Raw genomic sequence first — 48,111 nt, 5'->3', positions numbered from 1 at the left:
AGGTCGCGCCAGGAGCGGTGGGCCTCGACGACGGTCACCACCTGCTCCACGGCCGCCCCGGCGAGGGCCTCGAAGACCGCCCGCGTGCGCAGCACCCGCAGACCCGGCCGGGCCCGCCACGCGGCGACCAGCCGCGGGTGCTCGGGCCGCGGGCGGAACCCCGCGTCGTCCTGGTCCTCCCCCAGCAGCTCCGGGACGCCGTCCAGCACCCACCCCGCCCCGGCGCCCCAGGCGCGGGCGAGGACGGCGCCCTCCGCGGGCAGGGCGCGCAGGGACAGCAGCGCCGGGCCGGCCGGGGTGCCCGTGGCCCACCACCACACCCCGTCGCCGTCGCGGCGGACGGCGGGGTCGCCCGCACCGCGGCGCAGCACCGAGACGGTGGCGGCCAGGTCGAGGTCGCGGGCGGGGCGCCAGCAGCGCTCGGCCGCCACGGCCGGGCCGCCGGGCCGGGGAAGGGCCTGTGACACGCGTCCCAGTGTCCCTGCTCCAGCGGTGCGTGCCGACCCCCTCCCGGCGCGGCGTTCCGTAGAGTCGGGGGTGACTCGGGGGCGGTCCCCGGCGGAGGAGAGACGACGTGGCCAAGGGCACCAAGGGCGCTTCCCGGGTTCCGGGGGGCGGCTCGGGCGGCAGCGGGCGCAGCGCCGAGGCGGAGCGCCGGGCGCGGCTGGAGCAGATGCGGCGCACCCAGCAGGCCGGGGAGCGCCGCCGGACGATGCTGATCGTCGGGGCGGCGGCCGCGCTGGTCGTCATCCTCGTCGCCGTGGTCGCGGTCGCCGTGGTCCGCCAGCAGCGCGCCCAGGACCCCCGTCGGATGGGCGTCGCGGCCGCGGCCGCGGACTGCTCCTCGCCGACCACGGAGTCGGCCAGCGGCGTCAGCGAGCACGTCGGGCCGGGCACCCCCAGCCCCGACGTCACCACCGTCGACTACACCACCGTCCCGGCGGTCTTCGGCGCCCACTTCGCCAGCCCCGCCTACCCGGCCGCGCCGTTCTACTCCGCGGACGACGTGCCGGCGGTGGAGACGCTGGTGCACAACCTCGAGCACGGCTACACCGTCGCCTGGTACTCCAGCGCCCTGCCCGCCGGCGAGCGCGAGCAGCTGCAGGAGATCGCCACGCAGGTGCGGACGCTGTCCGAGGCCGGCGGCAAGTTCATCGCCGCCCCCTGGGACGAGACCCGCGGCGAGATGCCCGAGGGCGCGACCGTCGGGCTGGCGCACTGGGGCGCGGAGGACGGCGTCCTGCAGCTGTGCGGCGCGGTCTCCGGTGAGGCGATCGCCGACTTCGTCGAGGCCCACCCCTCCTCGGACTCCCCCGAGCCCAACGGCGCATGACGCCCGAGCGCACCGCGGTGACCGTCGCGGGCCTGCTGGCGCGGGTGCGCGCCAGCGACCCGGGCCGTCCCCGCCTGACCTGGTACGGCGCGCACGGCGAGCGGGTGGAGCTGTCCGCGCGGGTGCTGGAGAACTGGGTGGCCAAGACGACCCACCTGCTCGTGGAAGAGCTGGACGCCGTCCCCGGCACGCGCGTGCACCTCGCCCTGCCCGCGCACTGGCGCTCGGTGGTCTGGGCGCTCGCGACAGCAGCGGTGGGCGCCGCGCCCAGCGGCCTCGAAGAGGCGGAGGTCGTCGTCACCGACCGCGCCGACGCCCCCGTGCCGGCCGGGGGCCTGCTCGTCGTCGTGGCGCTGCCGGCGCTCGCCTTCAGCGCCGGGCCAGGGCTGCCCCCGCGGGCGGTCGACTACAACGCCGAGGTCGCCGGGTACGGCGACGACCTGCCCCTCGTGGCCGGCGCCCTGCCGGTGGAGGTCTCCCGGGCGCTCGCGCCGCAGGAGCGGGTGCTGCTCGGCGCCGACGGGACCGACCCGGCCGCCGCGACCGCCGTCCTGCTCGACGCGCTCTCGGTGGACGGCTCGCTGGTGCTCCTCGGCCCCGGCGCTCCCGACGCCGAGCGGGTGGCGGAGCAGGAGCAGGTCACCCGCCGCGCCTGAGGCGCCGGGGCACCGCACGCGCCCCAGATACGGTGGTGCTGTGGACATCACCCCTCTGAGCATCGATGGCGCGTGGAGGATCACCCCCCGCCAGTTCCCCGACGGCCGCGGGGTGTTCCTCGAGGCGTACAAGGCGGAGGCCCTCGCCGAGGTCGTCGGGCGCCGCCTCGAGGTCGCGCAGGTCAACTGCTCGGTTTCGGACGCCGGGGTGCTGCGCGGCGTCCACTTCGCCGACGTGCCGCCCGGCCAGGCCAAGTACGTCACCTGCACGACCGGGGCGGTCCTCGACGTCGTCGTCGACGTCCGGGTCGGCTCCCCGACCTTCGGGCAGTGGGACTCGGTGCTGCTCGACGACGTCGACCGGCGCGCGGTGTTCCTCTCCGAGGGCCTCGGCCACGCGTTCTGCTCCCTGGCCCCGGGCAGCACCGTCACCTACCTGGTCTCCACCGGCTACGCCCCCGAGCGCGAGCACGGCATCCACCCGCTCGACCCCGAGGTCGGCATCGCGTGGCCGACCACGGCCCGCGACGGCTCGGAGCTCACCTGGCAGCTCTCCGCGAAGGACCAGGTGGCGCCCTCGCTCGCCGAGGCGCGGGCGCAGGGCGTGCTGCCGGACGCTGCGTCCGTCCGAGGCCACCTGCGCGCCCTGGCCTGATCGGGGCCGCCGGGGACGAATCCCGATATGCCGGACACCAGCACGGGTGACGGCTAGGGTCCTGCAGTCGTCCGTTCGGCTTTCGAGGAGTGCGCATGAAGCTGCTGGTCACCGGCGGAGCCGGGTTCATCGGGGCGAACTTCGTCCACCAGGTCGTGCGCGAGCACCCTGACGCCGAGGTCACGGTGCTCGACGCGCTGACCTACGCCGGCAGCCGGGCGTCGCTCGCGCCGGTCGCCGACGCGATCCGCTTCGTGCACGGCGACGTCACCGACGCGCCGCTCGTGGACTCCCTCGTGGCCCACGCCGACGCCGTCGTGCACTTCGCGGCCGAGTCGCACAACGACAACTCCCTGCACGACCCGTGGCCGTTCCTGCAGACCAACGTCGTCGGCACGTACACGCTGCTGCAGGCCGTGCGCGCCCACGACGTGCGCTACCACCACATCTCCACCGACGAGGTCTACGGCGACCTCGCCCTGGACGACCCGGCGCGCTTCACCGAGGCGACCCCGTACAACCCCTCGAGCCCGTACTCCTCGAGCAAGGCCTCCTCCGACCTGCTCGTGCGGGCCTGGGCGCGCTCGTTCGGGGTGCGCGCGACGATCTCGAACTGCTCCAACAACTACGGGCCCTACCAGCACGTCGAGAAGTTCATCCCGCGCCAGATCACCAACGTCCTCGACGGCGTGCGGCCCAAGCTCTTCGGCCAGGGCACGAACGTGCGCGACTGGATCCACGTCGAGGACCACAACGCCGCGGTCTGGACGATCCTGGAGCGCGGGGTGACCGGGGAGACCTACCTGATCGGCGCCGACGGGGAGAAGGACAACCGCGAGGTCGTCGGGCTCATCCTCGAGCTGACCGGGCAGGACGCCGACGCCTTCGACCTCGTCGCCGACCGTCCCGGCCACGACCTGCGCTACGCCATCGACTCCACGAAGCTGCGCACCGAGCTGGGCTGGACGCCGCGCTACGCCGACTTCCGCGACGGCCTCGCCGCCACCATCGCGTGGTACCGCGACCACGAGGAGTGGTGGCGCCCCCAGAAGGACGCCACCGAGACCAAGTACGCCAGCCTCGGACGCTGAGACGGCCGTCCGTGCTCGGGAGCGGTCAGCCCAGCACCGACGGCGCGGCGAGCGCCCAGCGCTCCTGCCAGGCGCCGATCCGCTCGACGCCGGCGGTGGCCAGGCCGGCGTGGCCCAGCACCGACCACGCCGGGCGCGGCGCCGGGCGCACGAACGCCTCGCTGGTGGTGGGCTTGACCGCGTCGGGGTCGAGCCCGGCCGCGGCGACCACGGCGCGCGCGAACCCGTACCAGCTCACCCGCCCCGCCGACGTGGCGTGGTGGACGCCGCCCGGCGCCTGCGCGTCGACCAGGTCGCGCACGAGCGCGGCGACGTCGCGGGTCCACGTGGGCTGGCCGACCTGGTCGTCGACGACGCTCACGGCGCCGCGCTCGGCCGCGACGCGGGCGATCGTCCTCGGGAAGCAGGCGCCCCCGGCGCCGTAGAGCCACGCGGTGCGCACCACGAGCGCGTCGGGGGCCTCAGCGCGCACGGCCCACTCCCCCGCCGCCTTGGTGCGCCCGTACGCCGAGCGCGGCGCGACCGGTGCGTCCTCGGCGTAGGGCTCGGCGGCGTCGCCGTCGAAGACGTAGTCGGTGGAGACGTGCACCAGCCGCGCCCCGGCGGCGCGGCAGGCGCGGGCGAGGCGGGCCGGCGCCACGGCGTTGAGCGCGAACGCCCCCGCCTCGTCGGCCTCGGCGTCGTCGACCGCCGTCCAGCCAGCGCAGTTCACCACCACGTCGTGCCCGGGCACCGCGGCGGCGAGCGCGGCGGCGTCCAGCACGTCGAGGTCGGCGCGCGCGGCCGCCGTCACGGCGTGGCCGGCCTCCCCGAGGACGGCGACGACGTCGCGGCCGAGCATCCCGCCGGCACCGGTCACGAGATAGCGCATGCGGTCACCCTAAGAGCCCGGCGCAGGGTCACGACGCACGACGCAAGACGCACGACGGGTCGACCGGCACAGACGACCGGCACCTCGCCGGGGGCCGGTGCCGCAGAATGGGCGGATGCGCGGAATCATCCTTGCCGGCGGAACCGGCTCTCGCCTCCACCCGATCACTCTCGGGGCCAGCAAGCAGCTGGTGCCGGTCTACGACAAGCCGATGATCTACTACCCGCTCTCGACGCTGATCCTGGCGGGCATCCGCGACGTCCTCATCATCACGACGCCGCACGACGCCGATCACTTCGCCCGACTCCTGGGCGACGGCTCGCAGTTCGGCATCTCGATCAGCTACGCCGTGCAGAAGGAGCCGAACGGGCTCGCCCAGGCCTTCGTCATCGGTGCGGACTTCGTCGGCACCGACTCCGTGTCGCTGGTCCTCGGCGACAACATCTTCTACGGGCCCGGCCTGGGCTCCCAGCTGCAGCGCTTCTCCAACATCGACGGCGCCGCCGTCTTCGCCTACTGGGTGGCGGACGCCAGCGCCTACGGGGTCGTGGAGTTCACGCCCGAGGGCCGAGCCGTGTCGCTGGAGGAGAAGCCGGCCAGCCCTCGGTCGAACTACGCCGTGCCGGGCCTGTACTTCTACGACAACGACGTGCTCGCCATCGCCCGCGACCTCGAGCCGTCGGCGCGCGGGGAGTACGAGATCACCGACGTCAACCGCGCCTACCTCGAGGCCGGCAAGCTGTCCGTCGAGGTGCTGCCGCGCGGCACCGCGTGGCTCGACACCGGCACCTTCGACTCCCTCCTCGACGCCGGCGCGTTCGTGCGCACGGTCGAGGAGCGCCAGGGCCTGAAGATCGGCGCCCCGGAGGAGGTCGCCTGGCGCCGCGGCTTCCTCACCGACGACGAGCTCCGCGAGCGCGCCCAGCCGCTGCTCAAGAGCGGGTACGGCACCTACCTGCTACACCTCCTGGAGCGGGGGCGCTGACGGGTCAGCCCGCAGCCGCTGCCGCCAGCCGCAGGTCCAGCAGGGTGCGGTGGATGCCGACCGGCAGGGGCGTCAGCGGACGGGCGTCCAACTGCGGCCACACGCGGGACGTGAAGCGCAGGCTGCGCACCTGGTACGCGGACGCCGGCGAGGCGCCCAGCACGACGCGCGGGGCGCGCTTGAACACCCGTCGGCACTCAGCGAGGACCGCCCCCAGGGTGACCCCCTGCTGCGAGGCCAGGATCTTGGTCAGGGCGACGGGCCCGGCGGCCGCACCGAGCCCGTCGAGCGCGTCCATGACCATGGCTGCGGCGTCATCCACGTAGACGTAGTCGCGCACGGTGTCGAGCGAGACGTAGATGTGGCTCGGCTGCCCCGTCACGTGCGCCCGGCAGATCTGGCTGATCACGCCCTGGGCCTTGTCGAGCCGCTGGCCGGGGCCATAGAGGTTGGCGATGCGCCCGACGAGCACTGAGATGCCGAAGCGCTCGGCGGCGGCGACAGCCAGGGCCTCGGCGGCGAGCTTCGCGTGCCCGTACGGGGCCAGCGGCCCCACCGGGCTCGCCTCGTCGTAAGCACCGCCGGGCACACCCGCGTAGACGCCCCCGGCCGAGGAGGCCAGGAACAGGGACCCCTCGCCCGCGCCGCGGGCCACCTCCGCGCCCAGGTCGTCCAAGAACCGCTCCAGGGTCGCCAGCTCGGCCTGGAGCTGGTCGGGCGCCGTGGCCACCACTCCCGCTCCCGCGCACCAGGCCACCTGCCAAGGCCCTTCATCAGCCCGGTCCAGGAGCGCCCGCACTCCCCCGCGCAGGGCAGCGGCAGCGGCATCCGGGTCCGCCCAGGGGACCGCGGTCGTCAGCACCGTGCGGTGGTGCGCCCGCGCACGTCGCACCACCGCCGAGCCGAGCAGCCCCCCGGCACCGACGACCCAGAGGGGGACCGTCACCGGCGGTCAGCTGGCGAGGAGCCCTGCGGGACCTGGGGTGCGGGCTCCGAGCGCCCGACGCCCGCGGCACCCGCTGCCCCGGTCGACCTGGTGGCCCTTCCCAAGGGGCCGTTGCCGGGATCGCTGACGATCACGTACAGGGGCTTCCCCATCGCCATGTTCACCGCGACGCCGAGGTACTCGGCGATGATGCCCAGCGAGAACAGCGTGGCACCGGTGCTCAGGAGCACGATGACGATGGTCGAGGTCCAGCCCTGGACAGGGACGTCGTCCCCCAGGAGCCGCTGTCCGAGTAGCGCCAGCGCGAGCACCACGCCGAGCACGGCGAATCCTGCGCCCAGCACGCTGACGAGGCGCAGCGGCCTCGTCCCGCTGGACACCACCATGCGCCAGAAGTGGGAACTGAGCGTGCGGAACGAGTATCCGGACTTCCGGTCCCCCTCGTCACGCAGGGCGACCGGCGCGGTCGTCACGCGGGAGGCGACCCAGCTGAGCGCGACGTCGAGGTAGACGCCGCCGCCTGCGTACGCCGCCACGCTGCGGCCCACCTCGCCCAGCACCAGCCGGAAGCTCTGGTACAGCGGGGCGTCCTTGCGGCCCATCACCGCGGCGAGCAGGCGCTTGCTCCCGCGCGAGGCGCCGTTGCGCAGGGCACCGTGCGATGCCGAGTTCGTCGGCGCGGCGTAGACGACGTCGGCCCGGTCGGCCAGCGCGGCATCGAGGAGCACTGGGATGTCGGCGGGGTCGTGCTGGCCGTCCTCGTCCAGGGTGACGATCCAGTCCCCACCCGCAGAGGCCATGCCGGCCAGGGTCGCCGGGTGCTGGCCGAAGTTGCGGCTCAACCAGACGGGGCGCACCACCGGGTGCGCGGCCGCGAGCTGACGTATCACCCGGTCCGAGCGGTCCGGCCCGTGGTCGTGAACCAGCAGCACCTCGGTCACCACGTAGTCGTGACCGGCCGGGCTCGTCCGCGGGACGGTGAGCGGCGCGATCTCGGCCAGCAGACCCGGGAGCGTCCGCTCACCCTGGTAGACGGGGATCACGACGGAGATGGCGTGCGGCGGAGCCGACCGCGGCGCGCCGTCCTGCGAGCTGGTCGTCACGGCCTCGACTGTAGCGGGGGGGCTCGCGCGGTCCGGGCTCATCGAGCGGCGTGCATCCGACGACGGAGCCAGATGTAACTGGCTCGCCGACCGATCGCGAGCAGGACCGCCATGGCGTTGCCGATCAGCACGTCGCGCCGGGAGAGCAACCCCGGCTCGCGCGCGGCCACGGCGGCGTGGAAGGCGGCCGCCTGCTGCGCCTGCTCTCCGGCGAGGCGCACGCTCCACTGGCCCGCGTTGACTCTGAAGGCCGCGAGCGTCCGCGGCAGGGCGACCAGGTCGCCGTGCGCCAGCACCCGCGCGTACGTCCCGGCGTCGATGTAGTACCCCTGGCTATCGTCCCACCAGCCGACCTGCTCCAGCACGTCGCGCTGCAGCAGGACGCAGGCCGGCTCCCCGAAGAGGTTGCCGCCGGCCAGCACCGTGGCTCGCACGGCCTGCAGCCCCGGCACGCGGCCGCGGAGGCGGCCGAGCCCGCGCCGGGGCACCACCGTGCGACCGCGGGCGTCGACGACGTCGCGCTTCGAGGCGACCATCACGACGCCGGGGTTGGCCCTGGCGGCCTCCAGCTGCTCGGCCACGGCGGTCGGCCGCAGGAGGTCGTCGCCGCAGACGAGCTTGAGCCACTCACCCGACGCCGCCTGGCTCACGCGGTCCCAGTTGGCCTTCGCCCCACCACCGGCCGGGGTGGTGAGGAGCGTCACCCGAGGGTCATCTGCCCACCGCTGGAGCACCTGCCAGGTGCGGTCCGTGGAGCTGTGGTCGGCGACGACCACCTCCAGCTCCTCGGAGGTCTGGGCGAGCACGGACTCCATCGTCTCGGCGATGTAGTCCTCGTTGTTGTACGAGGGGATGACGATGGAGACGGCTGGCCTCATGCGGGGTCCTCTGCACTGGTGTCGGGACGGGGCCGGCGGAAGGAGAAGCCGCTGTGCCCGACGTAGGTGACCAGTGCGGACACCAGCGTCACAGCGATCTGAGCGACGACCACGGGCAGGCCGAAGAGCTCGACGAACAGCGGCAGGAGCGCGGCGTTGACGGCCAGGGCGGTGAGGTTGACCAGCTCGAAGCGCGCCAGGTCCAGCAGCAGGTGGCCGCGCACGCGGAAGACCAGGTACCGGTAGAGGACGAAGGCGCACAGGACGCTCGCCACGTGGGCCATGAGCAGGGTCACCAGGTAACCGCCCCACCCGTGGGTGAGGTAGTGGAGCACGACGAACCAGGCGGTCCCCAGGACGGTGTTGAACCCGCCGACGATGACGAAGGCCAGCCGCTGGTCCTTGACTACCCGTAGGAGGGGGCCCGGACCGCCGCGCATGCCCGCGGGCGGCTGTGGAGCCGACTCAGCGGCCACCGCCGGCACAACCGGGGGCGTCGTCGACGCCGTCACCGCGCGCCGGCGCATCGCGGCTGCTGGCACGAGCGGGGCGGTCGGATCCCGGCGGAGCCGTCGCAGGCTCCCCGGGTGTCGAGATGGCGCAAGGACCGACTCCTGGGTCGAGAGGGGGACAGCTGCGAAGTTACCAGGGACCGGTCTGAGAGGACGGCGATCCGGGCGAAGGGGGGCGTTCCCCCCACCAGCCGCTCAAGAGATCGGACTGCTGGGCCGATGGAGTGGCATGGCCGAGTCGAACGAGACCGCCCCTGCGCCGCGTGGGACCTCCGAGGGCGCCCTCCAGCTGCGCCGGCGGTCGCTGCTGCTCGGGGTCCTGGCGGCCCCGGCTCTCCTCCTGGCGACGGGCACCTTGCGCGCTGGCGCCGCCGACGTCCAGCGGTCGGGCAACGGCTGGCCCGTGGGGAGCCCCGCCTCGCTCATCGGCGTCCGAACCCTCACGGTCCCCGGGACGGGCACGTCCCTGCCAGTCAGCGACACGGCCGCCGGCGCGGTGCTCCTGCAGGTCGCCCGCCGCTTCCACGCGGAGGTCGAGCCGTTGGGAACGGGCTGCTGGGGCTACAGCTACCGGGCGAACGTCAACAGCCCGGGCGAGTGGTCCAACCACGCCAGCGGGACGGCGATCGACCTGAACGCCCCCCGGCATCCCAACGGCGCCACCGGAACCTTCACCGCAGTTCAGGTCGGAGCGATCCGCTCGATCCTCGCTGAGTGCCGAGGGACGGTCCGCTGGGGCGGGGACTACCGGTCCACCAAGGACGAGATGCACTTCGAGATCAACGTTCCTCCCGGTGACGCAACCCTCGCGGCCGTCGCCGGGGCATTCGACGAAGGAGATGGCCCCATGCGCAACCTCATCCTCGCCAAGCAGAGCTCCAGCCCGGACGTCTGGGTCGGGGACGGCATGTTCCGCCGGAAGGTCGCGGACTCCGACGAGCTCGCGGTGCTGCAGCACTGGATGCGACTGAAGGGCGCGGACAGTGCAATCCAGACGATCGAGGACCTCCGGACGCTCGGCGTGTCACTCTGACGAGACCGGACCTCTGGTGTTCGGACACCTCACCAGACGACGCCCCAGGAGGCCCGACGTGCCACCGAACCTGCCCTGCCGCCGCAAGCGGCTCATCGCCGCTGCCCTGGTCACCGCCTGCCTGGGCACCGGGCTGGCCGGATGCTCCCGTCCCGCGGACGCTCCTGCGCCGAGCCCCATGACGCCCGCCGTGCCGTCGACCACCCCCGACCCGGCGGGCGGCTCGCCGGCCAGCGCCGCGGTCCCCACCGCCGAACCGCCCCCCGCCGCAGGGGCGGGCTCCGCCGGGCCGACCGCCGAGAGCCCCACCCCGGACTGGACGCCCACCACGCCGAAGGCGTCGGCCTCGCGGACGGCACCCTCGGGCCGCGGCCTCGTGGAGCCGGTGACCACCTACGTGGAGCAAGCTCCCGGCACCCGGTCCGTCACCGTCGCCGCCTACGTCCCAGGCATGGTGGAGTCCTCGGGAAGCTGCACCGCCTCGATCACCGCAGGCGGACTGGAGTCGAGCGCCGGCGGACCGGCGTCGGCCGACGCGACCACGACGATCTGCAGCGACCTGGTGGTCGACACGACCGGCCTGCCGGCCGGCCGCGCCACCGTCGTCGTCCACTACCTCTCGCCCGACCACCAGGGCTCGTCGCAGCCCGCCACTCTGGAGATCTCCCCGTGACCGACTCGAACCGCCCCAGGCGCCTGTCCCGCCTACTGACGGCCACGCTGCTCGCCGTGATGTGCCTGACCGGGCTCCAGGCGGTGGGCGCGCCCACCCAGGCGGACGCCGCGACCGCTAGCGGCTTCGACCCCGGCAACATCATCAGCGACCCGGTGTTCAAGGACTCGCGCTCGATGGACGCCGGCGCGGTCCAGGCCTTCCTCGAGGCCCGAGTCAGGAGCTGCCAGGCGGGGTACACCTGTCTGAAGGACTACACCGAGACCACCTGGACGCGCCCGGCCGCCAGCGGGCTTTGCTGGGAGTACCCGGGGCAGTCCAACGAGCGGGCTTCCACGATCATCGTCAGGGTCGCGCAGGCGTGCGGGATCAGTCCCAAGGTCCTGCTCGTCCTGCTCCAGAAGGAGCAGGGGCTGGTCACGGCCACGGCTCCGACCGCCGACAAGTACCGCAAGGCCACCGGCTACGCCTGCCCCGACACCGCCCCCTGCGACGCCCAGTACAACGGCTTCTTCAACCAGCTCTACAGCGCCGCCCGCCAGTACCTGGTGTACGCCAACAACCCCGGCCGGTACGGCTACAAGGCCGGCGCCTCCAACTTCATCCAGTGGAGCCCGAACGCCGCCTGTGGCGGCTCGTTCGTCCGCATCGCCAACCAGGCCACCGCGGGGCTCTACAACTACACCCCGTACCAGCCGAACGCCGCCGCGCTGGCCAACCTGTACGGCACCGGGGACGACTGCTCCGCGTACGGCAACCGCAACTTCTGGCGGCAGTTCACCGACTGGTTCGGCGATCCCTCCTCGGGCGGGTTCTTCGTGCGCAGCCCGAGCTCCCCCGCCGTCTACCTGCTGGCCGGCAACGTCAAGCTCCCCGTCGACAGCATGGCGACGGTCGAGGCGTTCTCGCGCCTGGGCTCGATCGGCACCACCTCGCAGGTCTACCTCGACAGCATCCCCACCGGCAGGCCCCTGCAGCGCATGGTGCTCTCCACCGGCGGCCAGGTGTACTTCGTCACGGGCAACCTGCGCCTGCCGGTCGCCACGTGCGAGCTCGTGGGGGCCTACGGGTACGACTGCGGCAGCCTGCCCGTGCTCACCGATGTCCAGCTCTCCGCCCTGGTCGGCGGCACGGACCTGACCCCGGCCTACCGGACGCGCAGCTCCTCCGTGCTGTGGCTGGCCGCCGCCGGCCAGCGCCGCGAGATCCTCGACTTCACCGCCCTCGACGCGACGGGCACTCCTCGGGCCAGCGTGGTGTTGGACGACGCTGCGGTCCGGCTGCCCGTGGGCGCCCCGGTCGTGCGCCCCGACGTCCTCGTGCGGGTGCGCGGGACGAGCGACCGGTACCTGGTCCAGAGCACCGGGGTGACCCGTGTGGACGACGACCTCTACCGGCAGACGGCGATCGGGCAGCTGCCCGGTGGCGACCTGTTCTCCGAGAGCGCGGCGCTGCTGGGCGCCTCGGGCAGCCAGTCCCCGCTCGTGTCGGACCCGGCAGGCCGGCGCTGGCTGCTGACCTCGGAGGGCCGCGTTCCGGCCCCGGCCGGGATGGCACCCGGTGCCTCCGCATGGTCCGCCGCCCTGGTGGCGGCCCTGCCCGAGCGGGCCGCGCTGCCGACCCCTGTTCTCGTGCGGGGGGCGACGAGCTCGACGGTCTTCCAGTACGACGGCACCGCGCGCCGCCAGGTGCAGAGCTGGGACGACCTGGTCGCCCTCTCCGGCACGCCCACCCCTCCGGTGAGCGTCCTGCCCGACCGGGCCGTGCCGCTGCTCCCCGCTGGCGTGCCGCTGCTGCCTCTGGCGACGCTGGTCAAGGCCCCCGGCTCCGCGGAGGTCTGGTTCGTCGACGGCGCGGGGTCGCGGTGGTGGCTGCCCTCCTTCGAGGTCAGCGAGGCCTTCGGGGTCCGCGGATTCACCGAGGTGTCCCCCGTCACCCTGGCGACGTACCGCCCGGCGGGCACCCTGTCGACCACGGTCACCTGCGCCGGCTCGCCGGTGCTGGCGGTCGCGGGGGCGCTGCGCCCCGTCCCGCCGTCGTGGGAGGCGGGCGTGCTGCCGGCCCCCGCGCTGGAGCCGTCGACCTGCGCGCGCCTGAGGACTTCGGCCGCCCCGATGACGGACCCGCTGCTCGTGCGAGTGAGCGGCGCGCCGGAGGTGTTCCAGCTCGTCGCCGGCACCAAGCGGCCGGTCACCTCCTGGGAGGCTCTGCTCGAGCTCGCCGGGACGAACTCCCCGGTGATCGCGGTCGTCGCCCCCGGCGCCCTGGACGAGGTGCCCGTGGGCGAGTCCGCCGCGTGATCCCCCAAGTGGTCCCGACACCCGGTACCCGCACCTGATCGCGGACGCACCGCCGTGGCCTCCCCAGGGAGGGTGGCGGCGGTGCGTCCGAACCGCCCTGACCGGCCGCTCCGACCGGTTACGGTTCTCGGGACAGTCGCCGGTGCGCCAGCTCGTCAGCGGGTGGCAGCCGACGTCCTGAGGGTCCTGCGGCAAGGACGGGGACGGAACGGCACGGCGACTCCGAGGACAGGAGCAGCAGTGGCGACGCCCATCCAGACAGCGACCCAGCGACGCGTTCGAAATGCCGGCACGGCCTCCCGGGCGGCCTGGGCGGGGGTCACCGCAGTGTTCGTCGTGCTGGGCGCGGCCTCGCCGCTCCTCTGGAACCCCCGCTACTACTACGTCGACGACACGCAGATCGGCGCCTTCGGCATCTGGTTCCGCCTCGGCGAGACCCTGCGCGCCGGACACCTGCCCGCGCTCCTGGACACCACGACGTGGCAGGCCGGCAACATCGCCGCCGAGGGGCAGTGGGGCCTGTGGAACCCGCTCGTCCTCCTGATCGGGCTGCTCGCCAGCACCAGCGCCGATGCGCTGCTGTTCTGCACCGTGGTGAAGGTCGCGCTCCTGCTCGTGGCCGGTCTCGGCACTTACCAGCTGGCCGGCTCGTACGGCGCCTCGGCGCCGATGAGCAGCGTGGCCGGCATGGCCGTGACCGTCGGTGGCTTCACGAGCTACATGGACGCGCCGTCGTGGGTCACGGGGCTGCTCGTCTGGTCCCTCCTGCCGTGGTTTTGGTGGTCTTGCCGTCGCGTGGTCCAGGGGCGGAACCCCCTGCCGGCCCTCGGCTCCGGCTACCTGATCGTGACGGTCGGCTACGTCCACGGGACGATCATGGTCTGCTTCACCCTGCTCGCCCTCGCGCTGCCCCTACTGGCCCGCGCCCGGTGGGCCTCGCTGGCGCGGCTGGTCGGCGTCGGCGTCTTCTGCGGCCTGCTCACCGCCACCGTCTACCTTCCGGGCGTCCTGACCGCGTCGGTCACCACCCGCTCCTCCCAGGCCGTCTCGAACGACGGGTTCCTCAACGCCGACCTGAGCGGGCTGCTGACCTCGGCGCTCGCGACGGCGCGACCGGAGATCAACGGCTACTGGGGCTGGCTGGCTCCCGTGCCGCTGCTGTACATCGCCTGGTTCCTGCCCCTGGTGTCCTTCGTGGACTGGAAGCGCGCCCGGGCGACGCTCGCCTCGCTGGCGGATCAGCTCGTCGTCCTCGCCTGTGTGGCCGCGTTCGTGCTCGGCCCCAGCAACGTCGGACCGCTGCGCTACCCGGCTCGTCTGATGCCGTACATCGTCCTGACCGTGGTCGTCATCCTCACCGTCCTGCTCGACCGCGCGCGGTCGACCGAGCTGGCGCGCGGCCGGCTCCTGGGCGCCGCGGCCCTCGTCGGCGTGACGTCCTACTTCGCCTTCAGCCAGGACCCGACGCGGTGGGGCAACTTCGCCCAGGCGGCCGTGCTCACGCTGCTCGCCGTCGGCGCGGTCTGGCTGCTCCTGCGGGGAGGGCGCCGGCACGGCCGCGCCCTCGCTGCGACCGCGCTGGTGATGTCGCTCGCCTCGCTCCTCCTCACGGCGCTCGCCCGGGAGTCCTACCCGACGGTGCCGCTGTCCGACTGGCACGCGCCCGCCGAGGTGGCCGCGCTCGACGACCAGCTCCCCCAGGCGGAGGGCGACGTGCTCGTCGTGGGCTCCATCGTGGAAGCGATGAACCGCAGCGGGGACGACTCGGTGTGGGAGGAGTCCTCGCTGGCCAACATGTGGCTGCTCAACCCGGCGCAGGTGCAGAACACCTACAGCCCCGTGGGCTACGCCGCCTACGGCAGCAGCCTGTGCATGAACTGGCGCGGGGAGACCTGCGACGCCCTCTTCCCCGTGCTGTTCGAGCCCCAGACCACCACGGGGTTGCCGCTGGTCGACCAGCTGTCGGTGAGCACCCTGCAGATCTTCCGCTCGGCGCTCGCCACCGTCCCGGACGCTGCGCCGCCTGCCGGCTGGCGGGTCGCGGACGAGGGCGTGCACACCGTCACCTGGGTGCGGGACGCGCCCGTGCCGCACGCTGGCGGCGTGGTGTGGGCCTCCCCCGGCCTCGAGGTGACCGAGCTGGACCGCACCGACCGCAGCCTGACCCTGCGCGTCGACGAGGTCGGCGCCGGTGGCGGCGACCTCGCCCTCAGCCGCCTCGCCTGGCCCGGCTACACCGCGACGGGAGCGACGCTGGACGACCCCATCGACGGCTACCTGCTCTCCGCCCACGTGCCCGCCGACGGCGCGGGCAGCACGGTCACCCTGGAGTTCACCCCGCCGGGGTGGTCGCTCGGCATCGCGACCTGGGCCGTGGCCGTGGTCGCCGGCCTCCTCTGGGCCGCGCTCTCCCAGGTTCGAGCCCTCCTCGGCCGCCGCGCCCCGCGCAGGCGCCGATCAGGGTCGCCGCGGGGCGAGGCGCCTCAGGCCGTTGCCGAGGAGCCCGCCCCGCACGCGCAGGGGGCCCGCTGAGCAATGGGCCGAGCGCCGACGGGGGCACGAGCAGGTGGAGCGGTGGCGCGACTGCGCCACCGCCCCACCTGCTCGTGACGAGTCCTAGGCGTGCGGGTCCAGCCCCCTGAGCATGGAGACGCCCTCCGCGGGATCACCGTCGAAGACGGTACTGCCGCTGCGGAGGACCACGACGCGCGAGGCCAGGTCTTGGATCATCGGCAGGTCGTGGCTGACGACGACGAGCGTGCGCCCCTCGGCGCTGAGCTCGCGGATGCGGGCCAGGCACTTGCGCTGGAACGGCTCGTCCCCGACCGCGAGGATCTCATCGACCAGGAAGATCTCCGGGTCGGTGTGGACCGCCACCGCGAACGCCAGGCGCAGGAACATGCCCGACGAGTAGTGCTTCACCTCAGTGTCGATGAAGCGCTCGATCTCGCTGAAGGCGACGATGTCATCGAATCGGCGGCGGATGGTCGCCTCGTCCATGCCGAGGATCGCGCCGTTGAGGTAGACGTTCTCCCTGCCGGTGAGATCGGGGTGGAAGCCGGCCCCCACCTCGATCAGTCCGGCGATGCGGCCGCGGACCTGCACGCTGCCGCTGCTGGGACGCATCACGCCCGAGATCAGCTTCAGCAGCGTGGACTTGCCGGAGCCGTTGTGGCCCAGGAGGGCGAGCGTCTCCCCGCTGCGCACGTCTAGGGAGACGCCGTCGAGCGCCATGAACGTGTTCGAGGGGTCCTTGCCGCGGACCGCCGAGACCGCGAGCTCCTTGAGCGAGCGGTTGTGGCGGAGCAGGAAGCTCATGCGGACGTCGTCGACGACGATCCGCTGGTCGGGCGACACCATCACAGCTCCTGGGCGAAGCGCCCTTCGACCCTGCGGAAGACCAGCTGGCCCACGAACAGGACGAGGACGGCGGTGAGGAGGCCCAGCCCTGCATGCCAGAGCAGGGCCGAGGGGAGGACGGACGGATCTCGGTCGGTGCCGGGCCACCAGAAAGCCCAGTGGTAGAGCTCCACGGCGATGGTCACCGGGTTGGCCTGGTAGACGGTCAGCACGACCGAATCGGCGCCCGCCACGCCGGCCACGCGCTGCCAGGGGTACAGCACCGGGGAAACCCAGACGACGACCATGAGCAGCAGGTCGACGACGTTCTCCAGGTCTCGGTAGAGCACGTTGAGCGAACCGAAGAGGAGCCCCAGACCCGTGGCGAGGGTGAGGACGATGAGCGTCGCGACGACCGCCCCGAGGAGCGGGAGGGGCAGCGGCCGCCAGCCGCTGACGAGGGCGCCGACGAACAGCACGGCGAGCTGCGGGAGGAAGTGCACCCCGGCGACCCAGACGCTGGCGACGGGGAACAGCTCCCGCGGCAGGAAGATCTTCTTCACGAGCGGCGCGTTGCCCACCACGGCACGGGTGGCGTTCCCGAACGCCTCGGAGAAGAAGTTGACCACGACCAGGCCCGAGAACAGGTACACCGGATAGTCCTGGATCGACCCGTTGAGCTGCAGGAAGACGCCCAGCGCCAGGAAGTACACGAGGTACTGCACTGCCGGCTTGACGTAGGACCACGCCAGTCCGAGCACAGAGGCGCGGTAGCGCACCCGCAGCTCCTTGCGCACCAGGAGGCGAAGCAGGTACCTGCGGCGGACGACGTCCAGCAGACCGCTGCTGCGCCCCGGCGCGGTCCAGCCCTCATCCGCTGTGGGGGGCACCGCGGACGCGCTGGCCCCCTCCACAGCGACCACCCTTGTCATGACCCGGGATCGGCCGCGAAGGTGCGTTCCCAGGCGGCGGGAGAGGTGAACTCCGGCAGCGCCCCCCGGTACTCGCGGGCGAGCCGGGGCCAGGCGGCGACCAGCTGGCGGTGCAGCGCGGTGCTGCGCGCCAGCATGGACCGGAAGGAGGCCGAGTCGCGCCGGTACCAGGAGGCGCCGGCGCCGTCGGCCGTCGAGACGAGGGCCGAGTCGAGCTGGGACAGCCTCCACCAGCGAGCGTCCATCGCCGGGACGGTGGCCTCGGGCTGCTCGCTGGCTGCAGGCGGCACCGGGCGCAGCTGGCGCAGCGCCCCGGTCAGCGCAGTGACCAGACCGGCGGGCACCGAGGTCGGCGCCTCCGGCTCCTTGCCTCTCTTCGGGGCTCGGCGGCGCCGCGGGTCGGGGAAGGCGGCCGGGTCCTTCTGGACCTGGGCGTCGCTGAACCCGGCGCGGATCCGGCGGATCTCCGGGAGCTTGCTGGCCAGCGTGGCGTGCAGGTGCTCGGGTCCTCGGAGGATGTCCTCGAGCGCCGACAGCCGCAGCTCCACCGAGCTGTACTGCAGCGAGAGCAGGTGCTTGACGTCGACCTGGAAGCTTTCACGGGCGAGGTTGCCGCCCCGGTCGTACGGGGAGTACAGCAGCGCCGCGAGCCAGCGGTTCCGCTGGTGGTAGTACGCCTGCCAGTCGATGGTGTCGTCCTTGTCGGTCCACGGCATGTGCCACACCGCGGCGCCGGGGAAGGAGACCGTGGGGAAGCCCGCGGCCTTGGCCCTCAAGCCGAACTCCGCGTCGTCCCACTTGATGAAGACGGGCAGGGAGAGCCCGATCTCCTGGATGATCTTCACGGGGATGAGGCACATCCACCACCCGTTGAAGTCGACGTCGACCCGCTTGTGCAGCCACGGGGCCTGGCGCAGGTTGGCGCCGGCGAAGTCGTACGCCTCCTTGGTGCCGGAAACCGCGCCCCAGAAGAATCGCCACTCGTTGACTCGCTCGCCGTAGCTATGCAGGACTGAGCGGTCGTAGAGGTTGAACATGTGGCCGCCGACGATCGTCGGCTTCCGAGTGTGGTCGGCGAAGTCGAGGGCCCGCAGCACGCCCTCGGGCTCGAGCACCACGTCGTCGTCGAGCAGCAGCACGTGGTCGCTCACGCCAGCACGCAGCGTCTCGTGCATGCCCCGGGCGAAGCCTCCGGAACCGCCGAGGTTGGCCTGCTCCACGAGCTGGAACCGGTCGCCCAGCGCCGCCGCCGCCTCGGCGAAGCCGGGTTCGTCGCGGACCTTGTTGGTGCCCTGGTCCACGACCAGCAGCGTGTCGACGCGCGCGAGGGTTTCCGGCGAACCCGCCAGGTTGCGCATCTGCGCCAGGCAGAAGTCAGGGCGGTTGAACGTCGTGACCGCGATGGTGCAGGTGCTCGGCGGCGGGGCGTCTCCGGGGTCGGCGACCGCCCAGGAGGCCTCCTCCAGCCGCAGCGGGCTCACCCCGCCGACGAGGTCGAACCAGTACCAGCCGCCGTCACCGAAGGGGGCGAGCGAGAGGTCGAAGGACTCCGCGGTGCGGCCCGTGACCGTCCGGGTCTCCACCCGCTGCGCACTGCCCCGGGCGTTGGAGCGGTACACGGTGATCGCGCCCTGCCCGGCGGTGCGGACGATGAGTCGCACCGCCGCGACCCCGGTCCACCGGCGCCAGTAGGCGGCGGGGAAGGCGTTGAAGTAGGTGCCCAAGGAGACCCTCGTCGCCTCCGGCACCGTGATCGAGCGGCGGTCGTTGAGCCACCGGGAGTGCTCGAGATCCATCGGCACGTGCACCGATCCGGTGGCGCCCTCTTCGCCGGCCCGCGGCGAGGAGAAGTGGTGCCGGTCCAGGTACAGCGGCAGCGTGTCGACGTCCTGGTCGGCGGGGAAGACCACCCGGTGGACCGGGCGGAAGGCCCCGGCCGCCGGTCGCCCCTCGGTGGAGGCGGCGTCCGTGACGGTGCTCATGCGTCCACACCGCCGCTGACGAGCCGGTCCCCACCGGTGAAGTGGGAGGTGAGCTTGTTGTCGACGAGCGACAATGCGGCCCCGATGGCCATGTGCATGTCCAGGTACTTGTAGGTGCCCAGGCGGCCCCCGAAGATCACGCCCTCCTCACCGCGAGCCAGGTCGCGGTAGGCCAGCAGACGCTCGCGGTCGGCGGCGGTGTTCACGGGGTAGTACGGCTCGTCGCCCTTGCCCGCGAAGCGCGAGTACTCGCGCATGATCACCGTCTTGTCCGTCGGGTAGTCGCGCTCGGGGTGGAAGTGCCGGAACTCGTGGATGCGGGTGTAGGGCACCTCGTCGCCGGCGTAGTTCATGACCGGCGTCCCCTGGAAGTCGCCCACGGGTAGCACCTCCTGCTCGAAGTCGAGCGTGCGCCAGGTGAGCTCGCCCTCGACGTTGTCGAAGTACTCGTCGACCGGGCCCGTGTAGATCACCGGCACCTGGCCGACGACGCCGGACTTGTTGACGCTGGCACCGGCGTCGAGGAAGTCGGTGTCCAGCTGGATGGTGATGTTCGGGTGGTCGGCCAGGCGCTCCAGCCAGGCGGTGTACCCGTCGGTGGGCAAGCCCTCGTGGGTGTCGTTGAAGTACCGGTTGTCGTACGTGTAGCGGACAGGGAGCCGACTGATCACCTCGGCGGGCAGCTCGCGCGGGTCCGTCTGCCACTGCTTGGCCGTGTAGTCCTTGATGAAGGCCTCGTAGAGCGGGCGCCCGATCAGGGATACCGCCTTCTCCTCCAGGTTCTTGGCGCTGGAGGTCTCGATCTCCCCCGCCAGCTCTGCGACGAGGGCGCGAGCGGCGTCCGGCCCGTGAGCGGAGCGGAAGAACTGGTTGATCGTGCCGAGGTTGATCGGCAGGGGGAAGACCTCGCCCCGGTACGTCGAGTAGACCTTGTGCTGGTACCCCGTGAAGGAGGTGAAGCGGTTGGCGTACTTCCACACCCGCTCGTTGCTGGTGTGGAAGAGGTGCGCGCCGTAGCGGTGCACCTCGATGCCGGTCTCGGGCTCCGGCTCGCTGTACGCGTTGCCCCCGATGTGGGAACGGCGCTCCAGGACCAGGACCTTGAGCCCCAGGTCCTCGGCGCACTGGCGTGCGACGGTGAGCCCGAAGAATCCGGAACCGACGACGACGAGATCAGTGTTCACGACACTCCAGGCAGTTGCGGAGGGACCACCCTAACGGGGCGTCCGGGACGATGGGTTGACGAGGGCGCTCGGTGGAGGCGCGGGTCCGGCGCAAGGGGCCGCTAGACCAGCTGCCGCGGCGGGGCCTGCGCGAGCCGGACCTGCGCGGTCGCACCCGTCGGCGCGGGGGTGGTCGCACTCGCCGACTCGGGCAGGACGACCTCGGCGGCGGGCTGCTGGCGGGGGAAGACCCACAGGTGGTACATGACGAACCGGACGACCACGACGACCCCGATGGAGAAGAGGTTCGCGCCGTTGACCCACAGCGGCTGCTCGACGTGCGCTCCGTGGACGACGGCGGCGACGATGCCGACTCCTATGAGGGTGCAGATCACGTTCGCGGCGAGGAAGAGCACGATGGTGCGCGCGCGCCCGGCGCTGCCGCGGTGCTTGAAGGCCCAGTGGCGGTTGCCGACGTAGGCGTTTAGCAGCGCGAGGCTCGACGAGATCACCTTCGCGGCCACCACGCCCGTTCCCAGGACGTAGGCGAGCAGGTTGAAGCTCGCCACCTCGATGAGCGTGCTGAGCAGTCCGACCGCACCGAACTTCGCGAGGACAGGGACGTAGCGCATGGAGGACCTCCTACGGGTCGTTGACTGGTCGTGCCCGGCAGCGGTGGCTGCAACCAGTCCGTTCTGCAGTGACCGGTGGGCCTCGCTCTGTAACGTACCCGTCCGTCACCCCGACCGCGGCGGTTTGTCCGAGACGCCGCGTTGTCGCACCCCGCCACGAAGGGCAGTTCATGAAGTGGTCACGCGTCGTCGTCGTCATGCCCGCGTACAACGAGTCTGAAGGCCTGCCAGGCTTCCTGCGCGAGATCGTCGACCACCTCGCCCCCACCACGGATGACCTCCACCTCGTGGTCGTCGACGACGCTTCCAAGGACGGCACCGCGGCCGCCGTCGAGGCCGCCGCCAGCGCACTGGAGCCAGCGCACGTCCACGTCGTGGCGCGCCAGGACAACCGCGGGCACGGTCCGACGGCCCTGGAGGCCTACCGCACCGGACTGGCCCTCGAGCCGGAGGCCCTGATCCACGTCGACGGCGACGGGCAGTTCCTCGGCCAGGACTTCCCCACGCTGCTGGAGGCGCTGCGGTCGGTGGACGTCGTCCACGGCGTCCGCGACGGCCGGACGGACCCCTGGTTCCGCCGCGTCCTCACGGCCATGGTCCGCGTCGCGGCCTCGCTCACCGCCCGCGGGCTGATCCTGGACGTGAACACCCCCATGCGGGCGTACCGCCCGGTGGCGCTCCAGCAGCTGCTCGCGCGGGTGCCCGAGCGCTCCCTGGTCCCCCACGTGCACTTCTCCATCCTGGAGAAGCGGCTCCGCCAGCGCGTCGCGGCGCTGCGGGTCCAGAACATCCCCCGCCGCGGTTCCTCCGAGGTCGGCACCATGTGGGGCGGCCAGGCCAAGAAGCCGCTGCTGCCCCCGAAGAAGCTGCTCGTCTTCGCCGGTGCTGCCGCGCGCGAGGTCGCCTCCGTGCAGCTGGCCGGTCGCCCCGGCGCCACTCCCGCCCGGTGACTCCTGCCCGCCCAGCCCGGTCGCGCGGAGCCCTCACCCGCTCGATCCGCCTGACCCGGGCCCGGGTGCTGTGGGCGGCGCTGGCCGTGGTCGTCGCCGCTCTGCACCTGTGCGTGCTCGTGCAGGGCGTGGTGGCCGGGCCAGTCAGCTACGACGAGGGCTACAACCTGCAGGTTCCGGCGAACCTGGCCGCAGGCCTTGGATACGCCAGCGACGGGTCGCTGTACGGCGCGGAGCCGGCCCGCTTCGACGTCAACATCTCGACCGGACCGCCGGTGCTGCTCCCCGTCGCCGCCGCCTTCGCCGTCCTCGGCACCCACCTGTGGGTGGCGCGACTGGTGGGCGCGGCCTTCGCCCTCCTCCTCGTCGGCGCTGCCGCCGCCGTCGGACACCGGATCGCGGGCCGCTGGGGGGCGCTCGCCGCTGCGACGTCGGTGCTGGTGCTGGAGCTGCGCGTCGACTGGCCCGCCACGGTGGTGCTGAGCCCCACGGACGTGCTCGGCGAGGTCCCGGCGGGCGCCCTGCTCCTCCTGGGCCTAGCCCTGCTACCCCGGTGGGGGGTGCTCGCGGGCGTCGCGGTCGGCCTCGCGGTGGGCGTGAAGCTCATCGTCGTCCTCGCCGTCCCCGCCTTCGCCCTCGCCGTGCTGCTCGGCCGGCGAGGCGCCGACCTGGAGCGCCGCGTCGGGCAGACCCTGATCTTCCTGTGCGGTGTGGCCCTCCCGAACGCCGTCTGGGCGGCCTGGCAAGTCAGAGCGATGGGCGGGGTCGACCCGTACCTGGTCTGGCTGCGCTCGTTCGTCGGCTTCGTGCAGAACACCGGGTCCGGTGGCGCCGCCGGCGCCAACCCCCTGGACGCGAAGGTGGACCGCCTCGGCGAGGCCTGGGGGCTGCCCTGGCCGCTCGTCGCCACCGCTCTGCTCGTGGCCGCCGCCCTGCTCTGCTGGTCGCTCGCCGGCCACGTGGGGCGGCGCTCGCGCGCGACCGCCGCCACCACGGCCGGCGCCACCGGCACCCCGGCTGCGGTGCGCGCGTCGCGGGCGAGCACCGCGGACGGGGCGCTCCGGGCGAAGGCGGTCGTCGTGCTCGCCGGCGTCGGCGCGCTGGCCGCGACGATGGCGTGGTGGCTGGCGATCGCCGACCGGCCGTGGCTGCGCCACGCGATGCCCGTCCTGCTCCTCGCGCTTCCCGTCCTGGCAGCACTCGTGGTGGCCGCGGTCGGCCACCTGCGGCGGTCGACCACCGGGGCCGGGCGGGCGGTCGTCACGGTCCTGGCCTCGTTCCTCGTGGCGTGCACGGGCGCGGGCGCGGGCGCTGGCGCCTGGGCCGCGTGGTCGCCCCCCGGGCCGTCGCTGCAGGATCAGCGCGAGGTGGCGGACGTCGTCCGGCGCCTCGGCTCCCCCACAGTCCAGCAGTACGGCTTCTGGCAGAGTCCCGACATCACTTTCCTCAGCGGCACGACGTCGGTCCCGCTGGGCAGCAGCGAGGGCCCTCTCGTCATCGGGTCGCCCGCGCGCGAGATCCAGCCCGAGGTGTTCGAGGAGGCGGCTCGCCAGTGCGGCGAGACGGTCTTCGAGAGCGAGGACTATCTGGTCTGCTGGCGGCAGCAGAGTTGAGGCGCTCAGCACCCGCTCCGGCTGCGGTCCGCTGACCGCGCCGAGCGGGCACACTGGCGGCATGTGCGGTCGCTACGCGAGCTCCCGGCGCGACGCCGAGCTGGTGGAGGCCTTCGAGGTCGACGACGTCGTGGGCGAGCAGCTCCCGGCGTCCTACAACGTCGCCCCGACCCAGCCGGTGCGGGCGGTCCTCGAGCGCGCCCCGCGCGAGGAGCCGGACGCCGCGCCCTCGCGCCAGCTGCGCACGCTGCGCTGGGGCCTGGTGCCCGCCTGGGCCAAGGACCCCTCGATCGGCAACCGGATGATCAACGCCCGGGTGGAGACGATCACGGAGAAGCCCGCGTTCAAGCGCGCCGCCTCCCGCCGCCGCCTGCTCGTGCCCGCCGACGGCTACTACGAGTGGGAGAAGAGGGAGGGCCAGAAGGCGAAGGTCCCCCACTTCCTGCACGCGGCGGGCGGCGAGCCGCTGGCCTTCGCCGGCCTCTACGAGCTGTGGCCCGACCCCGCGCGCGCCGAGGACGACCCCGACCGCTGGCTGTGGTCGCTGACGATCATCACCACGCAGGCCTCGGACGCCCTCGGCCGCATCCACGACCGCACCCCGGTGATCATCCCGCCGGACATGCGCGGCGACTGGCTCGACCCGACCCTGACCGACCTCGACCTCGTGCGCCAGGTGCTGGACGCCGTCCCCGAGCCGCACCTGGAGACCCACGAGGTCTCCACCGCGGTCAACAGCGTGCGCAACGACTCCCCCGACCTGCTCGCGCCGCTCGGCTGAGGCTCAGGCGCGGCGGGTGAAGACCGCGCGGTAGGCGCCGCGGCGCAGGCCCACCGGCACCACCCGGTACCCGCCCCGCACGACGAGGTTGCGCAGGAACTGCGCGGGGGTGGTGAAGCCCTCGGCGCGCAGGTGGCGCTGCAGGGCGACCTCCGAGCGCAGCAGCCGCCACCCGCCCCGGCGGGCGTAGGAGCCGGAGCCCACGCGGTAGCGCACGAGGGGCTCGGCCACGTTCGCCGTCCGCGCACCGGCGGCGATCATCCGCGCGAAGAGCCAGTAGTCCTCCAGCAGCGGCAGCTCGCGGTACCCGCCGGCGCGAGCCACCACCGAGCGGCGGTAGACCACCGTCGGGTGGTTGAAGGGGCTGGCCAGCCGGGCCCGGTGCGCGATGTCGTCGGGCTCGAGCGGGGGCACCCGCACGGCGACCGCGTCGGCCTCGTCGGTGTCGAACTCCACGAGCGCCGAGCCCACGAGGTCGGCCCCGGCCTCGACGAGGGGCAGCTGGACGGCGAAGCGGTGCGGCTCGCTGACGTCGTCGGCGTCCATCCGCGCCACGACGTCGTGCGCGCACGCCGCTAGGCCCGCCTCCAGCGCCAGGGCCAGGCCGCGGTTCTCCTCCAGCGGCAGCACGGTGACCGGTACCGGGGAGGTCGAGACCAGCTCGACGAGCACGTCGGTGAGCTCCTCGGGCACGGGCCCGTCGCGCACGACGACCACCTCGGCCGGCGGGCGGGTCTGCTCCTGCACGGCGGAGGTGAACGCGCGCCGCAGGTGATCGGGGCGGTCCCCGGCGTAGACCGGGAGCAGCAGGGAGAAGGGCAGCGGCGCGCCCGCTGCGGCGGCGGGCCCGCTCACCGGCCGGCCCCGCGCTCGACGGCGGCGACGGCGTCGCTCACCGGCCCGAGGCCGGCGAGGACGACCGGGGTCGGCCGCGGCGCTCGGACCCCCTCGGCCAGACCGCGCGCCAGGCAGCGCAGCAGGACGGCGCGCGAGGAGGAGCGGGCCACCGTGCGGACCCACCGGCGCAGCGTCGAGGCGCCGTAGAGGGCCTTCTCCCACGGCGCGAGGCCGGAGGCGCGGGTGAACAGCCACACCTTGTTGCGGACCTCGAAGCGGAACCGCTCCCCCGGGTCGGCGTCGGTGCTGCCGAAGGTCTTCGTCTTGTGGACCACCACCGAGGCGGGCACGTGCAGGCCGGTGCCCTCGCGGAGCAGCCGGGTGGAGAACTCGAAGTCGTCGTTCCAGATGAAGTAGTCGGCCACCGGAAGGCCGTGCCGGCGCACGGCCCCGGCGTCCACGAGCAGGGACACGAAGGACGCCGACCGCACGGCCGTGCCGCCCGCCCGGGCAGCGGCCTCGCGGGCGGCCGGACGCAGGCCCGGGCGCTCCCGGGGGGTGTTCATCGGGTGCTCGCGCCCGTCGTGCCAGACCACCCGCGAGGCCAGCGCGGCGACCGGCCCGGGGTGGGCGTCGCGGGCGGCCAGCAGGGCGGTCAGCGCGCTCGGGGTGGGCACGGTGTCGTCGTCCATGAGCCAGACGAGGTCGGCGTCGTGCTCCTGCACGGCGCGGGCCAGCCCGGCCGCGAAGCCCCCGGCGCCGCCGGTGTTCCGCTCCAGGCGCACCACGTCGAGCGGCAGTCCGCGCTCGGCGCCGAGCGCGGCAGCGGCCTGCGCCGAGCCGTCGGTGGAGGCGTTGTCGACGACCACGACGGCGTCGAGCGGGCGCGACTGGTCCGCGAGCGCCGCCAGCGCCTCCAGGAGCAGCTCCCGGCGCTGGTGCGCCACGACGACGGCGACCACGCGCAGCTGCCCCTGTGCCATGGCGCCCACCGTACGGGGCGCTCCGGGGGGGCCCGTGGCCGATCGCCGGACCCCGAGCCGGTCCGGAGACGGTCCGGTGCCGGTCCGGGGCCGGTCCGCGGTCGGGTCAGGCGTCGGGGAGGGTGTCTTCGACGGCCTGTCGCGAGCCCTTCTCCGCGATCTCCCGGCGCGCGCGCTCGACCGCGGCCGGGGTGGGGTCCTGGCCCTTCGCCATCGCCAGGTCCTCGGGGTCGATCGGCTGGTCGGCGCCGGTGCGGGGCTGGTGGCCGCCCTCGGGAGTGGTCATGGCGCTCCTTCCGTGCAGCGGTTCGCGGACCCCTCCCACCTACCCCGTGCGCGCCGGGTCAGACCGCCGGGCGGCCGGGCCGCCCGGCCGGGCCGCCCGGCCGGGCCCGGTGTCGGGGGGTGTGCACCGCCCGCCACCTCTGGCAGGGTCGGAGGCAGCGCAGGACGACGTCGACCTGAGGAGCTCCCATGCACGCACCGCGACGACTGCTCGTCCCGGCGGTCCTGGCCGTCGTGCTGGCGGGCTGCAGCTCGGGCGAGGGGGTCGATGCGGAGGGCCTGGAGGGCGGCTCCGGCGGCGGTGACGCCACCACGTTCGTCGCCGCGATCGGCGCCCAGCCCGACCAGCTCGACCCGCACAAGACCACCGCGTACCCGAGCTTCCAGGTCCTGGAGAACGTCTACGACACGCTCGTCGTGCCCAGCGCCGAGGACCTCACCATGCAGCCGAGCCTGGCGACGGACTGGACCACCAGCGAGGACGGCCTCACCTGGACCTTCACGCTGCGCGACGGCGTGACCTTCCACGACGGGTCTGCCTTCGACGCCGCCGACGTCGTCTACTCCTACGACCGGATCGTCGACGAGGAGCTGGCGAACGCCTACCGGTTCGCCACCGTCGCCGACGTCGTCGCCCAGGACGACCGGACCGTGGTGATCACCCTGAGCGCACCGACCCCGAACCTGCTCAGCCAGATCGGCGGCTTCAAGGGCATGGCGATCCTGCCCGAGGGCGCTGCCGACTCCGTGGACCTCGCGACCGAGGCGGTGGGCACCGGGCCGTTCGAGCTGGAGTCCTCCACCGCCTCGGGCACCACCCTCACGGCGTTCGACGACTACTGGGGGGAGCGCTCCGACGTCCGGGCCGTGGAGTTCCGCTACATCACCGAGCCGGCCGCCGCGCTGACCGCGCTGCAGAACGGCGAGGTCCAGTGGACCGACAACGTGCCGCCCCAGCAGGTGCGGCAGCTGGCCGATGACGACGGCGTCGAGCTGGGCACCACGGCCAGCGTCGACTACTGGTACCTGTCGATGAACCTCACGAAGCCGCCGTTCGACGACCGGGACGTCCGCCGGGCCATCGCCACCGCCCTGGACCGCCCGGCGATCACCGAGGCGGCCCGCTTCGAGGCCGCCCGGCCCAACCAGACGGCCATCCCCGAGGACAGCTTCTGGCACACCGACTACGCGCCCTTCCCCGAGGACGGCGACGTCGAGGCCGCCCGCGCGGCGCTGCAGGCGGCCGGCGTCACCGGGCCCCTGACCATGGGGCTGATGGTCACCGACGAGTTCCCCGAGACCATCGCCGCTGCTCAGGTGATCGCCAGCCAGCTCGAGCCGCTCGGGATCACCGTCGACATCCAGACCGAGGACTTCGCGACCTGGCTGGACCGCCAGGGCCAGGGCGACTTCGACGCGTTCCTGCTGGGCTGGCTCGGCAACATCGACCCGGCCGACTACTACACCGCCCAGCACACCACCGGCGGGGCCAACAACTTCCAGGGCTACGCCAACCCCCAGGTCGACCAGCTCCTCGCCCAGGGCAGCACCGAGACCGACCCCGACGCCCGCAAGGCCCTCTACGACCAGGCGGCCCAGCTGATCGTCGACGACGTCTCGTACCTCTACCTCTACAACCCCGACGTCGTCCAGGCCTGGGTGCCGGGGCTGGAGGGCTACCAGGTGCGCGCCGACCGGGCGATCGACTTCGAGAACGTGACGCTGCCGCAGAGCTGATGGGCGCCTACCTCCTGCGGCGCGCCGGGCAGTCCGTGCTGGTGCTGCTCGGCGTCGCCGTGCTCGTCTTCGCCCTCATGCACCTCGTGCCCGGTGACCCGGTGCGCCTCGCGCTGGGGACGAGGTTCGACCAGGAGACCTACGACGCCCTGACGGCGCGGGCCGGCCTGGACCAGCCCCTCGTCCAGCAGTTCGTCACCTGGGTCAGCGCCGCGGTCACCGGCGACCTGGGGGTGAGCTTCCGCAGCGGCCAGCCGGTGACGGCGCTGATCCTCGAGCGCCTGCCGGCCACGCTCACCCTGGCCGCGGCGGCGATCGTCGTGGCGCTGCTCATCGCCGTGCCGCTCGGCACGCTGTCGGCGCTGCACCCGCGCTCGCTGATCGACTCGGTGGCCACGCTGGTCAGCCAGCTGGGCATCTCGATCCCGGACTTCTGGCTGGGCATCGTGCTCATCCTCTTCTTCGCCGGCACGCTCGGCTGGCTGCCCTCCGGCGGCTACGTGCCGCTGACCGAGGACCCCGCGGCCTGGCTGCGCCACCTGCTGCTGCCGGCGGTGACCACCGGCGTCGTCAGCGGCTCGGTGATCACCCGGTTCGTGCGCTCCAGCGTGCTGGAGGCGATGGGCTCCGACCACGTGCGCACCGCCCGCGCGAAGGGGCTGGGGGCGCGGGCCGTGCTGTCCTGGCACGTGATGCGGAACGCGCTGCTGCCCCTGGTGACCGTGACCGGCGTCCAGCTCGCGTACCTGCTGTCCGGGGTCGTGGTGGTCGAGATCGTCTTCGCCTGGCCCGGGCTGGGACAGCTGGCGCTGCAGTCGGTGCAGGCCCGCGACTACCCCGTGCTCCAGGGCGCGGTGCTGCTGTTCGCGGTCGTCTTCCTGCTCATCAACCTCGTGGTCGACCTGCTCTACAGCAGCCTGGACCCCCGGATCCGGCGGTGAGGGGGGTGACGCCGCGATGAGCGCGCTGAGGGTGCTGCTGCGGAACCCGACCTCGGCCCTGTCGGCCCTGGTGCTCCTCGCCCTGGTCGTCGTGGCCCTGTTCGACACCGCCATCGCCCCCACCGGCCCCAACGAGGTGGACGTCGCCGGGCGCCTGCAGCCCCCCGGCGCGGCGCACTGGTTCGGCACGGACGAGCTCGGCCGCGACGTCCTCAGCCGCGTCGTGCTCGGTGCCGCCGTCTCGCTGCGGGTCGGGCTGGTCGCCGTCGGCATCGCCCTGGTCGCCGGGGTCGCGATCGGGCTGGTTGCCGGCTTCTACGGCCGCTGGGTCGACGACGTCCTCATGCGCTCGATGGACGTGCTGTTCGCCTTCCCCGCCTTCCTCATGGCGATCGCCGTGCTGGCCGTCCTCGGTCCGGGCACGACCAACGCCATGGTGGCGATCGGCATCGTCTACACGCCGATCTTCGCGCGGGTGACCCGCTCGGCCGTGCTGTCGGTGCGCGAGGAGGTCTTCGTGCGCGCCTCGCGCTCGGTGGGCGCCTCCGACGCCCGGCTGCTCCTGCGCCACGTGCTGCCCAACGCCGCGCCCCCGATCATCGTGCAGACGTCGGTGTCCCTGGCCTTCGCGGTGCTGGCCGAGGCGGCGCTCTCGTTCGTCGGCCTGGGCACCCAGCCGCCGGCGCCCTCGTGGGGCCGGATGCTCGCCGAGGGCCGCGGGTTCATCGACCTCGCCTGGTGGATGGCCGTCTTCCCGGGCCTGGCGATCGTCGTCACCGTCCTGGCCTTCAACCTCCTCGGCGACGGCCTGCGCGACGTCCTCGACCCGCGCCAGCGCACGGCGACCCGCGCCGGGGGTGCCCGTGGCTGACGTCGACCGCTCCGGGACGCCGGTGCTGAGGGTCCGCGACCTGACGGTCGACCTGCGCACCCCGCGCGGGCGGGCCGAGGTGGTCGCCGGGCTGAGCTACGACGTGCACGCCGGGGAGACCGTGGCGGTGGTCGGGGAGTCCGGCTCCGGCAAGTCGGTGTCGGTGCTGGCGCTGGTGGGGCTGCTGCCGGCCCGGGTCGCCACCGTCACCGGCAGCGCCGTGCTGGCCGGCGAGCGCGTGGCCCCGCTGCTCGGCCCCACCGGCGCAGACCTGCTCACGATGGGCGAGGCCGCCCTGCGCCGGGTGCGCGGGCCCGGCATCGGCATGGTCTTCCAGGACCCGATGACGTCGCTCAACCCCGTGCTGACGATCGGCCGCCAGCTCGTCGAGGGGCTGCGCGCCCACGGCGCCGGCAGGGCCGCGGCGCGCGAGCGCGCTGCCGAGCTGCTCGCCGAGGTCGGCCTGCCCGACCCCCGCGGGGCGCTGCGCCGCTACCCCCACGAGCTGTCCGGCGGCATGCGCCAGCGCGTGGTGATCGCCATCGCCCTGGCCGGGGAGCCGGCGGTCCTGGTCGCCGACGAGGCGACCACGGCCCTCGACGTCACCGTGCAGGCGCAGATCCTCGAGCTGGTCCAGCGCCTGCAGGCCGACCACGGCACCGCCGTGGTGTGGATCACCCACGACCTCGGCGTGGTCGCCGGCACCGCAGACCGGGTGCTCGTCATGTACGGCGGGCGCTGCGTGGAGGACGGCGCGGTGGACGACGTGTTCACCGCGCCGTCCCACCCCTACACCCGCGGCCTGCTGGCCGCGCTGCCCGCCGCCCGCACGCCCGGCGCCGGCCGGAGGGAGCTGCTCACCATCGCCGGCTCCCCCCCGCTGCCGACCGACCTGCCGGCCGGCTGCGTCTTCGCCCCGCGCTGCCCGGTCCGAGCCGCCGGCCGGGGGTCGGAGCGCTGCGCGCGGGAGCGGCCGCCGCTGGCGGCGGTGCCCGGGGTCGCGCCGGGAGCCGTGCCGCACCGGGCCGCCACCTTCTGCGACACCAGCGCCGACGCGCCCGTCGGCGTCAGCGGCGTGAGCACCGCCGGCACCCCCGAGGAGGCGCGATGAGCGACGAGGTGCTGGTGCGCGCCCGCGACCTCCAGGTGCACTTCCGCTCCGGTCCGGGCCTGGTCGGCCGGCTGCGCGGCCGCCCGGCGCGGGTGGTGCGGGCCGTCGACGGCGTCGACCTCGACCTCCGCCGCGGGGAGACCCTCGGCCTGGTCGGCGAGTCCGGGTGCGGCAAGTCGACGCTGGGGAACGCGCTGCTGCGCCTCGTCGAGCCCACCGGGGGCAGCGTCACCCTCGACGGCCAGGAGCTCACCGCCCTGCCCGCCCGCCGGCTGCGGGAAGTCCGCCGCCGCGCGGTGATGGTCTTCCAGGACCCGACCTCCTCCCTGGACCCTCGGCGCACCGTCGGGCAGACCGTGGCCGAGCCGCTGGTCGTCCACGGCCTGCGCTCCGGCCGGGCGGCGCAGGCCGCGCGCGTGGCCGAGCTGCTGCCGCTCGTGGGGCTCGCCCCCGCCGTCGCCGAGCGCTACCCGCACGAGCTCTCCGGCGGCCAGCGCCAGCGCGTGGGCATCGCGCGCGCCCTCGCCGGCGAGCCGGACCTCATCGTGTGCGACGAGTCGATCGCCAGCCTCGACGTGAGCGTGCAGGCGCAGGTGATGAACCTGCTGGTGCGGCTGCAGGAGCAGCTGGGCCTGACCTACCTCTTCATCAGCCACGACCTCGCCGCGGTCCAGCACGTCAGCGACCGGATCGCCGTGATGTACCTCGGGCGCGTGGTCGAGGTCGGCACGGCCGAGCAGGTCGCCACCGCGCCGCAGCACCCCTACACCCGCGCCCTGCTCTCCGCGCTGCCCGTGCCCGACCCCGCCCGCGAGCGCACCCGCCAGCGGGTCGTGCTGCGCGGGGACGTGCCGTCGGCCACCGCGGTGCCGGCCGGCTGCCGGTTCCGCACCCGCTGCCCCGACGCGTTCGCCCCCTGCCCGGACGTCGACCCCGCCCTGCAGCCGGTGGGTGCGCCGGGCTCGGGCCAGCGGGCCGCCTGCCACCTCCACGGCGTCGTGGGCACCCCGGTCGCCACCCAGGACGACGTGGAGGACGGCGTCCACCGGTGAGGCCGCCGCGCCGGTGCGTCCACCGCTGACCACGGGCTGCAACGCCCCTACGGTGTGCCCATGCCCGCTCCCGGAGCGCACCGCAACGACCCCGACGTCATCCGCAGGCTGCTGACCACGCCCAACCGGTGGGCCGTCGTCGGGCTGTCGCAGAACCGCGCCCGGCCCGCCCACGGGATCGCCGCGTACCTGCAGGGGCTGGGCAAGCCCATCGTCGCCGTGCACCCCCGGGCGGAGCCGGTCCACGGCGCCCAGGCGTACCGCACCCTGTCCGAGGTGCCCGGGCCGGTCCACGTCGTGGACGTCTTCGTCAACAGCGCCCGGGCCGGGGCGATCGTCGACGAGGCGATCGCGATCGGCGCCGGGGCCGTGTGGCTGCAGCAGGGCGTCGTGGACGAGGAGGCCGCCGCCCGCGCCGCCGCCGCCGGGCTCGACGTCGTCATGGACACCTGCCCCGCGGTGGAGGCCCCGCGGCTCGGGCTGGTCTGAGCGCGCTGGCCGGAGTCACTGCCGAGAGCCGCTGACGGCGTCTACCGTGGGTCCGTGCCAGAGGAGCCGCAGTGGGGACCAGCGACGACCTACCGCGCGCAGCCGCGGCTCGGACGGGGCCAGCCGCCCTCCCGCGGCGCCGCGCCAGGGCGCTCCAGCAGCGCCCGCACCGGTCAGGTGCCGGCCGTCCGCGCGCCCCGCTCGCCCCAGCGGCCACCGGCCCGCTCCGGCGGCCAGCCGCCGCGCCAGCCCCCGCGGCGTCCGACCGGCGGCGGCTCCGGTGGCGGGGGCGGGATGTCGGCGAGCCGGCGCAAGGGGCTGGTCCGCCTCGTGGTGCTGCTCGTCGTGCTCGCCGTGGTCACCTACCCAGTGCTGCTCGGCGTCACCGGGTACCGGGCGGTGGACCGCTTCGGGGCGCTGCCCGAGTCCTCGCTGCCCGACACCCCCGGCCGCACGGTGCTGCTCGTGGGATCCGACAGCCGTGAGGACCTGACCCGCGACCAGCGGGTGGAGCTGTCCACCGGCGACGACGTCGAGGGCAAGCGCACCGACACGATCATGCTGCTGCACCGCCCGTCCGGTGGTGGCCCGACGGTGCTGCTGAGCATCCCTCGCGACAGCTACGTCGAGGTCCCCGGCCACGACTCCAGCAAGATCAACGCCGCGTACGCCTGGGGCGGCCCGGCGCTGCTGGCGCAGACCGTGGAGGGGGCCACCGGCCTGCGGGTCGACGGCTACGCCGAGACCGGGCTGGGCGGCTTCGCCAACGTCGTGGACGCCGTCGGCGGGGTCGAGATGTGCCCGGCGCAGGCGATCGTCGACCCGCTGGCCGGCCTCGACATCCCGGCCGGCTGCCAGGAGATGGGCGGCGCCACCGCGCTCGGCTACGCCCGCACGCGCCACGAGGACGCCCTCGGCGACCTGGGCCGCGCACAGCGCCAGCGCGAGCTGATCAGCGCGATCGCCGCGAAGGCGGCCTCGCCGGCCACGCTCGTCAACCCCTTCCGCGCGATCCCCATGGCGAAGGCCGGTGGCGGCGCGCTGACCGTGGACGACTCCTTCGGGCCGTTCGACCTGGTCGGCTTCGCCCGGGCCATGCAGGCCGTGTCCGGGGACGGCGCGGTCAGCCTCACCGTCCCGGTGGCCGACACCACCCGGCGCACGAAGGCCGGCGTCGTCGTCGACTGGGACGAGGAGCAGGCCGAGGCCCTGTTCGCGGCCCTGCGCGCGGACGACACCGAGGCCGTGCGGGCGATCGCGCAGGCGCAGCTGCCCGGCTGACCCGCCGGACGGGGCGGGGCCCCGCGCGACCACCGGGCACGGTTCGGGACGCACCGTCAAGGCGAGGGCCTCGCGCGCCGAGGAACAGGTGGAGAGAGGTCCGCCTGTTCCCCGAGGAGTCGAACCCGTGCCCATACCGTCCACACCTCTGCCGCGGCTGCTCATGGTCGGGTGCGCGGTGAGCGCCCTGCTGGCCGCCTCCGTCGTCGCCGACCACGTCGCCTCGGCCAGTGCCGCGCCGATGGTCCGCGGCGCCGCTGGAGGTGCGGCGGGCTCCCTCACCTGGGCTCCACCGGTGCTGGACGACCCGGTGACCGTCCAGGTCGCGCCGGGGAGGACGACGCTCAAGCTCGACACGTCCCGGGACTACCTCGTCCAGCTGCCTCAGACACCCCTGTCCACGTCCTCGGGAGTGACGATCAACGGCGGTCACGACGTCGTCCTCATCGGCGGCGAGATCCGGAGCCAGGGCCGGGGCCTGTACCTGCACGGCCAGACCGGCACGGTGCACGTGGAGGGCCTGCGCCTGTCCGGCGACGGAGCGACCGAGGGCATCGACCTCGACCAGCGCCTCGGGGCCACCGTGCAGCTGCAGAACATCGCCGTCGAGACCGTCACCGGCTCCTACTCCGGCACCCACGCCGACGTCCTGCAGACCTGGGCAGGACCCGAGGTCCTGCGCGTGGACCGCCTCGAGGGCTCCACCACCTACCAGGGGTTCTTCCTCGACCCCCACAAGTTCCACGACGAGGACAGCCCCGAGCTCTTCGACATCCGCAACACCGTCCTGCGCGACGCCGGCCGCAAGAGCGCCTACCTGCTCTGGCAGTCCGGGACCTTCCCGATCAAGACCCAGGACGTCGTCGTCGTCCCCCACGCCTCCAAGGCCTTCCCCGGTCAGGTGTTGTGGGTCAAGGGCGGCCAGCAGTCCTGGTCCGGGGTGACGGCCGGTGGGCCGAACACCCCCAGCCCCCTGATCGGCCAGCCGGGAGTCGGCTACACGAGCCCCGGCTACCTGGCACCGTCATCGGCGGGCGCCGGCCCGGTGGCCACCGCTCCTGCCCTCGCCGGGTTCGTGCGGACGAGTGACGATCCGTCCGTGTTCCTCGTCGCAGGTGGCCGAAAGCTGCCGGTCGCCAGCATGCAGACGGTCGCGGCGTTCGCTCCGATCGGCCCGGTGTCGTACACCTCCAGCGCCCAGCTCGCAGCCCTCCCCCTCGGGCCTCCGCTCGGTCGCGCGGTGCTCGCCCCTGACGGCACCGTCTACGTCGTGGACGCAGGCACCCGGATGAGGGTGCCCACCTGCGACATGGTCTCCGACTACAGCTACAGCTGCGCTGCGCTCCCCCGCCTCGACGACGCGCAGGTGTCCCGGCTCACCACCGGCCCTCAGCTGACGACGACGGTCCTCTCCTCTGACGGCTTCACGTGGGTGGTCGACGACGGTGAGCGCCAGCAGCTGCTCAGCGCGAGCGCCGCGGAGTCGGTGCGCCTGTCGTCGTCCGCAGTGGCGGCCCTGCCCGTGTCGGCGCCGATCGCGAAGGAGGGCACCTTCGCCAAGACCGCGGGATCGGCCACGGTGTACCGGTTGTCCGGGGATGAACGGGCGCCGGTCACGTCCTGGCGGGACCTCGTGGCGCTGGCCGGCGGATCTGCTCCTGCCATCGCGACCATGGCGGAGCCCACCAGCGCCGCTCTGAGGCAGGCGCCGCCGGTCCTGGGGCCGGCGACGCTGGTCAAGACCGCGGACGACCCGCGCGTCTGGATGATCGACGGTCTGCGCAAGCGGGTCCTGCTGCGCTCCTTCACACCGGCACAGGAGAGCGGCCTCGCGGGAGTCGCCACCGTCCCTGAGTCCGCTCTCGCGCGCTACGCACCTGCGTCGGCCCTCCTCGCCTCGACCACCCGGTGCGGAGGCACGGCCAGCCTCGCAGCCCAGGGCGCTCTGCGCCCGCTGTCCACCAGCGCCGCGACGGGGAGCGGGCTGCTCTTCGTGGACCTGGACGCGACGACCTGCGCAGCGCTGCCGCGCGGCACGGGAAACCCGAGCGAAGCGCTCCTGGCCAGGGCGGCAGGCAGTGCCGACGTGTACGCGCTGGCCTCGGGCGGCAGGTCGCACGTCACCACCTGGGCCCAGCTCGTCGCCATGGCCGGCACCACGGCTCCCGTCATCGCCGTCGTCGAACCGGAGGTCCTCGCCACCGTGCCCACGCGGTGATCCGGGGCCCCTGCGCTGCGCTGGCCTCAGAACCCCGCGCGGCCCCCCGACCGGCGGGCGCGCAGGCGCTCGCCCTTGTCCTCGGCGGAGGCCCGCAGGTCCTCCTGGAACGCGACCATCTGCTCGCGCAGCGCCGCGGCGTGCTCGTCGGCGCCGGCGGCGAGGATCCGCACCGCCAGCAGGCCGGCGTTGCGGGCGCCGCCGACCGAGACGGTCGCCACCGGCACCCCCGCCGGCATCTGCACGATCGAGAGCAGCGAGTCCATCCCGTCGAGGTGCTGCAGCGGCACGGGGACGCCGATCACCGGCAGCGGCGTCACCGCAGCGAGCATGCCGGGCAGGTGAGCGGCGCCACCGGCCCCGGCGATGACCACCCGCAGGCCGCGCTGGGCGGCGGTGCGCCCGTAGTCCAGCATCCGCACCGGCATCCGGTGCGCCGAGACGACGTCGACCTCGTGCGGCACGCGGAACTCGGCCAGCGCCTTCGCGGCGGCCTCCATCACGGACCAGTCCGAGTCAGACCCCATCACCACGCCGACCAGCGGCTGCTCCGTCATGGCGGTCATCCTCCCGCGTTCCCGCGGATGCTCACACCCGGCCCGCGCACGCCGATGAGGCCCAGGACAGCTCGCGCCGTCCGGCCGCGGGCCCACCGACCCCGGGAGCTCCCGTGCTCGTGCGCCTCCGCCGATCCGCCTCGCGCGAGAGCGGCTTCACCCTCGTCGAGCTCCTCGTCGTCATCGCGGTGCTCGGCATCCTCACCGCGATCGCGGTCCCGACGTTCCTCGACCAGCGCGCGAAGGCCCACGACGCTGCGGTCAGGACCGACGTGCGCGGCGTCGCGTCCGAGGTCGTGTCGCTCGTGACGTCCGAGCCGGACGCGCTGGCGATCGCCCCGACCGGCGCCTGGCTGCCCATCACCGGGTTCGAGATCCCGATGCCCACCGGCGCCGTCACCCTGCGCGTCACGCAGGGCAGCACGGTCGAGCTCAAGCGCCTGTCGACCGGGTGGTGCCTGCGCGGGTACGGCGAGGAGGGGAGCACCGCAGGCTCCCCGAGGACCTACTTCTTCTACCGCAGCAGCGGCGGCGCGGTGAGCGGCGCGCCGACGCCGACCACGCCGGGCTGCTGACCCGCCGGCTGGCTCAGCCGTCGATGGTGCCGGTGATGAAGTCCGCGGCGTGGCGCGCGCGGGCCCGGACCTCCTCGAGGTCCTCGCCCCACGCCGTCACGTGGCCGACCTTGCGCCCGGGGCGCACCGCCTTGCCGTAGAGGTGCACCTTGACCGCCGGGTCGTGCGCCATGACGTGCAGGTAGGAGCGGAAGAGGTCGGGGTGGTCGCCGCCGAGGACGTTGACCATCACCGTCCACGGCGCGCGCGGGGCGACCGCGCCCAGCGGCAGGTCGAGCACCGCGCGCAGGTGCTGCTCGAACTGCGAGGTGCCCGAGCCCTCGATGGTCCAGTGGCCGCTGTTGTGCGGCCGCATCGCCAGCTCGTTGACGAGCACCCGCCCGTCGGCGGTCTCGAACGCCTCCATCGCCATCACGCCCGTGACGCCCAGCTCACCGGCGATGCGCAGCGCCGTCTCGGTGGCCCGCGCAGCGAGGTCGGCGTCCAGCCCCGGCGCCGGGGCGAGCACCTCGCGGCAGACCCCGTCGACCTGCACCGTCTCCACCACCGGCCACGCGGCGGCCTGGCCCATCGGGCTGCGCGCCACGAGCACCGCCAGCTCGCGGGCGAAGTCCACGCGCTCCTCGGCCAGCAGCGGCGCGCCACCGGCCCGGGCGAACCAGTCCTGCGCCTCCTCCGCCGAGCGCACCAGCCGCACGCCCTTGCCGTCGTAGCCGCCGCGGGGCGTCTTGAGCACGACCGGCCAGCCCACGCGCGCGGCGAACGCGGCGAGGTCGTCCTCACCGGTGACCGCCGCCCAGCGCGGCCCGGGCACCCCGAGCTCGTCGAGGCGCCGCCGCAGCAGCAGCTTGTCCTGGGCGTGCTCGAGCGCGTCGGGGCCGGGTCGGACGGCGACCCCGTCGGCGGCCAGGGCCCGCAGCAGCTCGGTCGGCACCTGCTCGTGGTCGAGCGTGACCGCCGCCGCGCCGTCCGCCAGGTCCCGCAGCGCCGCCTCGTCGCCGGCCTCGCCGATCCGCACGTCGGAGACCACCTGGGCGGCGGACTCCTCCGGCCCGGTCGCCAGGACGCGCAGCCGCACGCCGAGGGCCACCGCGGCCGGCTGCATCATCCGGGCCAGCTGCCCGCCGCCGACCACGCCGACCACCGGGAAGACCGTCGACTCGCTCACCCGGGCAGGCTACCGAGCGGCGGCAGACCTCAAGCACGAGGTGCGACGCGCCGATCCAGGGGACCGACCCCCACCCCCAGGAGCGACCCGTGCTTGGTAGCCGTTACGCGCAGGTGAGCCGGTGGGCGCTGGCCGCCGGGACCGCTGGCGCCCTCCTCACCGGCGGCGCCGTGCCCGCCGGCGCCGCCGTCGCGAGCACCGAGACCGTGGTGGGCACCGTGGTCCGCGCCTTCGCCGAGGGGGACGCGCACGCACCGGGCGCCACGGGCACGAGCGACGACCACCCCCAGCTGCTGACCTGGGTCGAGGACGGCTCGCGGGCGGTCCGGATCCCGGCCGACGACCTGGCCGGCGTGCCCACCGGCGCCACGGTGGAGGTCACCGTGGGCCGGGCCGTCGCTGCCGGGAGCACCGACGGGCCCACCGAGGGCATGGCCGAACCCGCTCGCGACGTGCTGGCGGCGCAGGTGCTCGCCCCGCCCGAGCCCGCCCCCGTGGAGGGGGCCGTCCTCGGCGCGAGCACCGCCGAGCACCGGGTGACCGTCGTGATGGCGGTCCCCGCCGGGGCCACCGCCGACGGCACGACGCTGTCCGACGTGGTCTCCACCGTCCGCGACGCCGTGGCGCCGTACTGGTCGGCCCAGTCCGACGGGGCCGTCCAGGTGGTCGTCGCGCGCGGGGTCGACCAGCTGGCCCTCACCAGCACCTGCGCGAGCCCTGCAGCGCTGTGGGACGAGGTCGCCGGACGCGTGGGCTGGGCCGCCGGCCCGCGGGAGCACCTGCTCGTGCACCTGCCCCGCACCGCCGCGGGCTGCGCGGCCGGGATGGCCGAGGTCCGCGACCTCGACGCGGGTGGCCGCATGTACGTCACCTACGACATGACCTCGATCATCGCCCACGAGCTGGGGCACAACCTGGGGCTCTCCCACGCCTCCGGGCTGCAGTGCGACGGCGCGGTGGAGAGCGGCACCTGCCGGGCCGCGGCGTACCGCGACCACTACGACGTCATGGGCGTCTCCTGGGACCAGGTCGGATCGCTGAGCGCCTACGAGGCCTCCTCCCTCGGGTTCCTGCCCGCGGGACAGCTCGTCAGCGTCAGCGCCGCGGGCGGGGCCGGCACCTACACTCTCAGCCCCGTCTCGGGCCGGTCCGGGGTCCGCGCAGTCCGGCTGACCACGCCCGACGGAGCCCGCTACTGGGTGGAGCACCGGCCAGCGGCCGGTGCCGACGCGTGGCTGGCCACGGCGCAGAACTGGCCGGGCCTCCAGCCGGGGGTGCTCGTGCGCCGGGAGACGACCAGCGCCGACCCCACGTTCCCGTCCGACCGGACGTTCCTGCTCGACCCCACGCCCTCGTCGGCCGCCGGCTGGGCCGGCGACTTCGAAGCCGCGGTCCCCGCGGGCTCGCGAGTGGTCCTCGGCGGGGGGGCGTGGTCCCTGGCCGTCTCCAGCGCCGCTTCCACGGGTGCGACCATCACGCTGCAGCCGACGGCGCTCAGCGGCTTCGTCCGCACCCCGGGCGACCCGGCGGTGTTCCTCGTGGCGGGTGGGCGGAAGCTGCCGGTGGACAGCATGGCTACCGTCGCTGCCTTCCGGCAGCTGGGGCAGGTCCAGTACGTGCCGCAGAGCCGGCTGGACGCGGTGCCGGTCGGCCGCCCCCTGCGCCGGACCGTCCTCGCTCCGGACGGCACGGTGTACTTCGTGGACGCCGGCACGCGGATGCGGGTGCCCACGTGCGGCCTGGTGGCTGACTACGGGTACGACTGCGCCACCCTCCCCCAGCTGGCGGAGGAGCAGGTCTCCCCCCTGTCCCGCGGCGTGGAGCTGACCGCCGGCTACCGCACGCCTGAGGGAGAGCTCTGGCTGGTCGAGCGGGGCCGTCGCCGACAGGTCCTCAGCGGCTCGACACCCGCAGCGGTGACCCTGACGCCGGCCGCTGTCGCGACCATGCCCGTGGCGCCCCCTGCGGCGGTGGACGGCACGTTCGCGAAGGTGCCGGGCTCAGCCACGGTGTACCGGCTGGCCGCTGGACGACGGGCTCCCGTCCTCACCTGGGGCGACCTCGTCGCCCTGTCGGGCCGGAGCGCGCCCACGATCGTGCCCATGACCGACGCGACCAGCGCCGCACTGCCCGTCGCACCCGCCGCGCTGGGCCCGGGCACACTGGTCAAGACGGCGTCCGACCCTCGCGTCTGGCTGGTGGACGGACTGCGGCGCAAGATCCTGCTGCGGTCCTTCACTCCAGCGCTGGAGGCCGGCCTGCGCACGTTCACCACGGTCCCCGACGACGCCCTCGCGCAGTACGCGCCGTCGGCCGCGGTGCTCTCCTCGTCCCTCCGCTGCGGCGGGACACCGCTCCTCAGCGCCGGTGGCGACCTGCGCCCCGTGACCGAGGTGGCGGCGACGGCCAGCGGGCTGGTGTTCACCGACCTCGACCCGTCCACCTGCGCCGCACTGCGTCAACCTGGGGCCGCGCTGAGCGGGGCCCTGCTCGTCAGGGCCTCGGGCCGGCCGGAGGTGCACCAGCTCGTGGCGGGCGGGAAGCGGCACGTGAGGACCTGGTCCGACGTGGTGGGGCTGGCCGGCACCACCAGCCCGGTGATCGCGGTGGTCGAGCCGGAGGTCGTGGACGCGCTCCCCTCGACCTGAGCCGGCTGGCGTCGGCGCTGCTGGATCGGCGCGCTTAGGGTGATCCGGTGACCGAGGGGCGGACCGGGCTGGAGCGCCCGCGGGCGCTGCTGGGCGTGCTCGGGCGCGAGCTGGTGAAGTTCGGCGCCGTCGGGGCGGTCTGCTTCGTCATCGACGTCGGCCTGTTCAACCTCCTGCGCTTCGGCGACGACGGGCCGCTGGCCGGCCGCCCGCTCACCGCCAAGGTCGTCTCGGCGTCGGCGGCCACGCTCGTGGCGTGGGCCGGGAACCGGTGGTGGACCTTCCGCCGCCGGCGCCACCCCGCGCTCCTGCGCGAGCTGGCGCTGTTCTTCGCCATGAACGGCGTCGCGATGCTCATCGCGGTGCTGTGCCTCGCGGTGTCGCACTACGTGCTGGGGCTGCGCAGCCCGGTGGCCGACAACCTCGCGGCGAACGTCGTCGGGGTCGCGCTGGGGACGGCGTTCCGGTTCGTGGCCTACCGCCTGTGGGTCTTCCGGGGCACGGACCCCGAGCTGGCCTCCGCGGCCGCCGGCGGCCCGGTGGTCGCCGAGGTCACCGCGGACGTCGCCGACCTCTCCGCCCGCGAGGCACCGGCCCGCACCTCCCGCTGACGGCGCGGCTCAGGCCGCGGGCAGGAACAGCGCGAAGGTCGCCGGGCGCGCGCGCAGCAGCTCCAGCCGGCCGCCCTCGGCGACCACGAGGTCGCGCGCCAGCGGCAGCCCGAGCCCGGTGCGGTCGGCGCCGCTGACCCGCCGCTCGAAGATCCGCCCGCCGAGCTCCTCGGGCACGCCCGGGCCGCCGTCGGTGACCTCGACGACCACCCACTCCCCGCCGCTGCGCGCGGTCACCCGGGTCGTCCCCCCGCCGTGCACGAGGCTGTTCTCCACGAGCGTGGCCAGCGCCTGGGCCAGCGGCCCGGGGTTGGCCCGCACCCGCAGCAGCTGGTGCCCGCCGTGCGGCAGCACGACGTCGAGGCGGCGGTGGGCCCGGGCGAAGGCCGGCGCCCACTCCTCGCGCTGCTGGACGAGGACGTCGGCCACCGGCACGGCCGCCGCCGGCTCGACCGGCAGCGCGCGGGAGCGGCGCAGGAGGTCGTCGACGACCTGCACGAGCCGCTCCACCTGCTCCAGCGCGATCCGCGCCTCCTCGGCCACCGGGCGCTCGGCGGTCGCGGCCTGGATCTCCTCCAGGCGCATCGACAGGGCCGTCAGCGGGGTGCGCAGCTGGTGGCTGGCGTCGGAGGCGAACTCGCGCTCGGCGGCCAGCCGCGCCTCCAGGCGCTCGGCGCTGCGGGCCAGCGCCAGCGCGACCTGGTCGACCTCCTCGATGCCGGAGGGGCGCGCCGACGCCGGCACCTGGCCCGCGCCGAGCCGCTCGGCCCGCTCGGCGAGGTCCACCAGCGGCCGCACGAGGTGGCGGGCCTGCACGAGCCCCACCGCCCAGCCCGCGGCGACCGCCCCGGCGGCGAGCGCCACGACGAGCACGACGAGCTGGACGTCGGCGCGCAGCAGCGCGGTGCGGGGCACGTCCACCTGCACGCGCAGCCCCTCGGCCGTGCTCGCCCGCCCGGTGATCGCCCGGCCCTCGACGAGCTCGCCGGCCTCCATCTCGTCCCCGTCGGGCAGCACCACGCGCACGTGCCCGGGCCACTGCGGGTCGGCGTCCAGGTAGCGCTGCAGGGGCACGTCGTCGACGCTCGCCCCCACCTGCAGCCGGGAGTCGACCGCCACGAGGACGGCGTCGGCGCGGTCCTGGACGCTGCTGCGCGCCTGGGCGCCCTGGAGCACCACGCCGGCGACGACCAGCGGGACGCCGAGGAGCAGGACCGCGAGGGTGACGGCGACCAGGGTCGCCGCCTGCACGCGCCGGTGCACGGGCGCTCGTCCGGCCGCCGTCAGTCCCGCTCGAAGCGGAAGCCGACGCCCCGGACGGTCGTGATGTACCTCGGCGCCGCGATGTCGTCGCCGAGCTTGCGGCGCAGCCAGGACACGTGCATGTCGAGGGTCTTCGTGGAGCCGAACCACTCCGGGCCCCAGACCTCCTCCATGAGCGCGTCGCGGGTGACCACCGCGCCCGCCTCGCGCAGGAGCACCCGCAGGAGGTCGTACTCCTTGGCCGCGAGCGCCAGCTCGGCCTCCCCGTCGGGCCCGGCCAGCCAGGCGCGGCGCGAGGCTGTGTCGACGCGCACGCCGCGCGAGGACAGGACCGCCTCCCCGCCGCTGCTCCCCTCCCCGCCGCGGCGCAGCAGGGCGCGCACCCGGGCGAGCAGCTCGGCCAGCCGGAAGGGCTTCGTCACGTAGTCGTCGGCGCCGGCGTCGAGGCCGACGACGGTGTCGACCTCCTCGGCCCGCGCGGTGAGGACGAGCACCGGCATGGTCAGGCCGCGGGCGCGCAGCCGCCGGCACACCTCCAGGCCGTCCAGCTCGGGCAGGCCGAGGTCGAGCACGACGAGGTCGGCGCCCTCGCCGGCGGCCGCGAGCGCGCCGGGGCCGGTGTCGCGGACGACGACCTCGTAGCCCTCGCGGCCCAGCGCGCGGGCCAGGGGCTCGGAGATGGCCGGGTCGTCCTCGGCCAGCAGCACGCGGGTCACACCGGTGATCGTAGGAGCGCTCACCGCACGTGGACGACGTCTCCCGCGGCGACCGGCACGAGCTGGGCGTCCGCCGCCCGCACGAGCAGCCGCCCGTCGTCGTCCAGGCCCTCCGCGGTGCCGGCCAGCACTCCTCCGTCGGGCAGGGCCACGCGCACCGGGCGCCCGAGCGTGGAGCACGCCTCGCGGACCCGGGCGACGAGCCCGCTGGCCACCGGGTCGCCGCCCGCGGCGGCCCACCGGTCGACCTCGGCGACCAGCGAGCGCAGCACCGCCCGCAGCACGGTGTCGCGGTCGGTGGTCGCCGCGCCCTCCAGGACGAGCGACGTGGCGGTGGGCACAGGCAGCTCCTCGGCGGTGGTCGAGGTGTTGAGCCCGAGCCCGAGGACGACCGCCCGCCCCGCGGGGTCGAGCTCGGCCAGCACCCCGCACAGCTTCCGGTCGCCGACGAGGACGTCGTTGGGCCACTTCAGCGCGGCGGGCAGCCCGACGACGTCGCGCACCGCGGAGACCACCGCGAGCCCGGTGAGCAGCGACAGCCACGACCAGCGCTCCGGCGGCACCGGAGGGTCCAGCTCGGCCGGGCGCACGAGCAGCGAGACCGCCAGCCCCGAGCGCGGCGGCGCGGTCCAGGTGCGGCCCAGGCGTCCGCGCCCCTCGGTCTGGGAGTCGGTGGTCAGCACCGACAGGTGCGGCCAGGCCGCGGGGTCAGCGGCGGCGCGGCGGAGGAGCTCGGCGTTCGTGGAGCCCACCGACGGCAGCACCTCCAGCCGCGGCAGCGGGCCGGCGGGGGCCACGAGCGCCGCCCGCAGCCGCTCCGCGCGCAGCGGAGGGCGGGACAGGTCCGACCAGGGGCTGCTCACGCCCCCACCCCACCACCTGGCCCCCCTTCCCCGCACTCCAGGCGGGAGGTGCGGGACGGGGAGGGCTGGCTACGGTGGGCCGGTGCCTACCGCGAGCCAGCTGACCGCCGCCGTCGCCGAGCACGGGGAGGGCCCCGTCTGGGACGCCGCGGGCCAGCGCCTGCTCTGCGTCGACATGAACGTCGGCGACCTGCTCGCCGTCGACGTCGCCGACGGGTCGGTGCGCCGCGCCTCCGTGGCCGACACCCTCGCCGCCCTGCGCCCGCGCGCCTCCGGCGGCTGGGTGGCCGCCGTCCGCCGGCGGTTCGCCGTGATCGAGGACGTCGACGCGCTGCTGGCCGGCACGCGGCCCGCCCGGATGCTCGAGCCCCTGTGGGACGACGAGGGGGTGCGGTTCAACGAGGGCGGGTGCGACCCGCAGGGCCGCTTCTACTGCGGCTCCATGGCCTTCAGCGCCGAGGAGGGCGCCGGCAGCCTGTGGCGCCTGGACCCCGACGGCTCCACGACCCGGGTCCTGGAGGGCGTGACGATCTCCAACGGCCTCGCCTGGACCCCGGACGGCTCGCGGGCCTACTACATCGACACCCCGACCGGCCGGGTCGACCTGCTCCACGTCGACCCGGGGACCGGCGAGGTGGCCGGCCGCGAGCCCTTCGCCACGATCCCCGAGGGCGTGAGCGGTGGAGGCGGGCCCGACGGCCTCGTGCTGGACGCCGAGGGCGGGGTCTGGGTCGCCCTCTACGAGGGCGGCGGGGTGCTGCGCTTCGACGCCGACGGCGCCCTGACCGAGCGGGTGGACGTGCCGACCCCGCTGGTCACCGCGGTGACCTTCGGCGGCCCCGACCTGGACGCCCTGTACATCACGACCTCCGCGCAGGAGGAGGACTCGGCCCAGGACCCCCTGGCCGGCGCCCTGTTCACCCACGCCCCCGGCGTCCGCGGCCTCGCCCCGCTGCCCTACGCCGGCTGAGCCGGCGACCGGATCCGGCCGATAGGCTCCGCGACCATGGCCAGCCCCCTCCAGCAGGGTCCCGCCGCTCCCCGGGGCGGCGCGCGGGACGGCTCCCCCGACCTCAGCACGACCGCCGGCAAGCTGGCCGAGCTGCACCGGCGCACCGAGGAGGCCCTGCACGCGGGGTCGCCCGCGGCGGTCGAGCGCCAGCACGCCAAGGGCAAGCGCACCGCCCGCGAGCGGATCGAGGCGCTCGTCGACCCGGGCAGCTTCGTCGAGACGGACGCCGTGGCGCGCTCCCGCTGGAGCGACCCGCAGCGCCAGGGCGAGCGCCCGCCCGGTGACGGCGTCGTCACCGGCTACGCCACGGTCGACGGCCGGCCGGTGTGCCTGTACTCCCAGGACTTCACGATCTTCGGCGGCAGCCTCGGGGAGGTGGTCGGCCAGAAGATCACCAAGATCATGGACATGGCCCTGCGCACGGGCTGCCCGGTGATCGGCATCAACGACTCCGGCGGCGCGCGCATCCAGGAGGGCGTGGGCGCGCTCGCCGGCTACGGCGAGATCTTCCTCCGCAACGTGCACGGCTCCGGCGTCGTCCCGCAGGTGTCGCTGATCATGGGCCCGTCGGCCGGTGGGGCGGTCTACTCCCCCGCGATCACCGACGTCGTCGTCATGGTCGACCAGACCTCCCACATGTTCGTCACCGGACCGGACGTCATCCGCACCGTCACCGGCGAGGACGTCGCGATGGAGGCCCTGGGCGGGGCCCGCACCCACGCGGCCGTCAGCGGCGCGGCCTCGCACATGGCCGCCAGCGAGGACGATGCCATCGCGTGGGTCAAGGAGTGGCTGGCCCACCTGCCGAGCAACAACCTCTCAGAGCCGCCCGTGCTCGCGCCGCTGGACGCCCGCGACCCGCTCGTCGTCACCGACGACGACCTCGCGCTGGACGTCCTCGTGCCCGACTCGGCCAACCAGCCGTACGACATGCACGAGGTGCTGGCGCACGTGCTCGACGACGGCGACTTCCTCGAGGTCTCCGAGCTCTTCGCGCCGAACGTCCTCATCGGCTTCGGGCGCGTCGAGGGGCGCAGCGTCGGGGTCGTGGCCAACCAGCCCTCCCAGCTCGCCGGCACCCTCGACATCGACGCCAGCGAGAAGGCCGCCCGCTTCGTGCGCCTGTGCGACGCGTTCGGGATCCCGGTGCTGACCTTCGTCGACGTGCCGGGCTTCCTGCCGGGCACCGACCAGGAGTGGAACGGCATCATCCGCCGCGGCGCCAAGCTCATCTACGCCTACGCCGAGGCGACGGTCCCGAAGATCACGGTCATCACGCGCAAGGCCTACGGCGGCGCCTACATCGTCATGGGTTCCAAGCACCTCGGCGCCGACGTCAACCTCGCCTGGCCGACCGCGCAGATCGCCGTGATGGGCGCGCAGGGCGCGGTGAACATCGTCCACCGGCGCACCCTGGCGGACGCCGCCGCGCGCGGCGAGGACGTCGAGGCGGTGCGCGCCGACCTCGTCGAGGACTACGAGCAGCAGCTGTCGAACCCCTACCTCGCCGCCGAGCGCGGGTTCCTCGACGCCGTCATCGCCCCGTCGGAGACCCGCGCCGCGATCGTGCGGGCGCTGCGGGCGCTGCGCACCAAGCGCCAGAGCCTGCCGCCCAAGAAGCACGGGAACATCCCGCTGTGAGCGACGACCCGGCCGGCGGCTCGCCGGAGCCCGTGCTCCGCGTCGTCTCCGGCGACGCGACCGCCGAGGAGGTCGTCGCCCTCGTGGCGGCGCTGGCCGCCGCCGTGCGGCGCCAGCAGGCGGGGCTCGCGCCGCCGGTGAGCACCTCGCGCTGGGCCGACCGCGGCGCCGCCCTGCGCGCGCCCCTGGTGCCGGGCCCCGGCGCCTGGCAGGCCGCCGGGTGGCGCTCGTGACCGCACGGAGGCCGGGCCGCGGGCCCCGCCGGGCGCCGGCCGCCCTGGCGCTGCTGCTGGCCTCGGTGCTGGTTCCGGTGCTGCTGCTCGCCGGCCCGGCGGCCGCCGAGGCGCCGTCCCGCCTGGACGACCAGATCACCGACACGGCCGACGTCCTCGACGAGTCCGCCGTGCAGGCCTCGCTGGAGGACCTGCGCACCGAGACGGGCCTCCAGCTGTGGGTCGCCTTCGTCGACAGCTTCGACGGCGCGGACGGCGACTCCTGGGCGCAGCAGGCGGCTGCGGCCTCCCAGCTGGGGGCGGGCGACGTCGTCCTCGCGGTGGCCGTCGGCGACCGCGCCTACGGCTGGTGGGGCGGGTCGGGCACGAACATCACCGACGCCGAGATCACCGCCCTCTCGACGCGGTCGGTGGAGCCGCAGCTCGCCGCGTCCGACTGGGACGGCGCCGTGGCCGCGGCGGCCGAGGGGCTCCAGGACGCCGAGCAGGGCGACGCCGGGAGCGGCGTCAGCGGGAGCGGCGGGGGCGGGGTGGGCCTCGGCTCGCTGGTGCTGGTCCTGCTGCTCGTCTTCGGCGGGGGCCTGGCGCTCC

Annotated in this window: 46 protein-coding genes; 27 read left to right on the top strand and 19 right to left on the bottom strand. The window is 74.5% G+C overall.

All coding sequences use genetic code 11. From position 1 onward, the window contains the following. The coding region (locus tag AC5FZL_RS01110; protein ID WP_493616718.1) for a DNA glycosylase family protein at positions 1-467 on the bottom strand (467 nt) is incomplete at its 3' end. A gap of 107 nt (positions 468-574) precedes the next feature. On the opposite strand from AC5FZL_RS01110, the gene AC5FZL_RS01105 reads away from it, so the two are divergent. The 4 genes from AC5FZL_RS01105 (at position 575) to rfbB (ending at position 3,735) form a co-directional block, all read left to right on the top strand. Next, positions 575-1,333, top strand: coding sequence for a DUF3105 domain-containing protein (locus tag AC5FZL_RS01105; RefSeq protein WP_493616717.1), 759 nt, complete (start codon positions 575-577; stop codon positions 1,331-1,333). Continuing rightward, a complete protein-coding gene (locus AC5FZL_RS01100; protein ID WP_493616716.1) occupies positions 1,330-1,989 on the top strand; it encodes a TIGR03089 family protein in 660 nt (219 codons plus the stop codon). The genes AC5FZL_RS01105 and AC5FZL_RS01100 overlap by 4 nt, the downstream gene beginning before the upstream one ends. 40 nt (positions 1,990-2,029) lie before the next feature. Beyond that, on the top strand, positions 2,030-2,644 hold the full coding sequence (locus tag AC5FZL_RS01095) for a dTDP-4-dehydrorhamnose 3,5-epimerase family protein (RefSeq protein WP_493616715.1): 615 nt from the start codon (positions 2,030-2,032) through the stop codon (positions 2,642-2,644). Between the two features lie 95 nt (positions 2,645-2,739). Further along, the gene (gene rfbB / locus AC5FZL_RS01090) at positions 2,740-3,735 is read left to right on the top strand and encodes a dTDP-glucose 4,6-dehydratase (RefSeq protein WP_493616714.1); all 996 of its coding nucleotides are present in this window, start codon (positions 2,740-2,742) and stop codon (positions 3,733-3,735) included. Positions 3,736-3,760: 25 nt separating this feature from the next. On the opposite strand, the gene rfbD is transcribed toward rfbB, so the two are convergent. Further along, positions 3,761-4,606, bottom strand: a complete 846-nt coding sequence (gene rfbD, locus AC5FZL_RS01085) for a dTDP-4-dehydrorhamnose reductase (protein WP_493616713.1) — start codon at positions 4,604-4,606, stop codon at positions 3,761-3,763. A 115-nt stretch (positions 4,607-4,721) separates the two neighbouring features. Between rfbD and rfbA the strand changes: the two genes are divergently transcribed. After that, a complete protein-coding gene (gene rfbA, locus AC5FZL_RS01080) occupies positions 4,722-5,591 on the top strand; it encodes a glucose-1-phosphate thymidylyltransferase RfbA (RefSeq protein WP_493616712.1) in 870 nt (289 codons plus the stop codon). Positions 5,592-5,595: 4 nt separating this feature from the next. Here the strand turns inward: rfbA and AC5FZL_RS01075 are convergent, their stop codons facing one another. The 4 genes from AC5FZL_RS01075 to AC5FZL_RS01060 are packed head-to-tail and all read right to left on the bottom strand — an operon-like array spanning position 5,596 to position 8,958. Beyond that, positions 5,596-6,537: an NAD-dependent epimerase/dehydratase family protein gene (locus tag AC5FZL_RS01075; RefSeq protein ID WP_493616711.1), complete on the bottom strand. Its 942-nt coding sequence runs from the start codon at positions 6,535-6,537 to the stop codon at positions 5,596-5,598. Then, complete coding sequence (locus AC5FZL_RS01070) at positions 6,534-7,640, bottom strand: glycosyltransferase (protein ID WP_493616710.1); 1,107 nt, start codon at positions 7,638-7,640, stop codon at positions 6,534-6,536. The genes AC5FZL_RS01075 and AC5FZL_RS01070 overlap by 4 nt, the downstream gene beginning before the upstream one ends. Before the next feature lie 38 nt (positions 7,641-7,678). Further along, complete coding sequence (locus tag AC5FZL_RS01065; protein WP_493616709.1) at positions 7,679-8,518, bottom strand: glycosyltransferase family 2 protein; 840 nt, start codon at positions 8,516-8,518, stop codon at positions 7,679-7,681. Continuing rightward, a complete protein-coding gene (locus tag AC5FZL_RS01060) occupies positions 8,515-8,958 on the bottom strand; it encodes a GtrA family protein (protein ID WP_493616708.1) in 444 nt (147 codons plus the stop codon). The genes AC5FZL_RS01065 and AC5FZL_RS01060 overlap by 4 nt, the downstream gene beginning before the upstream one ends. A 301-nt stretch (positions 8,959-9,259) precedes the next feature. On the opposite strand from AC5FZL_RS01060, the gene AC5FZL_RS01055 reads away from it, so the two are divergent. The 4 genes from AC5FZL_RS01055 (at position 9,260) to AC5FZL_RS01040 (ending at position 15,568) form a co-directional block, all read left to right on the top strand. Then, on the top strand, positions 9,260-10,063 hold the full coding sequence (locus AC5FZL_RS01055) for a M15 family metallopeptidase (protein ID WP_493616707.1): 804 nt from the start codon (positions 9,260-9,262) through the stop codon (positions 10,061-10,063). A 58-nt stretch (positions 10,064-10,121) separates the two neighbouring features. Then, complete coding sequence (locus tag AC5FZL_RS01050; protein ID WP_493616706.1) at positions 10,122-10,736, top strand: hypothetical protein; 615 nt, start codon at positions 10,122-10,124, stop codon at positions 10,734-10,736. Continuing rightward, a complete protein-coding gene (locus AC5FZL_RS01045) occupies positions 10,733-13,036 on the top strand; it encodes a LasA N-terminal domain-containing protein (protein WP_493616705.1) in 2,304 nt (767 codons plus the stop codon). The genes AC5FZL_RS01050 and AC5FZL_RS01045 overlap by 4 nt, the downstream gene beginning before the upstream one ends. 327 nt (positions 13,037-13,363) lie before the next feature. Beyond that, a complete protein-coding gene (locus tag AC5FZL_RS01040) occupies positions 13,364-15,568 on the top strand; it encodes a hypothetical protein (protein WP_493616704.1) in 2,205 nt (734 codons plus the stop codon). Between the two features lie 84 nt (positions 15,569-15,652). On the opposite strand, the gene AC5FZL_RS01035 is transcribed toward AC5FZL_RS01040, so the two are convergent. The 5 genes from AC5FZL_RS01035 to AC5FZL_RS01015 all read right to left on the bottom strand — a co-directional run bounded on the left by AC5FZL_RS01035 (position 15,653) and on the right by AC5FZL_RS01015 (position 21,084). After that, positions 15,653-16,396, bottom strand: coding sequence for an ABC transporter ATP-binding protein (locus AC5FZL_RS01035; protein ID WP_493616703.1), 744 nt, complete (start codon positions 16,394-16,396; stop codon positions 15,653-15,655). Next, complete coding sequence (locus AC5FZL_RS01030; RefSeq protein ID WP_493616702.1) at positions 16,396-17,265, bottom strand: ABC transporter permease; 870 nt, start codon at positions 17,263-17,265, stop codon at positions 16,396-16,398. Before AC5FZL_RS01030 ends, AC5FZL_RS01035 begins: the two co-directional genes overlap by 1 nt. Before the next feature lie 38 nt (positions 17,266-17,303). Then, complete coding sequence (locus tag AC5FZL_RS01025; RefSeq protein ID WP_493616701.1) at positions 17,304-19,289, bottom strand: glycosyltransferase; 1,986 nt, start codon at positions 19,287-19,289, stop codon at positions 17,304-17,306. Next, entirely contained in the window at positions 19,286-20,473 is a 1,188-nt protein-coding gene (gene glf / locus AC5FZL_RS01020; RefSeq protein ID WP_493616700.1) for a UDP-galactopyranose mutase, read from the bottom strand. Before glf ends, AC5FZL_RS01025 begins: the two co-directional genes overlap by 4 nt. 101 nt (positions 20,474-20,574) lie before the next feature. Beyond that, entirely contained in the window at positions 20,575-21,084 is a 510-nt protein-coding gene (locus AC5FZL_RS01015; protein ID WP_493616699.1) for a GtrA family protein, read from the bottom strand. Positions 21,085-21,254: 170 nt separating this feature from the next. Here AC5FZL_RS01015 and AC5FZL_RS01010 point away from each other — a divergent pair, with 170 nt between their 5' ends. From AC5FZL_RS01010 to AC5FZL_RS01000, 3 genes are all read left to right on the top strand, one after another. Next, positions 21,255-22,034 (top strand): glycosyltransferase family 2 protein, encoded by a 780-nt coding sequence (locus tag AC5FZL_RS01010; RefSeq protein WP_493616698.1) that lies wholly within the window; start codon positions 21,255-21,257, stop codon positions 22,032-22,034. Next, positions 22,031-23,647 (top strand): hypothetical protein, encoded by a 1,617-nt coding sequence (locus AC5FZL_RS01005; RefSeq protein ID WP_493616697.1) that lies wholly within the window; start codon positions 22,031-22,033, stop codon positions 23,645-23,647. Before AC5FZL_RS01010 ends, AC5FZL_RS01005 begins: the two co-directional genes overlap by 4 nt. 61 nt (positions 23,648-23,708) lie before the next feature. Then, positions 23,709-24,428: an SOS response-associated peptidase gene (locus AC5FZL_RS01000; RefSeq protein WP_493616696.1), complete on the top strand. Its 720-nt coding sequence runs from the start codon at positions 23,709-23,711 to the stop codon at positions 24,426-24,428. Between the two features lie 3 nt (positions 24,429-24,431). Here the strand turns inward: AC5FZL_RS01000 and AC5FZL_RS00995 are convergent, their stop codons facing one another. The 3 genes from AC5FZL_RS00995 to AC5FZL_RS00985 form a co-directional block, all read right to left on the bottom strand. Further along, positions 24,432-25,283 carry a glycosyltransferase gene (locus AC5FZL_RS00995; protein ID WP_493616695.1) on the bottom strand — a complete coding sequence of 284 codons (852 nt, stop codon included), beginning with the start codon at positions 25,281-25,283 and terminating at the stop codon, positions 24,432-24,434. Next, the gene (locus tag AC5FZL_RS00990; protein ID WP_493616694.1) at positions 25,280-26,248 is read right to left on the bottom strand and encodes a glycosyltransferase; all 969 of its coding nucleotides are present in this window, start codon (positions 26,246-26,248) and stop codon (positions 25,280-25,282) included. Before AC5FZL_RS00990 ends, AC5FZL_RS00995 begins: the two co-directional genes overlap by 4 nt. A gap of 106 nt (positions 26,249-26,354) precedes the next feature. Continuing rightward, positions 26,355-26,534 (bottom strand): hypothetical protein, encoded by a 180-nt coding sequence (locus AC5FZL_RS00985; protein WP_493616693.1) that lies wholly within the window; start codon positions 26,532-26,534, stop codon positions 26,355-26,357. A 188-nt stretch (positions 26,535-26,722) separates the two neighbouring features. Here AC5FZL_RS00985 and AC5FZL_RS00980 point away from each other — a divergent pair, with 188 nt between their 5' ends. The 8 genes from AC5FZL_RS00980 (at position 26,723) to AC5FZL_RS00945 (ending at position 36,233) form a co-directional block, all read left to right on the top strand. Then, entirely contained in the window at positions 26,723-28,270 is a 1,548-nt protein-coding gene (locus tag AC5FZL_RS00980) for an ABC transporter substrate-binding protein (RefSeq protein ID WP_493616692.1), read from the top strand. After that, complete coding sequence (locus tag AC5FZL_RS00975; protein WP_493616691.1) at positions 28,270-29,211, top strand: ABC transporter permease; 942 nt, start codon at positions 28,270-28,272, stop codon at positions 29,209-29,211. The genes AC5FZL_RS00980 and AC5FZL_RS00975 overlap by 1 nt, the downstream gene beginning before the upstream one ends. 16 nt (positions 29,212-29,227) lie before the next feature. After that, positions 29,228-30,082, top strand: coding sequence for an ABC transporter permease (locus AC5FZL_RS00970; protein ID WP_493616690.1), 855 nt, complete (start codon positions 29,228-29,230; stop codon positions 30,080-30,082). After that, a complete protein-coding gene (locus AC5FZL_RS00965) occupies positions 30,075-31,193 on the top strand; it encodes an ABC transporter ATP-binding protein (RefSeq protein ID WP_493616689.1) in 1,119 nt (372 codons plus the stop codon). Before AC5FZL_RS00970 ends, AC5FZL_RS00965 begins: the two co-directional genes overlap by 8 nt. Beyond that, a complete protein-coding gene (locus tag AC5FZL_RS00960; protein ID WP_493616688.1) occupies positions 31,190-32,245 on the top strand; it encodes an ABC transporter ATP-binding protein in 1,056 nt (351 codons plus the stop codon). The genes AC5FZL_RS00965 and AC5FZL_RS00960 overlap by 4 nt, the downstream gene beginning before the upstream one ends. 60 nt (positions 32,246-32,305) lie before the next feature. Continuing rightward, positions 32,306-32,734, top strand: a complete 429-nt coding sequence (locus AC5FZL_RS00955; protein WP_493616687.1) for a CoA-binding protein — start codon at positions 32,306-32,308, stop codon at positions 32,732-32,734. A gap of 54 nt (positions 32,735-32,788) precedes the next feature. Further along, the gene (locus AC5FZL_RS00950) at positions 32,789-34,015 is read left to right on the top strand and encodes an LCP family protein (protein WP_493616686.1); all 1,227 of its coding nucleotides are present in this window, start codon (positions 32,789-32,791) and stop codon (positions 34,013-34,015) included. A 127-nt stretch (positions 34,016-34,142) separates the two neighbouring features. After that, the gene (locus AC5FZL_RS00945) at positions 34,143-36,233 is read left to right on the top strand and encodes a hypothetical protein (protein ID WP_493616685.1); all 2,091 of its coding nucleotides are present in this window, start codon (positions 34,143-34,145) and stop codon (positions 36,231-36,233) included. A gap of 26 nt (positions 36,234-36,259) precedes the next feature. Here the strand turns inward: AC5FZL_RS00945 and purE are convergent, their stop codons facing one another. Beyond that, positions 36,260-36,790, bottom strand: coding sequence for a 5-(carboxyamino)imidazole ribonucleotide mutase (purE, locus tag AC5FZL_RS00940; protein WP_493616684.1), 531 nt, complete (start codon positions 36,788-36,790; stop codon positions 36,260-36,262). A 113-nt stretch (positions 36,791-36,903) separates the two neighbouring features. Between purE and AC5FZL_RS00935 the strand changes: the two genes are divergently transcribed. Continuing rightward, positions 36,904-37,365, top strand: a complete 462-nt coding sequence (locus AC5FZL_RS00935; RefSeq protein WP_493616683.1) for a type IV pilin protein — start codon at positions 36,904-36,906, stop codon at positions 37,363-37,365. A gap of 13 nt (positions 37,366-37,378) precedes the next feature. On the opposite strand, the gene AC5FZL_RS00930 is transcribed toward AC5FZL_RS00935, so the two are convergent. Next, positions 37,379-38,533: a 5-(carboxyamino)imidazole ribonucleotide synthase gene (locus AC5FZL_RS00930; protein ID WP_493616682.1), complete on the bottom strand. Its 1,155-nt coding sequence runs from the start codon at positions 38,531-38,533 to the stop codon at positions 37,379-37,381. An 89-nt stretch (positions 38,534-38,622) separates the two neighbouring features. Here AC5FZL_RS00930 and AC5FZL_RS00925 point away from each other — a divergent pair, with 89 nt between their 5' ends. Together AC5FZL_RS00925 and AC5FZL_RS00920 are read left to right on the top strand one after the other, a co-directional pair. Then, positions 38,623-41,181: a hypothetical protein gene (locus AC5FZL_RS00925; protein WP_493616681.1), complete on the top strand. Its 2,559-nt coding sequence runs from the start codon at positions 38,623-38,625 to the stop codon at positions 41,179-41,181. A 47-nt stretch (positions 41,182-41,228) separates the two neighbouring features. Next, positions 41,229-41,792: a GtrA family protein gene (locus AC5FZL_RS00920; protein WP_493616680.1), complete on the top strand. Its 564-nt coding sequence runs from the start codon at positions 41,229-41,231 to the stop codon at positions 41,790-41,792. Between the two features lie 9 nt (positions 41,793-41,801). Here AC5FZL_RS00920 and AC5FZL_RS00915 read toward each other — a convergent pair whose 3' ends face one another. The 3 genes from AC5FZL_RS00915 to AC5FZL_RS00905 are packed head-to-tail and all read right to left on the bottom strand — an operon-like array spanning position 41,802 to position 44,634. Continuing rightward, positions 41,802-43,055: an ATP-binding protein gene (locus AC5FZL_RS00915; RefSeq protein ID WP_493616679.1), complete on the bottom strand. Its 1,254-nt coding sequence runs from the start codon at positions 43,053-43,055 to the stop codon at positions 41,802-41,804. 20 nt (positions 43,056-43,075) lie between these two features. Further along, positions 43,076-43,771: a response regulator transcription factor gene (locus AC5FZL_RS00910; RefSeq protein ID WP_493616678.1), complete on the bottom strand. Its 696-nt coding sequence runs from the start codon at positions 43,769-43,771 to the stop codon at positions 43,076-43,078. Between the two features lie 20 nt (positions 43,772-43,791). Beyond that, a complete protein-coding gene (locus tag AC5FZL_RS00905) occupies positions 43,792-44,634 on the bottom strand; it encodes a biotin--[acetyl-CoA-carboxylase] ligase (protein WP_493616677.1) in 843 nt (280 codons plus the stop codon). An 82-nt stretch (positions 44,635-44,716) separates the two neighbouring features. On the opposite strand from AC5FZL_RS00905, the gene AC5FZL_RS00900 reads away from it, so the two are divergent. The 4 genes from AC5FZL_RS00900 to AC5FZL_RS00885 form a co-directional block, all read left to right on the top strand. Then, positions 44,717-45,604: an SMP-30/gluconolactonase/LRE family protein gene (locus AC5FZL_RS00900; protein ID WP_493616676.1), complete on the top strand. Its 888-nt coding sequence runs from the start codon at positions 44,717-44,719 to the stop codon at positions 45,602-45,604. A 36-nt stretch (positions 45,605-45,640) separates the two neighbouring features. Next, a complete protein-coding gene (locus tag AC5FZL_RS00895; RefSeq protein WP_493616675.1) occupies positions 45,641-47,287 on the top strand; it encodes an acyl-CoA carboxylase subunit beta in 1,647 nt (548 codons plus the stop codon). Beyond that, a complete protein-coding gene (locus AC5FZL_RS00890) occupies positions 47,284-47,520 on the top strand; it encodes an acyl-CoA carboxylase epsilon subunit (protein WP_493616674.1) in 237 nt (78 codons plus the stop codon). The genes AC5FZL_RS00895 and AC5FZL_RS00890 overlap by 4 nt, the downstream gene beginning before the upstream one ends. Beyond that, a partial coding sequence (locus AC5FZL_RS00885; RefSeq protein WP_493616673.1) for a TPM domain-containing protein occupies positions 47,517-48,111 on the top strand: 595 nt, incomplete at its 3' end. The genes AC5FZL_RS00890 and AC5FZL_RS00885, both read left to right, overlap by 4 nt.

This window comes from Quadrisphaera sp. DVD1 (assembly GCF_058932755.1).
The sequence above is the reverse complement of the archived record's forward strand: the minus strand, read 5'-3'. Positions and strand labels throughout refer to the sequence as shown.

Excerpts from the sequence above, each read along its gene's own strand:
- purE (WP_493616684.1), bottom strand. The coding sequence starts at position 36,790 with ATGACGGAGCAGCCGCTGGTCGGCGTGGTGATGGGGTCTGACTCGGAC.
- AC5FZL_RS00980 (WP_493616692.1), top strand. The coding sequence starts at position 26,723 with ATGCACGCACCGCGACGACTGCTCGTCCCGGCGGTCCTGGCCGTCGTG.
- AC5FZL_RS00955 (WP_493616687.1), top strand. The coding sequence starts at position 32,306 with ATGCCCGCTCCCGGAGCGCACCGCAACGACCCCGACGTCATCCGCAGG.
- AC5FZL_RS01035 (WP_493616703.1), bottom strand. The coding sequence starts at position 16,396 with ATGGTGTCGCCCGACCAGCGGATCGTCGTCGACGACGTCCGCATGAGC.
- AC5FZL_RS01100 (WP_493616716.1), top strand. The coding sequence starts at position 1,330 with ATGACGCCCGAGCGCACCGCGGTGACCGTCGCGGGCCTGCTGGCGCGG.
- AC5FZL_RS00975 (WP_493616691.1), top strand. The coding sequence starts at position 28,270 with ATGGGCGCCTACCTCCTGCGGCGCGCCGGGCAGTCCGTGCTGGTGCTG.
- AC5FZL_RS01015 (WP_493616699.1), bottom strand. The coding sequence starts at position 21,084 with ATGCGCTACGTCCCTGTCCTCGCGAAGTTCGGTGCGGTCGGACTGCTC.
- rfbB (WP_493616714.1), top strand. The coding sequence starts at position 2,740 with ATGAAGCTGCTGGTCACCGGCGGAGCCGGGTTCATCGGGGCGAACTTC.
- AC5FZL_RS00895 (WP_493616675.1), top strand. The coding sequence starts at position 45,641 with ATGGCCAGCCCCCTCCAGCAGGGTCCCGCCGCTCCCCGGGGCGGCGCG.
- AC5FZL_RS00990 (WP_493616694.1), bottom strand. The coding sequence starts at position 26,248 with ATGGCACAGGGGCAGCTGCGCGTGGTCGCCGTCGTCGTGGCGCACCAG.
- AC5FZL_RS00960 (WP_493616688.1), top strand. The coding sequence starts at position 31,190 with ATGAGCGACGAGGTGCTGGTGCGCGCCCGCGACCTCCAGGTGCACTTC.
- AC5FZL_RS01000 (WP_493616696.1), top strand. The coding sequence starts at position 23,709 with ATGTGCGGTCGCTACGCGAGCTCCCGGCGCGACGCCGAGCTGGTGGAG.
- AC5FZL_RS01055 (WP_493616707.1), top strand. The coding sequence starts at position 9,260 with ATGGCCGAGTCGAACGAGACCGCCCCTGCGCCGCGTGGGACCTCCGAG.
- AC5FZL_RS01065 (WP_493616709.1), bottom strand. The coding sequence starts at position 8,518 with ATGAGGCCAGCCGTCTCCATCGTCATCCCCTCGTACAACAACGAGGAC.
- AC5FZL_RS01010 (WP_493616698.1), top strand. The coding sequence starts at position 21,255 with ATGAAGTGGTCACGCGTCGTCGTCGTCATGCCCGCGTACAACGAGTCT.
- AC5FZL_RS00970 (WP_493616690.1), top strand. The coding sequence starts at position 29,228 with ATGAGCGCGCTGAGGGTGCTGCTGCGGAACCCGACCTCGGCCCTGTCG.
- AC5FZL_RS01025 (WP_493616701.1), bottom strand. The coding sequence starts at position 19,289 with ATGAGCACCGTCACGGACGCCGCCTCCACCGAGGGGCGACCGGCGGCC.
- rfbD (WP_493616713.1), bottom strand. The coding sequence starts at position 4,606 with ATGCGCTATCTCGTGACCGGTGCCGGCGGGATGCTCGGCCGCGACGTC.
- AC5FZL_RS01060 (WP_493616708.1), bottom strand. The coding sequence starts at position 8,958 with ATGCGCGGCGGTCCGGGCCCCCTCCTACGGGTAGTCAAGGACCAGCGG.
- rfbA (WP_493616712.1), top strand. The coding sequence starts at position 4,722 with ATGCGCGGAATCATCCTTGCCGGCGGAACCGGCTCTCGCCTCCACCCG.
- AC5FZL_RS00985 (WP_493616693.1), bottom strand. The coding sequence starts at position 26,534 with ATGACCACTCCCGAGGGCGGCCACCAGCCCCGCACCGGCGCCGACCAG.